The 56098-nt window shown below is 72.5% G+C and carries 51 protein-coding genes (1 of these 51 cut by a window edge); 18 read left to right on the forward strand and 33 right to left on the reverse strand.

Annotated elements, in window-relative coordinates; translation table 11 throughout:
- Positions 1 to 724: 724 nt before the first annotated feature.
- Positions 725 to 1726 (forward strand): tryptophan--tRNA ligase, encoded by a 1002-nt coding sequence (gene trpS / locus AC0ZLC_RS21680; protein ID WP_476753604.1) that lies wholly within the window; start codon positions 725 to 727, stop codon positions 1724 to 1726.
- A 59-nt stretch (positions 1727 to 1785) separates the two neighbouring features.
- Here trpS and proC read toward each other — a convergent pair whose 3' ends face one another.
- From proC to AC0ZLC_RS21710, 6 genes are all read right to left on the reverse strand, one after another.
- Complete coding sequence (proC, locus tag AC0ZLC_RS21685) at positions 1786 to 2595, reverse strand: pyrroline-5-carboxylate reductase (protein ID WP_476753605.1); 810 nt, start codon at positions 2593 to 2595, stop codon at positions 1786 to 1788.
- Positions 2596 to 2737: 142 nt separating this feature from the next.
- Complete coding sequence (locus tag AC0ZLC_RS21690; protein ID WP_476753606.1) at positions 2738 to 3532, reverse strand: ABC transporter permease; 795 nt, start codon at positions 3530 to 3532, stop codon at positions 2738 to 2740.
- Entirely contained in the window at positions 3529 to 4416 is an 888-nt protein-coding gene (locus AC0ZLC_RS21695; RefSeq protein ID WP_476753607.1) for an ABC transporter ATP-binding protein, read from the reverse strand. The genes AC0ZLC_RS21690 and AC0ZLC_RS21695 overlap by 4 nt, the downstream gene beginning before the upstream one ends.
- Before the next feature lie 154 nt (positions 4417 to 4570).
- Positions 4571 to 5389: a class I SAM-dependent methyltransferase gene (locus AC0ZLC_RS21700; protein WP_476753608.1), complete on the reverse strand. Its 819-nt coding sequence runs from the start codon at positions 5387 to 5389 to the stop codon at positions 4571 to 4573.
- Positions 5390 to 5594: 205 nt separating this feature from the next.
- Entirely contained in the window at positions 5595 to 6080 is a 486-nt protein-coding gene (locus AC0ZLC_RS21705) for an EamA/RhaT family transporter (protein WP_476753609.1), read from the reverse strand.
- A gap of 54 nt (positions 6081 to 6134) precedes the next feature.
- Complete coding sequence (locus tag AC0ZLC_RS21710) at positions 6135 to 6521, reverse strand: SH3 domain-containing protein (protein WP_476753610.1); 387 nt, start codon at positions 6519 to 6521, stop codon at positions 6135 to 6137.
- A 197-nt stretch (positions 6522 to 6718) separates the two neighbouring features.
- Here AC0ZLC_RS21710 and AC0ZLC_RS21715 point away from each other — a divergent pair, with 197 nt between their 5' ends.
- The gene (locus AC0ZLC_RS21715; protein WP_476753611.1) at positions 6719 to 8962 is read left to right on the forward strand and encodes a serine/threonine-protein kinase; all 2244 of its coding nucleotides are present in this window, start codon (positions 6719 to 6721) and stop codon (positions 8960 to 8962) included.
- Positions 8963 to 9368: 406 nt separating this feature from the next.
- Here the strand turns inward: AC0ZLC_RS21715 and ilvD are convergent, their stop codons facing one another.
- The 4 genes from ilvD to AC0ZLC_RS21735 form a co-directional block, all read right to left on the reverse strand.
- Entirely contained in the window at positions 9369 to 11222 is a 1854-nt protein-coding gene (gene ilvD / locus AC0ZLC_RS21720) for a dihydroxy-acid dehydratase (RefSeq protein ID WP_476753612.1), read from the reverse strand.
- Between the two features lie 168 nt (positions 11223 to 11390).
- Complete coding sequence (locus tag AC0ZLC_RS21725; protein ID WP_476753613.1) at positions 11391 to 12011, reverse strand: TetR/AcrR family transcriptional regulator; 621 nt, start codon at positions 12009 to 12011, stop codon at positions 11391 to 11393.
- Positions 12008 to 12832: a sugar phosphate isomerase/epimerase family protein gene (locus AC0ZLC_RS21730; protein WP_476753614.1), complete on the reverse strand. Its 825-nt coding sequence runs from the start codon at positions 12830 to 12832 to the stop codon at positions 12008 to 12010. The genes AC0ZLC_RS21725 and AC0ZLC_RS21730 overlap by 4 nt, the downstream gene beginning before the upstream one ends.
- 541 nt (positions 12833 to 13373) lie before the next feature.
- Entirely contained in the window at positions 13374 to 14306 is a 933-nt protein-coding gene (locus AC0ZLC_RS21735) for a Ppx/GppA family phosphatase (RefSeq protein ID WP_476753615.1), read from the reverse strand.
- Positions 14307 to 14377: 71 nt separating this feature from the next.
- On the opposite strand from AC0ZLC_RS21735, the gene AC0ZLC_RS21740 reads away from it, so the two are divergent.
- Positions 14378 to 15214 (forward strand): DUF3109 family protein, encoded by an 837-nt coding sequence (locus AC0ZLC_RS21740; protein ID WP_476753616.1) that lies wholly within the window; start codon positions 14378 to 14380, stop codon positions 15212 to 15214.
- A 10-nt stretch (positions 15215 to 15224) separates the two neighbouring features.
- Here the strand turns inward: AC0ZLC_RS21740 and AC0ZLC_RS21745 are convergent, their stop codons facing one another.
- Positions 15225 to 16991 (reverse strand): BACON domain-containing protein, encoded by a 1767-nt coding sequence (locus AC0ZLC_RS21745; protein ID WP_476753617.1) that lies wholly within the window; start codon positions 16989 to 16991, stop codon positions 15225 to 15227.
- A gap of 198 nt (positions 16992 to 17189) precedes the next feature.
- On the opposite strand from AC0ZLC_RS21745, the gene radA reads away from it, so the two are divergent.
- Complete coding sequence (gene radA, locus AC0ZLC_RS21750) at positions 17190 to 18599, forward strand: DNA repair protein RadA (protein WP_476753618.1); 1410 nt, start codon at positions 17190 to 17192, stop codon at positions 18597 to 18599.
- A gap of 68 nt (positions 18600 to 18667) precedes the next feature.
- On the forward strand, positions 18668 to 19792 hold the full coding sequence (gene disA, locus AC0ZLC_RS21755) for a DNA integrity scanning diadenylate cyclase DisA (RefSeq protein WP_358854854.1): 1125 nt from the start codon (positions 18668 to 18670) through the stop codon (positions 19790 to 19792).
- A 109-nt stretch (positions 19793 to 19901) separates the two neighbouring features.
- Here the strand turns inward: disA and AC0ZLC_RS21760 are convergent, their stop codons facing one another.
- Positions 19902 to 20714 (reverse strand): hypothetical protein, encoded by an 813-nt coding sequence (locus AC0ZLC_RS21760; protein ID WP_476753619.1) that lies wholly within the window; start codon positions 20712 to 20714, stop codon positions 19902 to 19904.
- Between the two features lie 288 nt (positions 20715 to 21002).
- On the opposite strand from AC0ZLC_RS21760, the gene AC0ZLC_RS21765 reads away from it, so the two are divergent.
- From AC0ZLC_RS21765 to cseC, 5 genes are all read left to right on the forward strand, one after another.
- Entirely contained in the window at positions 21003 to 21935 is a 933-nt protein-coding gene (locus tag AC0ZLC_RS21765) for an HhH-GPD family protein (RefSeq protein ID WP_388785664.1), read from the forward strand.
- 259 nt (positions 21936 to 22194) lie between these two features.
- A complete protein-coding gene (locus AC0ZLC_RS21770) occupies positions 22195 to 22743 on the forward strand; it encodes a SigE family RNA polymerase sigma factor (protein ID WP_358854851.1) in 549 nt (182 codons plus the stop codon).
- Complete coding sequence (locus AC0ZLC_RS21775; RefSeq protein WP_476753620.1) at positions 22731 to 23381, forward strand: hypothetical protein; 651 nt, start codon at positions 22731 to 22733, stop codon at positions 23379 to 23381. The genes AC0ZLC_RS21770 and AC0ZLC_RS21775 overlap by 13 nt, the downstream gene beginning before the upstream one ends.
- A 10-nt stretch (positions 23382 to 23391) precedes the next feature.
- Positions 23392 to 24099, forward strand: a complete 708-nt coding sequence (gene cseB / locus AC0ZLC_RS21780; RefSeq protein WP_476753621.1) for a two-component system response regulator CseB — start codon at positions 23392 to 23394, stop codon at positions 24097 to 24099.
- A gap of 8 nt (positions 24100 to 24107) precedes the next feature.
- Positions 24108 to 25478, forward strand: coding sequence for a two-component system sensor histidine kinase CseC (gene cseC, locus AC0ZLC_RS21785; protein ID WP_476753622.1), 1371 nt, complete (start codon positions 24108 to 24110; stop codon positions 25476 to 25478).
- Positions 25479 to 25732: 254 nt separating this feature from the next.
- On the opposite strand, the gene AC0ZLC_RS21790 is transcribed toward cseC, so the two are convergent.
- Positions 25733 to 27361 carry an MDR family MFS transporter gene (locus AC0ZLC_RS21790; protein ID WP_476753623.1) on the reverse strand — a complete coding sequence of 543 codons (1629 nt, stop codon included), beginning with the start codon at positions 27359 to 27361 and terminating at the stop codon, positions 25733 to 25735.
- A gap of 189 nt (positions 27362 to 27550) precedes the next feature.
- Between AC0ZLC_RS21790 and AC0ZLC_RS21795 the strand changes: the two genes are divergently transcribed.
- Positions 27551 to 28144 carry a TetR/AcrR family transcriptional regulator gene (locus AC0ZLC_RS21795; protein WP_476753624.1) on the forward strand — a complete coding sequence of 198 codons (594 nt, stop codon included), beginning with the start codon at positions 27551 to 27553 and terminating at the stop codon, positions 28142 to 28144.
- 52 nt (positions 28145 to 28196) lie between these two features.
- Here AC0ZLC_RS21795 and AC0ZLC_RS21800 read toward each other — a convergent pair whose 3' ends face one another.
- Complete coding sequence (locus AC0ZLC_RS21800) at positions 28197 to 28910, reverse strand: M23 family metallopeptidase (protein WP_476753625.1); 714 nt, start codon at positions 28908 to 28910, stop codon at positions 28197 to 28199.
- Between the two features lie 511 nt (positions 28911 to 29421).
- Positions 29422 to 31950: an ATP-dependent Clp protease ATP-binding subunit gene (locus AC0ZLC_RS21805; protein ID WP_476753626.1), complete on the reverse strand. Its 2529-nt coding sequence runs from the start codon at positions 31948 to 31950 to the stop codon at positions 29422 to 29424.
- Between the two features lie 433 nt (positions 31951 to 32383).
- Between AC0ZLC_RS21805 and AC0ZLC_RS21810 the strand changes: the two genes are divergently transcribed.
- Positions 32384 to 32965 (forward strand): SCO3374 family protein, encoded by a 582-nt coding sequence (locus AC0ZLC_RS21810; RefSeq protein ID WP_476753627.1) that lies wholly within the window; start codon positions 32384 to 32386, stop codon positions 32963 to 32965.
- Here the strand turns inward: AC0ZLC_RS21810 and AC0ZLC_RS21815 are convergent.
- The 10 genes from AC0ZLC_RS21815 to AC0ZLC_RS21860 all read right to left on the reverse strand — a co-directional run bounded on the left by AC0ZLC_RS21815 (position 32944) and on the right by AC0ZLC_RS21860 (position 41592).
- Positions 32944 to 33279, reverse strand: a complete 336-nt coding sequence (locus AC0ZLC_RS21815; RefSeq protein WP_476753628.1) for a histone-like nucleoid-structuring protein Lsr2 — start codon at positions 33277 to 33279, stop codon at positions 32944 to 32946. The genes AC0ZLC_RS21810 and AC0ZLC_RS21815 overlap by 22 nt on opposite strands.
- 228 nt (positions 33280 to 33507) lie before the next feature.
- Complete coding sequence (locus tag AC0ZLC_RS21820; protein ID WP_476753629.1) at positions 33508 to 34053, reverse strand: amino-acid N-acetyltransferase; 546 nt, start codon at positions 34051 to 34053, stop codon at positions 33508 to 33510.
- Positions 34054 to 34062: 9 nt separating this feature from the next.
- Positions 34063 to 34482 carry a BlaI/MecI/CopY family transcriptional regulator gene (locus AC0ZLC_RS21825; protein ID WP_476753805.1) on the reverse strand — a complete coding sequence of 140 codons (420 nt, stop codon included), beginning with the start codon at positions 34480 to 34482 and terminating at the stop codon, positions 34063 to 34065.
- 199 nt (positions 34483 to 34681) lie between these two features.
- Positions 34682 to 34861: a hypothetical protein gene (locus AC0ZLC_RS21830; RefSeq protein ID WP_358854840.1), complete on the reverse strand. Its 180-nt coding sequence runs from the start codon at positions 34859 to 34861 to the stop codon at positions 34682 to 34684.
- A 13-nt stretch (positions 34862 to 34874) separates the two neighbouring features.
- On the reverse strand, positions 34875 to 35543 hold the full coding sequence (locus AC0ZLC_RS21835; protein ID WP_476753806.1) for a hypothetical protein: 669 nt from the start codon (positions 35541 to 35543) through the stop codon (positions 34875 to 34877).
- 507 nt (positions 35544 to 36050) lie between these two features.
- Positions 36051 to 36848, reverse strand: a complete 798-nt coding sequence (locus tag AC0ZLC_RS21840) for a type III pantothenate kinase (RefSeq protein WP_476753630.1) — start codon at positions 36846 to 36848, stop codon at positions 36051 to 36053.
- 5 nt (positions 36849 to 36853) lie between these two features.
- Positions 36854 to 37846 carry a carboxylating nicotinate-nucleotide diphosphorylase gene (gene nadC / locus AC0ZLC_RS21845; protein WP_476753631.1) on the reverse strand — a complete coding sequence of 331 codons (993 nt, stop codon included), beginning with the start codon at positions 37844 to 37846 and terminating at the stop codon, positions 36854 to 36856.
- Positions 37847 to 37851: 5 nt separating this feature from the next.
- Positions 37852 to 39627 carry an L-aspartate oxidase gene (locus AC0ZLC_RS21850; RefSeq protein ID WP_476753632.1) on the reverse strand — a complete coding sequence of 592 codons (1776 nt, stop codon included), beginning with the start codon at positions 39625 to 39627 and terminating at the stop codon, positions 37852 to 37854.
- Positions 39624 to 40625 (reverse strand): pantoate--beta-alanine ligase, encoded by a 1002-nt coding sequence (gene panC, locus AC0ZLC_RS21855; protein WP_476753633.1) that lies wholly within the window; start codon positions 40623 to 40625, stop codon positions 39624 to 39626. The genes AC0ZLC_RS21850 and panC overlap by 4 nt, the downstream gene beginning before the upstream one ends.
- Positions 40626 to 40659: 34 nt before the next feature.
- Positions 40660 to 41592: a Rossmann-like and DUF2520 domain-containing protein gene (locus AC0ZLC_RS21860; protein WP_476753634.1), complete on the reverse strand. Its 933-nt coding sequence runs from the start codon at positions 41590 to 41592 to the stop codon at positions 40660 to 40662.
- A 171-nt stretch (positions 41593 to 41763) separates the two neighbouring features.
- On the opposite strand from AC0ZLC_RS21860, the gene AC0ZLC_RS21865 reads away from it, so the two are divergent.
- Positions 41764 to 42993 carry a threonine aldolase family protein gene (locus AC0ZLC_RS21865; RefSeq protein WP_476753635.1) on the forward strand — a complete coding sequence of 410 codons (1230 nt, stop codon included), beginning with the start codon at positions 41764 to 41766 and terminating at the stop codon, positions 42991 to 42993.
- A 107-nt stretch (positions 42994 to 43100) separates the two neighbouring features.
- Here the strand turns inward: AC0ZLC_RS21865 and AC0ZLC_RS21870 are convergent, their stop codons facing one another.
- On the reverse strand, positions 43101 to 43316 hold the full coding sequence (locus tag AC0ZLC_RS21870; protein ID WP_476753636.1) for a hypothetical protein: 216 nt from the start codon (positions 43314 to 43316) through the stop codon (positions 43101 to 43103).
- 167 nt (positions 43317 to 43483) lie between these two features.
- Between AC0ZLC_RS21870 and AC0ZLC_RS21875 the strand changes: the two genes are divergently transcribed.
- The gene (locus AC0ZLC_RS21875) at positions 43484 to 44590 is read left to right on the forward strand and encodes a DUF5937 family protein (protein WP_476753637.1); all 1107 of its coding nucleotides are present in this window, start codon (positions 43484 to 43486) and stop codon (positions 44588 to 44590) included.
- A gap of 134 nt (positions 44591 to 44724) precedes the next feature.
- Here the strand turns inward: AC0ZLC_RS21875 and AC0ZLC_RS21880 are convergent, their stop codons facing one another.
- Both AC0ZLC_RS21880 and AC0ZLC_RS21885 read right to left on the reverse strand, forming a co-directional pair.
- Positions 44725 to 45396: a response regulator transcription factor gene (locus AC0ZLC_RS21880; protein ID WP_476753638.1), complete on the reverse strand. Its 672-nt coding sequence runs from the start codon at positions 45394 to 45396 to the stop codon at positions 44725 to 44727.
- A 143-nt stretch (positions 45397 to 45539) separates the two neighbouring features.
- Entirely contained in the window at positions 45540 to 46745 is a 1206-nt protein-coding gene (locus tag AC0ZLC_RS21885; protein WP_476753639.1) for a sensor histidine kinase, read from the reverse strand.
- Positions 46746 to 46909: 164 nt separating this feature from the next.
- Here AC0ZLC_RS21885 and AC0ZLC_RS21890 point away from each other — a divergent pair, with 164 nt between their 5' ends.
- Entirely contained in the window at positions 46910 to 48016 is a 1107-nt protein-coding gene (locus AC0ZLC_RS21890) for an SAM-dependent methyltransferase (protein ID WP_476753640.1), read from the forward strand.
- Here AC0ZLC_RS21890 and AC0ZLC_RS21895 read toward each other — a convergent pair.
- On the reverse strand, positions 47981 to 49132 hold the full coding sequence (locus AC0ZLC_RS21895) for an NADH-quinone oxidoreductase subunit D (protein WP_476753641.1): 1152 nt from the start codon (positions 49130 to 49132) through the stop codon (positions 47981 to 47983). The genes AC0ZLC_RS21890 and AC0ZLC_RS21895 overlap by 36 nt on opposite strands.
- 31 nt (positions 49133 to 49163) lie before the next feature.
- On the opposite strand from AC0ZLC_RS21895, the gene AC0ZLC_RS21900 reads away from it, so the two are divergent.
- Both AC0ZLC_RS21900 and AC0ZLC_RS21905 read left to right on the forward strand, forming a co-directional pair.
- Positions 49164 to 49658: a PH domain-containing protein gene (locus tag AC0ZLC_RS21900; RefSeq protein WP_476753642.1), complete on the forward strand. Its 495-nt coding sequence runs from the start codon at positions 49164 to 49166 to the stop codon at positions 49656 to 49658.
- Positions 49659 to 49840: 182 nt separating this feature from the next.
- Entirely contained in the window at positions 49841 to 51148 is a 1308-nt protein-coding gene (locus AC0ZLC_RS21905; protein WP_476753643.1) for a PH domain-containing protein, read from the forward strand.
- Positions 51149 to 51331: 183 nt separating this feature from the next.
- On the opposite strand, the gene AC0ZLC_RS21910 is transcribed toward AC0ZLC_RS21905, so the two are convergent.
- The 4 genes from AC0ZLC_RS21910 to AC0ZLC_RS21925 all read right to left on the reverse strand — a co-directional run bounded on the left by AC0ZLC_RS21910 (position 51332) and on the right by AC0ZLC_RS21925 (position 55790).
- The gene (locus tag AC0ZLC_RS21910) at positions 51332 to 53062 is read right to left on the reverse strand and encodes a hypothetical protein (protein WP_476753807.1); all 1731 of its coding nucleotides are present in this window, start codon (positions 53060 to 53062) and stop codon (positions 51332 to 51334) included.
- A gap of 289 nt (positions 53063 to 53351) precedes the next feature.
- The gene (locus tag AC0ZLC_RS21915; RefSeq protein ID WP_476753644.1) at positions 53352 to 54314 is read right to left on the reverse strand and encodes an ABC transporter substrate-binding protein; all 963 of its coding nucleotides are present in this window, start codon (positions 54312 to 54314) and stop codon (positions 53352 to 53354) included.
- 76 nt (positions 54315 to 54390) lie between these two features.
- Complete coding sequence (locus AC0ZLC_RS21920) at positions 54391 to 55071, reverse strand: ABC transporter permease (protein WP_476753645.1); 681 nt, start codon at positions 55069 to 55071, stop codon at positions 54391 to 54393.
- Positions 55068 to 55790 carry an ABC transporter permease gene (locus AC0ZLC_RS21925; RefSeq protein WP_476753646.1) on the reverse strand — a complete coding sequence of 241 codons (723 nt, stop codon included), beginning with the start codon at positions 55788 to 55790 and terminating at the stop codon, positions 55068 to 55070. The genes AC0ZLC_RS21920 and AC0ZLC_RS21925 overlap by 4 nt, the downstream gene beginning before the upstream one ends.
- 173 nt (positions 55791 to 55963) lie before the next feature.
- On the opposite strand from AC0ZLC_RS21925, the gene AC0ZLC_RS21930 reads away from it, so the two are divergent.
- Positions 55964 to 56098: the beginning of an ABC transporter ATP-binding protein gene (locus AC0ZLC_RS21930; protein ID WP_476753647.1), read on the forward strand. It continues 1014 nt past the right edge of the window; the window shows 135 of its 1149 coding nt (coding positions 1–135); its start codon is at positions 55964 to 55966; its stop codon lies beyond the right edge, outside the window.

The raw sequence follows: 56098 nt of genomic DNA on the forward strand, positions 1-56098 counted from the left end.
CAAAGGAACCTCGTCCCAGCTGATGCTGGAGACGGGGTATCAACATATCTGGCGTTGATTTTTGGCACGCTGTTGAGTTCTCAAGGAACGGACGCTTCCTTTGTACTCACCCTCTCGGGCTTTCCTCCGGGCGCTTCCCTTCGGTCTTGCGTTTCCGACTCTATCAGACCGTTTCCGGCTCCGATTTCCTCGGTGCTTTCCAGGTTTCCGCTTTCGCGTTTCCCTTTCCGGCGGTTCCGACTCTACCAGATCCTCTCGGGCCTGATTCCCAGTCAGGGGGCTTGTCTTCCCGGCTTTTTGGCCGTTCCGACGAGTGAGACTTTAGCGGAATCTCGGCCCCCGAGCTAATCGGGTCGGCGTCCTTTCGAACGCGGATTCCTCATTTCGCAAGCACGCATGAAAACGACGCGACGACTGAACGTCGTTCGTTGGATGCTTGCTGCGGAATGGCCGTCCGGGGACCGACCGGAGTCGGCGCTCACGTCGGACAGCCCGGAGAACATTACGTACGGGGCAGGGGCGTGTCAACTCCATCCCTGGGGCGCCCCGGAGGCGTACTCTCGGCCCATGACTACGCATGCGTGCACCCAGCAGTGGTGGGCCGCCTGAGGGCGGCCGTGCTCACGTATGCATCCAACGGCCGCCGCCTCGGCGGCCGTTTTTTGCGTCTCCCTCCGGGAGGACCGGCCGGCGGTCGCGGCGGCCCCGAGCAGGAGGTGGAGAGATGACGCGGATCTTCAGCGGGGTCAAGCCGACCGGGCATCTGACGCTGGGCAACTACTTGGGGGCCGTACGGCGGTGGGCCGAGGTCGACCAGCACCGGGCCGACGCCCTCTTCTGCATCGTGGATCTGCACGCGCTGACCGTGGACCACGATCCGGCCCGGGTGCGCAGGCTCAGCAGGCAGGCGGCCACGCTGCTGCTGGCGTCGGGGCTGGATCCGGAGCTGTGCACGGTGTTCGTACAGAGTCAGGTGGACGAGCACACGCGGCTGTCGTACCTGCTGGAGTGCGTCGCGACCGACGGGGAGATGCGGCGGATGATCCAGTACAAGGAAAAGGCCGCCCGGGAGCGGGAACGCGGCGGGAGTGTGCGCCTGTCGCTGCTGACGTATCCCGTACTGATGGCGGCGGACATCCTGGCGTACGGGACGGACGAGGTGCCGGTCGGGGACGACCAGACCCAGCACGTCGAACTCACGCGGGATCTCGCGGTGCGCTTCAACCAGCGGTACGGGCACACCTTCGTGGTGCCGCGGGCCACCCGGCCCGAGGTCGCGGCGCGGGTGATGAACCTGCAGGAGCCGACGTCGAAGATGGGCAAGAGCGACGACGTCGGGCCGGGGGTCGTGTATCTGCTCGACGAGCCGGACACCGTACGCAGGAAGGTGATGCGGGCGGTCACGGACAGCGCGCAGGACGTGGCGTACGACCCGGAGAAGCGGCCCGGGGTCTCCAATCTGCTGGAGATCCTCGCGAGCTGCACGGGTGGTGACCCGGAGGCGTTGAGTGGGTCGTACACGTCGTACGGGGCGCTGAAGAGGGACACCGCAGAGGCCGTGGTCGAACTGCTGAGGCCCGTCCAGGAGAGGCACAAGGAGTTGTGCGCGGACCCCGCCCATGTGGCGGGGGTGCTGCGGCGGGGTGCGGAGCGGGCGAGAGAGCTGGGGCGGCCGACGGTCGACGCGGCGTACCGGGCGATCGGGTTGCTGCCTGCGGGCGGTTGACCGGCGACGGGCAGGGGTCCGGAGCCGGGGGTGGTGCGCCCCCGGCTCCGGGGCCGGGGTCAGCTGTTGCCGGAGGCCAGTGCGCGGCTGCGGTCGCGGGCGGCTTCCAGCGCGGCGATGAGGGCCGCGCGCACGCCGTGGTTCTCCAGCTCGCGGATGGCGTTGATCGTGGTGCCCGCGGGGGAGGTGACGTTCTCGCGGAGCTTCACGGGGTGCTCGCCGCTGTCGCGGAGCATCACGGCGGCGCCGATCGCGGACTGGACGATGAGGTCGTGGGCCTTGTCGCGGGGCAGGCCGAGCAGGATGCCCGCGTCCGTCATGGCTTCGACCAGGTAGAAGAAGTACGCCGGTCCCGAGCCGGAGAGCGCGGTGCAGGCGTCCTGCTGGGACTCGGGGACGCGGAGCGTCTTGCCGACGGCGCCGAAGATCTCCTCGGCGTGGGCGAGGTGCTCGGCGGTGGCATGGCTGCCCGCGGAGATGACGGACATGGCCTCGTCGACGAGCGCGGGGGTGTTCGTCATGACGCGGACGACGGGAGTGCCCTCGGCGAGCCGCTCCTCGAAGTAGGAGGTCGGGATGCCCGCGGCGCCGCTGATGACGAGGCGGCCGACGGGGACGTGCGGGGCGAGCTCGTCGAGGAGGGTGCCCATGTCCTGGGGCTTGACCGTGAGGATCAGGGTGTCGGCGGTCCTGGCGGCCTCGATGTTGCCGACCGGGGTGACTCCGTGGCGCTGGTGGAGTTCCTCGGCGCGCTCGGGGCGGCGGGCGGTCACCAGCAGGTCGGCAGGGGCCCAGCCGGCGCGGATCATGCCGCTGAGCAGGGCCTCGCCGATCTTGCCGGTACCGAGGACTGCGACTTTCTGGCTCATGTGCGGGTGCCCTCCGGGGGTGCGTCGTCCGGTGTCCATCCTCGCACCCGGGGTGCCGGGAGGGCCGTGCTGTCCGCTGGACGGGACGGGGGCCGTCCGGCCGGCACCTCCCGGGTCGTGCGGCCGCGGCGGGTGGCGGCTTTCAGTTCGTGCGCCTGCGGAGCGTGGCCGCGCCGAGCGTCAGGACCAGGAGGGCGCAGCCCGCGACGATCAGGGCGTCGCGGACGAAGGCGGCCGTCAAGTCGGGGTGCGTGAGGACCTCGTTCATGCCGTCGACGGCGTACGACATGGGGAGGACGTCGGAGATCGCTTCGAGGACGGGGTGCATGTCGGAGCGCGGGGCGAACAGGCCGCAGAGGAGGAGCTGGGGGAAGATCACGGCCGGCATGAACTGGACCGCCTGGAACTCCGAGGCCGCGAAGGCGGAGACGAAGAGGCCGAGGGCAGTGCCGAGCAGCGCGTCGAGCAGGGCGACCAGCAGGAGCAGCCAGGGCGAGCCGGTGACGTCCAGTCCGAGGATCCGGACCGCGAGCCCGGTGGCGAGTGCGGACTGGACGATGGCGAGGGCACCGAAGGCGAGGGCGTAGCCGGCGATGAGGTCGCCCTTGCCCAGGGGCATGGCGAGGAGGCGTTCGAGGGTGCCGGAGGTGCGTTCGCGCAGGGTGGCGATGGAGGTGACCAGGAACATCGTGATGAGCGGGAAGATTCCGAGCAGCGAGGCGCCGACGGAGTCGAAGGTGCGCGGGTCGGCGTCGAACACGTAGCGCAGCAGCAGGAGCATCACGCACGGGACGAGGATCATCAGCGCGATGGTGCGCGGGTCGTGGCGGAGCTGGCGCAGTACGCGGGTCGCGGTCGCGGTGGTGCGGGAGAGGTTGACGGCGCTCGGGCGGGCCGCCGGGTCCGTGCCCGGGCGGGTGGCCGTGGTGGTGCTCATCGGGCGGTCTCCTTGCCGGACCGGTCGTCGTTCGCGGCCGGGGTGCCGGTGGCGGGCGGGGTGCCTGCGGGGGTGCACCGGCCGGCGGCGACGGCCTCGTCGACCAGGTGGAGGAAGGCGGCTTCGACGGTGTCGGAGCCGGTGCGCTCGCGAAGGGCGTCGGGGGTGTCTCCCCCGGCCTCCGGCCGGGAGGTGCCCCCGGCGAGGATCCTGCCCTCGCGCATCAGGAGCAGCCGGTGGCAGCGCTCGGCCTCGTCCATGACGTGTGATGAGACGAGGAGGGTGGCGCCGCGGTCGGCGGCGATGGAGTGGAAGAGGCTCCACAGGTCGCGGCGCAGGACGGGGTCCAGGCCGACGGTGGGCTCGTCGAGGACGAGGAGTTCGGGGGTGCCGAGGAGGGCGACGGCGAGGGAGACGCGGCTGCGCTGGCCGCCGGAGAGGTTGCCCGCGAGGGAGTCGGCGTGTGCGGTGAGGTCGACGTCGGCGATGGCCCGGGTGACGTGCTCGTGGCGTCGGTCGGCGGCCGGCCGGCCGGGGTCGAGGATCGCGGCGAAGTAGTCGAGGTTCTGGCGGACGGACAGGTCGTCGTAGACGGAGGGGGCCTGGGTGACGTAACCGATGCGGGAGCGCAGGGCGGCGTCGCCGGCGGGGCGGCCGAGGACTTCGAGGGTGCCGGTCACCCCGGCCTGGGTGCCGACGGTCGCGCGCATCAGGGTGGACTTGCCGCAGCCCGAGGGGCCGAGCAGGCCGGTGATCTGTCCACGGGGTACGGCGAAGTCGAGTCCGCGCAGGACCTGACGGGTGCCGCGTACGACGGTGAGGCCTGCGGCGCGGACGGCGGGGGGCGCGGTGGGGTCGGGCGGCCGCCGATTTATATTCACCATGTGATGATTATTGCGGGCCGGAGTGCTCGCTCGTCAAGGCCTGGGACCGCCGTGCCGCAGACGCCGCGCTGACCACACGGGGTGGACGCGCGGCCTGGTCGTGGCGGTGTGGTGGGGGGGGTGGGCCGGGGGCCGGTGGGGCCGTCGGCCGGGGTCACGAGCGGGTGGCGACGATCAGCATGACGTCGTAGACCTCCTCGACCAGTCCGTCCGGGAAGACCTCCAGGAGGTGGGTGCGCTCCTCGGCGAGGAAGGCCGACGTCCCCTCCTCGCCGAGGACCAGGAAGAGCGAGTGGCTGCCGATGTTGGCGAGGTGGGTGTCGAGGGGGACCGTGCGGCTCCAGCGGATCCGGCGGTGTGCGAAGTCGGGGACGTGCGGGGCGCCGGTGAAGGCCAGCTCGGCGCGGGGGCCGCCGCCGCTCTTCTTGCCGATGCCCGCCCCGAAGCGGCGTTCCACCCGGCCCGCCTGGGCGGCGATCCACGGGACGTCCTGGGCGTCCATGTTCCACCACAGGGCGAGGACGCCGCCCGGACGCAGCACCCGCATCGCCTCCGGGACCGAGCGGGCCGGGTCGGTCCAGTGCCAGGCCTGGGCGTAGGTGAGGAGGTCGGCGCGGGCGGCGGCGAGCGGGAGCGCGTTGCCGTCGCCGCGGACCAACGGGACGCCGGGGAGGGTGCGGCGGAATTCGGCCGCCATGCCCTCGCCGGGCTCGACGGCGAGCACGTCCGCGCCCCTCGCGCGCAGCAGCGCGGTCGCGATGCCGGTGCCGGCGCCGACGTCGACGACGCGGGCGCCGGCGAGGGGGCGGCCCGCCAGGTCTTCGAGGGCGTCGAGGAGGGCGGGCGGGTAGGAGGGGCGGTTCGCGGCGTACTGGGCGGCGGCGGCGTTGAAGGAGTGGGCCCGGGTGTGGTGGGAGGAGGGGTGGGCTGTGGGGTTCGAGTCGTGGTCCGAGTCGCGTGTGGGGGCGGCCATACGGTCATGGTGGCCGGGGCGGGACGGGAGGGGCAGGTGATTTCGTGCCGACCGGTGGTGCGCCGACGGGTTTCCGCCCCCTCCGTCCCTTCCCGTCCCGGGGGCCTCGCCCCCCGGGCCCCGCGTCGCCCACGGACTCGCCCTCGGACGCCGGACGGGCCGAAGTGCGCGCGCGCCGGCCGCTTCCCGGACGGGCTGCGGGGCGCTAGCCGTGCCGCTTCCTGGACGGGTTGCGGGTGCGGCGCTCCATGCGGCGTTCGTACTGGGTGCGGGCCGCCTCGTACTCCTCGCGGTGGAGCCTCTCGCCCGGGGCCTCGGAGAGGGAGCGGAAGAAGTAGGCGAAGAGGGAGCCGATGAAGCCTACGGCGAGGAGTCCGCGGAGCGAGGCCTGCCGGTCGGGGTCGGGGCGCTCGGCGAAGGTCTCCCACGTGTGGCGGAAGGCGAGCGCGCTGCACACCGCGAACATCACGACGACCAACAGCGTGACGGCCCGGCCGACATCCGCGATCGCCAGGCCCTGGTAGGCGAAGCGCAGGACGAAGCAGGCGGCGGCCGCGGCGGCGAGGGAGCCGGCGGCCACACCAACCCGGCGGGCCGCGTAGCCGCCGTCGTGCTCCACCCACGTCGTGCCGAAGAAACGGATGGGCTCGGGCTGGGGGCCCGCGGGGGTACCGGTCTCGTCGCTGCTCACGCGACGATTATCGCCCCCGCGATCCGGTCCCCCGCGAACCCCGCGCACCGGCGTTCAGCCGCAGCGCGGCGCGACGTAGCCGTCGCTGCCCGTCTTCACGTACGCGTCCGAGACGTACTCGCCGCTCGCGATGTTGTCCCAGATGCTCGTCGTCCCGTACGGGCCGCTGATCGTCTCGCCCGGGCGCTGGCAGAAGATCGCCACGCTCGAGCCCTCGGGCAGGACCCGGACGATGCGGTACGAGGTGCCGGGACCGCTGCGGACGTTGACCGTCCGGCCCGGTGCGATCGCGTAGTACTGCAGCGCCGCTTCCGCCGTGCTCGCGGCCGCCGTCGTGACCACGGCCTTTGCCGCGGTGCTCTCGGTTTCCGTTCTCTCGGTTTCCGTTCTCTCGGTTTCCGTTCTCTCGGTCGCGGTGCTCCCGATGCGGTCAACAGCCATGAAGGCCTCCCCCGTTGAATCTGACTGGATGAATCTGACTGGATGTCGCGTCCGTCCTGCGGACGACCGTCGACATCACGCCAAGCACAGTTGTTCGCCTGTCGCACGCGGAGGCTAGCAAGCCGCCTCTGTCTCGCACGAAGCATCGACTAGGCTCCGTGCGTCGCGCGCGGACGAACAGCACGGGGGTGGGTTCCATGGCGCCACAGCCGAACGCCGGAGCGGATGCGGAAGCGGAACTTCCCGAGTACGCCGGCCGGTACCGCCTGGAGGATCGCCTCGGATCCGGCGGGATGGGCGTCGTCCATCTCGCCCGCAGCGAATCCGGGCTGCGCCTCGCGGTGAAGGTCGTACACGCGGAACTCGCCAGGGACCCCGAGTTCAGGGGGCGGTTCCGGCAGGAGATCGCCGCCGCGCGCCGGGTGAGCGGCGCGTTCACCGCGCCTGTCGTCGACGCCGACCCCGACAGCGGACGTCCGTGGATGGCCACGCTGTTCATCCCCGCGCCGACCCTCGCCGAGCATGTGAAGCGGAACGGGCCCATGGCCACCGGTCAGTTGCGCCGCCTGATGGCCGGACTCGCCGAGGCGCTGCGGGACATCCACCGGGTGGGGGTCGTCCACCGCGACCTCAAGCCCAGCAACGTCCTGCTCGCCGAGGACGGCCCCAAGGTCATCGACTTCGGCATCTCACGGCCGTCGGACAGCGAACTGCACACCGAGACGGGAAAGTTGATCGGCACGCCGCCCTTCATGGCGCCCGAGCAGTTCCGGCGTCCGCGGGAGGTGGGTCCTGCCGCGGACATCTTCGCCCTGGGGTCGGTGATGGTGCACGCGGCCACGGGCCGCGGCCCCTTCGACTCCGACAGCCCGTACGTCGTCGCGTACCAGGTCGTGCACGACGAGCCGGACCTGACCGGTGTGCCGGAGAACCTCGCGCCGTTCGTCAAGCGCTGTCTGGCCAAGGAGCCGGAGGACAGGCCCACCCCCGACGAGCTGATGCAGGAACTGCGCTCGGTGGCCGCCTCCTACGACACCCAGGCGTTCATACCGGCACAGCGGGCGGCCCTGCCTTCCGGTCCCGTGGACGCGGCCCGCGAGGGTGGCTGGGGCGGCAGTGACGGTGACGGGCGAGGAGGGCGGGGCGACGGCGGTCGGGAGGAGGGCGCGTCCGGCGGCAGTGGCCGGGGGGCGGGCGCGGTGCGCGGCTCCGCGGGGCGGCTGCGTAACCGGGTGCTCCTCGCCGTCGGAGCGCTCGCCCTGGTCGTGGGCGGTGGACTGGCCTCGACCCAGTTGGTCTTCCAGGACCGCGGCGCTCCCCGCGGTGACCGGCCGCAGCCCGCGTCGACGGTCGTCAGCACCTGGGACACCCGGCCGGCGTCCGACCCGGCGGGCTCCACCGGCACCGACGGCTCCCCCGGGGGGCATTCCTCCGGAGAGGCCTTCGGGACGCCGCAGTGCGCGTACGCGGCGGACAAGCTGTTCTGCGCGCAGCCCGGGCTGGTCTCCGCGCTGAATCCGGCCGACGGCACGGTGCTGTGGCGGCACACGTCCACCGAGCGGGCCGGCCCGGTCCCGTCGCCGGTCGTCTCCGGCGGCCTGGTGCACGTCGTGACCCACGAGGGGCGGCGGCTCGAGGCGCTCGACCCGGCCACGGGCCGGACGCGCTGGAAGCTGGACCTCTCGGCGTACGGCGGTGTCGGGCACGCGGGCGGCACCGTGCTGCTCACCGATGCCGACGGGACCGTCACGGGCGTCGACGGCGCCTCCGGCCACAAGCGCTGGCGCCACCGGCTGTCCGGGCACCTCTCACCGGCCGTCGCCGCCTTCCCCGGCGGCGGGCCCGCGTACGCCACGAGCCTGACGGCCGACGGGTCCGGTACGCACGTCACCGCGGTGGACCCCGGGACCGGGGCGGTGCGCTGGGACACCCGGCTGGCGGGGCGGCTGACCCCGGCCGGCACCCGGCACGGCGCCCTGGTCCTCACCGCCGACGACCTGAACGGTGAGACGAACGCCCTGGTCAGGTACGACCCGCGCACTGAGACATCGCGCCGGGTCGCTCTCCCGGTGGCGCTCCCGCAGGCCCAGGCCACCGTCCGCGGGGACACCGTCCATCTGCTGGCCACCGGTGGCGGGATGGTCGCCGTCGACCTGGACACGCTCAAACAGCGGTGGCGGCTGGAGACGTCGGCCAGCCGGGGCTCGGCACCCGTCGCCGACGCCCGGCACGTGTACTTCACCTCGGCCGACGGGCGGCTGCTCGCCGTGGACAGCCGCGTGGGCCGGCTCGTCGGCCAGACCTCGATCCGGCTCGGCGCCCGGTCCGACCGGGTCGTGGCGCAGCTCCCGGCGCCCTCGGTGGCGGGCGGACGCGTGTACGCGAGCGCGCCCGACGGAACGGTGTTCGCGGTGGCGGGGAACGACCCGGCGGGGTGGTGAGCGGGACGCCCGGGGTGAGCCGGGACGTGCCCGGGCCGGGAGCCGGGCGGGCGCGGGCCGGGAGCCGGGCGGGCGCGGACCGAGATGTGTCGGCGCCGGGAGCCCGGCGGGCGCGGACCCACGTGTGTCCGGGGCAGGGAGCTCGGCAGGCGATGCCGAGGTGTGTCCCGGCCGGGAGCCCGGCGGGCCCGGGTCGAGACGGGTCCGGACCGGGAACCCGGCGGGCCCGGGCCGAGACGGGTCCGGACCGGGAACCCGGCGGGCGCGAACCGGGGGATGTCGGGGCGGTGGGCTGTGGGGTGGTGGCTCGCGCCGTCCGGGGGGGTGGGAGCCGTGAAGGGGCCGCTCCCCCGAGGAGCGGCCCCTTCACGTGGACCCGGTGCCGAACGTCACCCGGGTGCGGGCGTCAGCCCAGCTTCGAGACGTCCCGGACCGCGCCCTTGTCCGCGCTCGTCGCCATCGCCGCGTAGGCGCGCAGCGCGGCGGAGACCTTCCGGTCGCGGCCCACCGGCGCGTACACACCGTTCAGCGCCGCGCGGCGGGCCGCCAGGTCGGCGTCGGAGACCAGCAGTTCGATCGAGCGGTTCGGGATGTCGATCCGGATGCGGTCACCGTCCTCGACGAGGGCGATGGTGCCGCCGGACGCCGCCTCGGGCGAGGCGTGACCGATCGACAGACCCGAGGTGCCGCCGGAGAAGCGGCCGTCGGTGATCAGGGCGCAGGTCTTGCCGAGGCCACGGCCCTTGAGGAAGGACGTCGGGTAGAGCATCTCCTGCATGCCCGGGCCGCCCTTGGGGCCCTCGTAGCGGATGACGACCACGTCGCCGTCCCTGATCTGCTTGTTCAGGATCTTCTCGACGGCCTGCTCCTGCGACTCGCAGACGACCGCCGGGCCCTCGAAGGTCCAGATGGACTCGTCGACGCCGGCCGTCTTCACGACACAGCCGTCCACGGCCAGGTTGCCCTTGAGGACCGCCAGGCCGCCGTCCTTGGAGTACGCGTGCTCCGCGGAGCGGATGCAGCCGTTCTCGGCGTCCTCGTCGAGGGCCTCCCAGCGCTCGGACTGGGAGAAGGCCTCGGAGGAGCGGACGCAGCCGGGGGCCGCGTGCCACAGCTCGACGGCCTTCGGGGACGGGGAGCCGCCGCGCACGTCCCACGTCTTCAGCCAGTCCGACAGTGACGGGCTGTGCACCGAGTGCACGTCCTCGTTCAGCAGGCCGGCCCGGTGCAGCTCGCCCAGCAGGGCCGGGATGCCGCCCGCACGGTGCACGTCCTCCATGTAGTACGTACGGTCCTTGGCGACGTTCGGCGCGACCTTGGCGAGGCAGGGGACCCGGCGCGAGACCGCGTTGATCTCCTCCAGGCCGAAGGGGACGCCCGCCTCCTGGGCCGCGGCCAGCAGGTGCAGGATCGTGTTGGTCGAACCGCCCATCGCGATGTCCAGCGCCATGGCGTTCTCGAAGGCGGCGAGGGTGGCGACGTTGCGCGGGAGGACCGACTCGTCGTCCTGCTCGTAGTAGCGGCGCGTGACGTCCATGACCGTGCGCGCGGCGTCCTCGTACAGCCCCTTGCGGGCGGTGTGCGTGGCGAGGACCGAGCCGTTGCCCGGCAGCGACAGGCCGATGGCCTCGGTGAGGCAGTTCATCGAGTTGGCGGTGAACATGCCGGAACAGGAGCCGCAGGTCGGACAGGCGTTCTCCTCGATACGGAGGATGTCCTCGTCCGAGATCTTGTCGTTCACCGCGTCGGAGATCGCGTCGACCAGGTCGAGCGTGCGAACCGTGCCGTCGACGAGGGTGGCGCGGCCGGACTCCATCGGGCCGCCGGAGACGAAGACCGTCGGGATGTTCAGCCGCAGGGCGGCCATCAGCATGCCCGGGGTGATCTTGTCGCAGTTCGAGATGCAGATCAGGGCGTCGGCGCAGTGGGCCTCCACCATGTACTCGACGCTGTCCGCGATCAGGTCGCGCGAGGGCAGGGAGTACAGCATGCCGCCGTGCCCCATCGCGATGCCGTCGTCGACCGCGATGGTGTTGAACTCGCGCGGGATGCCCCCGGCCGCCGTGATGGCCTCGCTCACGATCCGGCCGACCGGCTGGAGGTGGGTGTGGCCCGGCACGAACTCGGTGAACGAGTTGGCGACCGCGATGATCGGCTTCCGGCCGATGTCCGCGCCCGGTACACCGGAGGCGCGCATAAGGGCGCGTGCGCCCGCCATGTTGCGGCCGTGGGTGACTGTGCGGGACCTCAGCTGGGGCATCGTCGCTCGCTCCTTCGGAGAGTAATGACTGTCGTCGAGCCTACGCCGGTGCTCCAGGATCCGGACGGGGTGTCCGGAATGCGGGATGCGTGTCTCGGGTGGCGGTTCCCGGTTCGGGGCAGCGGGTGCAGGGGGCCGGCCGGGGGTGGGGGGCCGGTCCGGGATGCGTCAGGGGCTGGTGAGGTGGGCCTGGACGACCGGGGCGATCCGGGCGATGACCTGTTCCGGGTCCGCCGAGGCGAGCGGCTCCACCTTGATCACGTAGCGCAGCATCGCGACGCCGACCAGCTGCGCCGCCGCCAGCTCGGCGCGCAGCTCCGGGTCCGGGACGTCCAGCTGGCGGGCTATGCGGCGCATCAGCTGGGCGGTGATCAGGCGGCGGAAGACGGCCGCCGCGGTCTCGTTGTTCACCGCGGAACGGACGATCGCGAGCAGGGGCGCACGGGTCGCCGGGTTCTCCCAGACGCCGAGGACGAAGCGGGTGAGGCGTTCCCCGACGCCCTCCGGGGGGCCGTCCTCGACGGCGTTCGGGGCGTCCAGGGCGGGGGCGAAGGCGACCTCGACGGCCGCTTCGAAGACCTGTTCCTTCGTGCCGAAGTAGTGGTGCACCAGCGCGGAGTCCACGCCCGCCGTCCTGGCGATGCCCCGTACGGACGTCTTCTCGTAGCCCCGCGCGCTGAACTCCTCCCGGGCCGCGGCGAGGATGACCTCCCGGGTGGCCGGGGAGCCCGCCGTCTCCGTACGGGACGGGCGCCCGCGGCGGCGGGGGGCGGGGGCCGCCGCGGTCACGACCGGGGGACCCGGACGGACGAGGCGAGATGGAGCCGGGTGAAGGCGAGGGCCTCGGCGAGGTCTGCCTCGCGCTCCGCACTGGACATCGCGCGGCGGGTGTTGACCTCTATGACGACGTGGCCGTCGAAGCCGGTCGTCGCGAGGCGCTCCAGCACCTCGGCGCAGGGCTGGGTGCCGCGGCCCGGGACGAGGTGCTCGTCCTTGCTGGAGCCGTTGCCGTCCGCGAGGTGGACGTGGCCGAGACGGTCGCCCATGCGGTCGATCATCCCCACGGCGTCCGTGCGGGCCGTCGCGGTGTGGCTGAGGTCGATGGTGAAGTGACGGTAGTCCTCCTTCGTCACGTCCCAGTCGGGTGCGTAGGCGAGCATCTCGCGGTCGCGGTAGCGCCAGGGGTACATGTTCTCGACCGCGAACCGGACGTCCGTCTCGCCGGCCATCCGCCAGATGCCGTCGACGAAGTCCCGGGCGTACTGGCGCTGCCAGCGGAACGGGGGGTGTACGACGACGGTGCCGGCGCCGAGTTTCTCCGCGGCGGCCTGGGCGCGCTGGAGCTTGGTCCACGGGTCGGTGGACCACACGCGCTGCGTGATCAGGAGGCAGGGGGCGTGGACCGCGAGGATCGGCATCCGGTGGTAGTCGCTGAGTCTGCGCAGGGCCTCGATGTCCTGACTGACCGGGTCGGTCCAGACCATGACCTCGACGCCGTCGTAGCCGAGGCGCGCGGCGATCTCGAAGGCCGTCGCCGTCGACTCCGGATACACGGAGGCCGTGGACAGCGCGACCTTCGCATCCGGGATGCGCACCACTGGTTCTGCCACGAGGGACAGAGTACGGGGCGGGTGTCTGGCGGGGGCGCCTTGGGTGGGGCGCCTTCGCTGGGGCGCGAGGGCGCTTTCGCTTCGGTGCGGGGCGCCTTCGCTTCGGTGCGGGGCGCCTTCGCTGCGGTGCGGGGACGCCCTCGCTGCGGTACGGGGACGCCCTCGCTGGGGTACGGGGACGCCCTCGCTGGGGTGCGGGACGCCTTGGCTGCGGTGGGTGGGTCGGGGCCGTGCCGGTACATCCGCCCGTTGCATGTCGGGCGTGCACCTTGGTGACGGGGGTGGACCGGCGCTTCCTGCCCGACCTGCAACGGGCATCTGATGTACCGGCACGGCCCCTTCTGACGGAGGGCGGGTGCGGGTCGTGCCGATCGCGGCACGGACAGCCGACCGGGGCGGTGGGCGCAGGCGGGTGCGGGTCGTGCCGGCTGCGGTACGGGCCACCCACCCGGGGCGGCAGGCGCAGGCGGGCGCAGGTCGTGCCGGGTGGGCGGCGTCCCGTCGGGGCCGGGGCGCCGCTCCGCCCCGGCGCCGGCCGGCTTCACGTCGGGGGCATGTGGTCCAGGTGGCGGAGGATCACGCCCTCCCGGAGGGCCCAGGGGCAGATGTCCACCGTCTCCACCCCGAAGAGATCCATCGTGGCCTCCGCCACCAACGCCCCGGCGACCAGTTGCCCGGCCCGCCCCTCGGACACGCCGGGAAGCCCGGCCCGCTCGCCGGTGGTCATGGCGGCGAGCTTCGGCACCCACCCCTCCAGCGACTCCCGTTTCAGCTCACGCGGGACGTAGAGCCCCTCCGCGGAACGCGCGGCGCCGGCCAGGCGGGCGAGCTGTTTGAAGGTCTTCGACGTGGCGACCACGTGGTCGGGAGCGCCGAGGCGGGTGAACTCGCCGACGCTACGGGCGATCCGCGCCCGCACATGGCGGCGCAGGGACTTGACGGCGCCCGGCTCCGGCGGATCCCCGGGCAGCCACCCGGCGGTCAGCCGCCCGGCCCCCAGCGGCAGCGACACCGCCGTGTCCGGCTCCTCGTCCACCCCGTAGGCGATCTCCAGGGAACCGCCGCCGATGTCCAGAACGAGCAGCTTCCCGGCCGACCAGCCGAACCAGCGGCGGGCGGCGAGGAAGGTGAGCCGGGCCTCCTCCGCGCCGGACAGGACCTGGAGTTCGACGCCGGTCGCGGAGTGCACGCGGGACAGCACGTCGTCCGCGTTGCTCGCCTCGCGCACCGCGGAGGTCGCGAACGGCAGCAGCTCCTCCACTCCCTTGTCCTCGGCGGCCTGCATCGCCTCATGGACGACCGATATCAGCCGGTCGACGCCGTCCGGGCCGATGGCACCGTCCGGGTCGAGAAGCTGGGCGAGCCGCAACTCCACCTTGTGCGAGTGCGCGGGCAGCGGGCGCGCACCGGGGTGCGCGTCCACCACCAGCAGATGCACCGTGTTCGAACCCACGTCGAGGACACCGAGTCTCATGTACGGAACGCTACTGCCCGCCGTGCGGATGGCAGTGCCCGGAGCGGACTCCGGCGACTTACCCTGGACGGGTGCCAAAGACGAAAAAGGCGAAGCCCGACAAATCGGCCAAGGAACCTTCGCAGGCGAAGGCGTCCAGGTCCAAGAAGCTCCTGAAGGCGGACGAACAGGGGCTCGACTTCGCCCGCGCCTGGGTGGAATTCCCGGATCCGGCCGACGACGAGCAGGTGTTCCGCTGTGACCTGACCTGGCTGACCTCCCGCTGGAACTGCATCTTCGGAAGCGGCTGCCAGGGCATCCAGGCCGGCCGCGCGGACGACGGCTGCTGCACGCTGGGCGCGCACTTCTCCGACGAGGACGACGAGAAGCGCGTGGCCGGGTACGTGGCGCGGCTCACGCCGGACATCTGGCAGCACCACGACATCGGCACCGCGACCGGCTGGGTGTCAGAGGACGAGGACGGCGAGCGCCAGACCCGGCCGTACAACGGGTCGTGCATCTTCCAGAACCGGCCCGGCTTCGAGGGCGGCATGGGCTGCTCGCTGCACATCCTGGCCCTGCGGGAGGGCCGCGAGCCGCTGGAGACCAAGCCCGACGTCTGCTGGCAGCTGCCCGTGCGGCGCACGTACGAGTGGATCGACCGGCCCGACGACACCCGCGTGCTCCAGGTGTCCATCGGCGAGTACGACCGCCGCGGCTGGGGTCCGGGCGGCCACGACCTGCACTGGTGGTGCACGTCGGCGACCTCGGCGCACGGCGCGGGCGACCCCGTCTACGTCTCGTACCGGCCGGAGCTGGTCGAGCTGATGGGCAAGGCGGGATACGACCGGCTGGTCGAGCTCTGCGAGGAGCGGCTCGCCTCGCAGCTCCCGCTGTTGGCGCCGCATCCCGCGGACCCCGTGGGCTGAGCCCCGCCCGCTACGAGGACGGGCTCGGCCCCCCGCCCGGCGGCTCCGAGCCGCCCGGGTCGGGGCTCGCCGAGTCGCTGGGCGCCGGGTCGCTCGGCCGCGGACCGGGATCGGAGGGCGTCGGGTCGGGGGCGGAGGGGATCGGGGTGCCGGGCCCCGGACCCGGGTCGGACGGCACCGGGTGGCTCGGCCGCGGGTCCGGGTTCGACGGTCCCGCCGTGCCGAATCCGGTGATCGTGACCACCGCTCCCGCCGGCGCGATCGCCACCCGCGCGGTCCAGGAGCCGGCCGGCTCCCGCAGATGGTCGACGTACACCCTGACCGTCAGCGACTCGCCCGGCTCGAGCGTCCCGGAGGACTGGCTCAGGTAGAGCCAGGGGGCGCCCGTGGACGCGGACCAGCGGACCGGTGAACTCCCGCTCGCGGTCAGGGTGATGAGCGTCGTGTCGCCGGTGTTCCCGGCCGTCACCCCTAGCTCTCCCGCGCTCTTCCCGCCGCCCGCCTTCGCGCTGACGACCTCCACGGAGACGTCCGACGAGCGGTCGCCCCCGGAGAAACGGCCGTCGGGCCGGGTGCTGGCGTTCCCGGCGTTCTCGTAGCCGGACCCGTCGCCGCCGAGGCCGTCGGGGCCGTGCGCCTCGTTCGCGGTGACCGGGCGGCCGTCCGTGCCCTCCCCGGTGAGGGGCGCCCCCCGGTAGGCCGCCCACAGCGCGAGGACGGGCGCGGCGACGACCGTGGCGACCACGGTGGTCGTGACGGCACGCGCGCGGAGCCGGTCCCGGCGCGCGGCGTGGTCCTTCGGGTCCATCGGGAAGCCCCGCCGGTCGAACCGCGGACCGTGACTTCGCGCGCGCGGGACCGCCGCGAGGTGCAGGGCCGCCCGCGGTGCCTCGAGGACGGGGAGCGCGGCGGGCGTGACGCTGGTCCCCGGCCAGGCGCCGGGCACCGCGCGCTCGGCGGTACGGCGGCAGCGCGGGCAGTCGTCGACGTGCCGGACGAGTTCACGGCGCAGGGTGGTGCTCAGGACGAGCTGGTGGTCGCCGGTGAGGCGGGCGACGCTCGGGCAGGTGCCGGTCTCCACGACGGCGAGGGCGGCGCGCGTGCGCTCCACCTCGCAGGCGGCGGTGGCGAGCAGCTCCCGCGCGGCCGCCGGGTCCATCCCGAGGACCGCGGCGACCTCGTGGGCGGCGAGCTGGTGGCGCACGGCCAGTTCGAGCGCCTCACGCTGCTCGGGCGTGGTGCCGGCGGCCTCCGGCCAGGCCAGCAGGGCGAGTTCGCGCCGGCGCTGCCGCTGGACCTCCTCGGGGACCGAGCGGCTCACCACCTCGGCCGCGCGCCGGTCGGCGGCCTCCTTGAGAGCGTCCCTCCTGGGGGCGCCATCCCGGTGGGCGCCATCCCGGTGGGTCACGCGTCCGCCGGAGGCGTGCGCCGCCTGACGCCGGCGCCGGTTCTCGGCGAGCTTGCGCAGACAGGCCCAGCGCGCGAGTGCGTACAGCCACGCCCTGCGGTCGTCCGCGGAGTCCGGTCCGCGCGCCCCCCGGCGCTCGGCGAGCACCAGGACGTCGCCCAGTGCCGCGGTCGCCGCGTCGTGGTCGCAGAGCACGGACAGGCAGTACGTGAACAGGCCGTCCAGATAGGGCTCGTAGCGCGCGGGAGGGCGATGCGCCGGGGGGCGGTTCGAGGCGCCGCGGGGAGCTGTCACCCGCTTGCGAGCGTCTGGGTGCGCCCGGTGCGCGCCGGTGGTGTGCGTCGAGGTCTCCGGACTGCTGCTCTTCACCCGTGCGACCGTAGGCGCCGAGTGGTGGCCCCTTCCTCCCCCTTGAGCACATTTAATCCGTACGGGTGAAACGATCCCTCATAAGGGGACAGCGGCCCCGCATCCCGTGGCCCACACCCTCACGGGCGGCGATCACCGGCAGCGAGGGACCCGGCACCGGCCGGGGGACTGTCGGTGGCCTCGGCTACGGTTCCCCCCATGGCTGCCCGTACGAAAACCGCGAAGGACCGGCCGTCCTACCGCTGCACCGAGTGCGGCTGGCAGACGGCCAAGTGGCTCGGCCGCTGCCCCGAGTGCCAGGCATGGGGCACGGTCGAGGAGTACGGCACGCCCGCGGTCCGTACGACGGCAGCGGGCCGGGTCACCACGTCCGCGGTGCCCATCGGCCAGGTCGACGGCCGCCAGGCCACCGCGCGCAGCACCGGCGTGCCCGAGCTGGACCGCGTCCTCGGCGGCGGCCTGGTCCCCGGCGCCGTCGTCCTCGTCGCGGGCGAACCGGGTGTGGGCAAGTCCACGCTGCTCCTGGACGTGGCGGCCAAGTCGGCGAGCGACGAGCACCGCACGCTGTACGTGACCGGTGAGGAGTCGGCGAGCCAGGTCCGGATGCGGGCCGACCGCATCAAGGCGATCGACGACCACCTGTATCTCGCCGCGGAGACCGACCTGGCCGCGGTCCTCGGCCACTTGGACGCCGTCAAGCCGTCGCTGCTGATCCTCGACTCCGTCCAGACCGTCGCCTCCCCCGAGATCGACGGCGCACCCGGCGGCATGGCCCAGGTCCGCGAGGTGGCGGGCGCCCTGATCCGCGCCTCGAAGGACCGCGGGATGTCCACCCTGCTGGTGGGTCACGTCACCAAGGACGGCGCGATCGCGGGACCGCGCCTGCTGGAGCACCTCGTGGACGTCGTCCTGAGCTTCGAGGGCGACCGGCACGCGCGCCTGCGTCTCGTACGCGGCGTCAAGAACCGCTACGGCACGACGGACGAGGTCGGCTGCTTCGAGCTGCACGACGAGGGCATCACGGGTCTCGCCGACCCCTCCGGCCTCTTCCTCACCCGCCGCGCCGAGCCGGTCCCGGGCACCTGCCTGACCGTCACGCTGGAGGGCCGCCGCCCGCTGGTGGCCGAGGTGCAGGCACTGACCGTCGACTCGCAGATCCCCTCTCCCCGCCGCACGACCTCGGGCCTGGAGACCTCCCGGGTGTCGATGATGCTCGCCGTTCTGGAGCAGCGCGGCCGGATCACCGCTCTCGGAAAGCGGGACATCTACTCCGCGACGGTCGGCGGCGTGAAGCTCTCGGAGCCCGCCGCGGACCTCGCGATCGCGCTCGCGCTGGCCTCCGCGGCGAGTGACACCCCGCTCCCGAAGAACCTCGTCGCGATCGGTGAGGTGGGGCTCGCGGGCGAGGTCAGAAGGGTGACGGGCGTCCAGCGACGGCTGGCCGAGGCGCACCGCCTGGGCTTCACGCACGCCCTCGTCCCGACCGACCCGGGCAGGATTCCGCCCGGTATGAAGGTGGTCGAAGTGGCCGACATGGGCGACGCCCTGCGCGTCCTTCCGCGCTCCCGTCGGAAAGAGGCCCCACGGGAGGACGGAGAGCGCCGGTAGACTTTGCCCAGGTCTCGCCCGTCCGTACGAACCGAGGGCGACCGGAAACCCGCGACCGGAGGAGTGCAGTGGCAGCCAACGACCGGGCAGCAGCTCCCGGAAAGTCCGGTGGGAGCTCCGGTGCCGATGGCCTGATGCGCGCCTCGCTCAGCGCCGTGGCACCCGGCACGGCGCTGCGCGACGGGCTCGAGCGGATTCTCCGCGGCAACACCGGCGGACTCATCGTGCTCGGCTGGGACAAGACCGTCGAGTCGATGTGTACCGGCGGCTTCGTCCTGGACGTCGAGTTCACCGCGACCCGACTGCGCGAGCTGTGCAAGCTCGACGGCGGCATCGTCATCGACAAGGACATCACCAAGATTCTGCGGGCCGGCGTGCAGCTGGTGCCCGACCCGACCATCCCGACCGAGGAGACCGGCACCCGCCACCGCACCGCGGACCGGGTCTCCAAGCAGGTCGGCTTCCCGATCGTCTCGGTCTCCCAGTCGATGCGGCTGATCGCCCTGTACGTGGACGGTCAGCGCCGTGTTCTGGAGGACTCCGCGGCGATCCTCTCCCGCGCCAACCAGGCCCTCGCCACCCTGGAGCGCTACAAGCTCCGTCTCGACGAGGTCGCGGGCACGCTGTCGGCGCTGGAGATCGAGGACCTGGTCACCGTCCGGGACGTGTCGGCGGTGGCCCAGCGGCTGGAGATGGTGCGCCGGATCGCCACCGAGATCGCCGAGTACGTGGTCGAGCTCGGCACGGACGGCCGTCTTCTGGCGCTCCAGCTCGACGAGTTGATCGCCGGCGTGGAGCCGGAGCGCGAACTCGTCGTGCGGGACTACGTGCCCGAGCCGACCGCCAAGCGTTCGCGCACGGTCGACGAGGCGCTCTCCGAGCTGGACGCGCTGTCGCACGCGGAGCTGCTGGAAATGCCGACGGTGGCCCGGGCGTTGGGTTACACCGGCTCCCCGGAAGCCCTCGACTCGGCGGTCTCGCCGCGCGGCTTCCGGCTGCTGGCGAAGGTGCCGCGGCTGCCCGGCGCGATCATCGACCGGCTCGTGGAGCACTTCGGCGGCCTGCAGAAGCTGCTCGCCGCGAGCGTCGACGACCTGCAGACGGTCGACGGGGTCGGCGAGGCGCGCGCCCGCAGCGTCCGCGAGGGCCTCTCGCGCCTGGCGGAGTCGTCGATCCTCGAGCGGTACGTCTAGGGCCTCTCGCGCCTGGCGCAGTCGTCGATCCTCGCGCGGCCCGGGGCCCCTCGGCCCCGGGCCGCGAAGCTCCGCCCGGGGGCCGAAGCGCCCCTGGGCTCCCGTCCCGTCAGTCCTTCTTCAGCACGAAGGACGTCTGCGCCTTCGCCAGGCCCGGCGCCTTCGCCTCCACCAGGTAGGTGCCGGCGGACGCCGAACCCGCCGGAGGTGTCGCGCACTCGGGGGCGCTCGCCTTGCGGTCCCACTCCAGGGTGCGGGTCACGTGCCCGCCGGCCGGGACGCGCAGGAGGAGGCCGGCGGACCCCTTGGGGCAGTCCTTCGAGGACCAGAAGGCGTCGTCGCCGCCCGCCTGAGTGATCGTCAGAACGGTGTTCTTCGGGCTGAGATCGACCTTGCAGGCGCCGGAGGCGGAGTTCTTGACGGTCAGCTCGATGGCCGGCTTCCTGCCGGGCGCGTAGGTGTTGTGGACGCTGCGCAGCGTCAACTTGACCGCTCCGCCGGTGCAGTTGGGGAGTCCGGATCCGGCCGGGAGCTGCTCGCCCGACCCGCCGTCCTTGAACCCGCTGCCGGATCCCCCCGCGGAACCGGCGGAACCTTCGCCGCCCCCGGAGGCCGAGCCGGCGCCGCCGTCCGATCCGGAGCCGCCGCCCCCGTCGCCGGCGTCGCCCGGACCGCTCGACTCGTCACGCCCGCCCGGGTGTTGACTGATGGCGGGCCCGGAGCTGGAGGGCCCCGGGGTGATCGAGGGGGCCGGGTTCTTCCCGTTGGAACCGTCCCCGTTGTTGTTGCCGCCTCCGCCGCCGGAGGCGATCACCCACAGGACGAGGAGCGCCAACAAGCCGACCACGGACAGCAGAACGGCCCTCCGTCGCCAGTAGATGGAGGAGGGAAGCGGCCCGACCGGATTGCGCAGAGATCCCACGGCGCAAACTGTACGAGAGATCGTCCCCTTACCTTGCGCCACCCGCCGCCCGGAGCGGCAACTTTTCCGGATCATCATCCCGGTAGGGCGCCGAACACCCCCGCTTCCGCCGCGCCGAGGCTCCGCCGGTCGCAGTACGTGACGAGAACGGGCTTTCGCACACCCTCCGTAACGATCAACTCCTCCGCGGACCGGCCGGGGCACGCCTGTGCCGATCGTCGGGTCTTACGACCCACCCCCGTGGCTGGCCGCTGCCGGGCACTCCCCCGTGGCAGGATCGGTTCCGTCATGACTGCACCCACTTTGCCCACGCCCAGCACTCCGTCCGCCGCGGCGCCCGGCGCCGCCGGTGAATCCCTGCACGAGCCGGTCATCGACTGGTTCGACGAGCACGCCCGCGATCTGCCGTGGCGGCGTCCCGACGCCGGCCCCTGGGGCGTGATGGTCAGCGAGTTCATGCTGCAGCAGACGCCGGTGAACCGGGTGCTGCCCGTCTACGAGCAGTGGCTGGCCCGCTGGCCGCGCCCCGCCGACCTGGCCGGGGAGGCACCGGGCGAGGCCGTCCGCGCCTGGGGCCGGCTCGGCTACCCGCGGCGTGCCCTGCGGCTGCACGGCGCCGCGGTCGCCATAACGGAACGGCACGGCGGCGACGTACCGGCCGAGCACGCCCAGCTGCTGGCCCTGCCCGGCATCGGCGAGTACACGGCGGCGGCCGTGGCCTCGTTCGCGTACGGGCAGCGGCACGCCGTCCTGGACACGAACGTGCGGCGCGTCCTCGCCCGCGCGGTCACCGGCACGCAGTACCCGCCGAACGCGACGACGGCCGCCGAGCGCAAGCTCGCCCGGGCCCTCCTGCCCGAGGACGAGCGCACGGCGTCGCGCTGGGCCGCCGCCTCCATGGAGCTCGGCGCGCTGGTGTGCACGGCGAAGAACGAGTCGTGTCACCGTTGCCCGGTCGCCGCCCTGTGCGCCTGGCGGCTGGCCGGGAAGCCTGAGCACCAGGGACCGCCGCGGCGCGGCCAGACCTACGCGGGGACCGACCGCCAGGTCCGCGGGCGGCTCCTCGCCGTCCTGCGGGAGGCCCTCACGCCGGTCCCGCAGGCGGCGCTCGACCGCGTGTGGGACGAGCCGGTGCAGCGCGCCCGCGCCCTGGACGGTCTCGTCGCCGACGGGCTGGTCGAGCCGATGCCGGGCGGTCTCTACCGGCTGCCGCTCGGCTGAGTCACAGGGACCCACGGGTCCCCGACAGGCTCCCGGCCGCTGAAATCCCCGCGAACTCCGACAACTCGACGCCTCCCCTTACCCGTCTCCTACTTCCGTTACACAACCGACGGACAGCCGAGCGCTCGCCGCAGGCTGCTTCGGACAACCCCGTGACAACGCCTCCGTAGCTTCATTCCCGTACCGCGGGGACAGCGGCACGCAGGCGACGGACAGCCGGCAGCGATCGAGGCCGGCAACGGGGATGGAGGCGGTCAGCATGGCGCAGGGAGAGGTGCTCGAGTTCGAGGAGTACGTCCGCACCCGGCAGGACGCGCTGCTGCGCAGTGCCCGCCGCCTGGTCCCCGACCCGGTCGACGCCCAGGACCTGCTGCAGACCGCGCTCGTCCGGACGTACGGCCGGTGGGACGGCATCGCGGACAAGCGGCTGGCCGACGCCTATCTGCGCCGCGTCATGATCAACACGCGGACCGAGTGGTGGCGGGCCCGCAAGCTCGAAGAGGTGCCCACCGAGCAGCTTCCGGACGCGAGCGTCGAGGACGCCACCGAGCAGCACGCGGACCGCGCCCTGCTGATGGACATCATGAAGGTGCTGGCTCCCAAGCAGCGCAGTGTCGTCGTGCTGCGACACTGGGAGCAGATGTCCACGGAGGAGACGGCCGCCGCCCTCGGCATGTCGGCCGGAACGGTCAAGAGCACCCTGCACCGGGCGCTGGCCCGGCTCCGCGAGGAGCTGGAGAGCCGGGACCGGGAAGAGCGCACCGCCCGTGCGCTCGAACGTGAGGAGCGGGAGCGTTGCGCGGCCTAGATTCAGGGGCCACCGGGCCCGGTGGGGCCTCCAAGGCGGTGATCACGGCGACGGCCGTGTTCGCCGCCCTCACCCTTTTCGCCTCGGCGTGCGCCACCGGCGGCACCGGCGCCCGGGACGAGGGCCCGGCGGGCGCCGACTCGGTCGCGGGCACCACGACCCCGGTCTCCACGCCGAGCGGGCGGGCCGGTCGCGTCGACGCCGTCGAACTCGTCAAGGACGACCCGAAGGTCAGCACGGCGGTCAAGCGCGATCTGAAGCCGTGCGTCGCCGACGAGTACCCGGTCGACGTGTCCTACGGGAACCTGACCGGAGGATCCGCGGACGACATCGTGGTGAACGTGATGACCTGCGGCGATGCCGTCGGCATCGGTGCGTACGTGTACCGCGCGCAGGACGGCGGCTACCGGAACGTCTTCAAGGCCGAGGCGCCCCCGGTCTACGCGGAGATCGACCGGGGTGACCTGGTGGTCACGCAGCAGCTGTACGGGAAGGACGACCCGGTGTCGTATCCGTCCAGCGAAGAGGTGATCACCTACGGCTGGTCCGCGGGCCGCTTCGCCGTGCAGTCCCGGATCCACAACGACTACAGCAACGCGGTGGGCGGCACCGACTCGCCCGCCCCCGACGCGAACTGAGAGCAGAGGGATGGCAGAGCAGACCCACGTCCTGTTCGTCGAGGACGACGACGTCATCCGCGAGGCGACCCAGCTCGCCCTGGAACGCGACGGGTTCGCGGTCACCGCCATGCCCGACGGGCTCTCGGGCCTGGCGGCGTTCCGCGCCGACCGCCCCGACATCGCGCTGCTGGACGTGATGGTGCCCGGGCTGGACGGGGTCAGCCTGTGCCGCCGTATCCGTGACGAGTCCACCGTCCCCGTGATCATGCTGTCGGCGCGCGCCGACTCGATCGACGTGGTGCTGGGCCTGGAGGCGGGCGCCGACGACTACGTCACGAAGCCGTTCGACGGCGCCGTCCTGGTCGCCCGGATCCGCGCGGTGCTGCGGCGTTTCGGGCACGCGAGCGGACCGGCGGGGCCCGTGGCCGCGGAGGCGGACGGGCTCGACGGCGGTGTGCTGTCCTTCGGCGACCTGGAGATCGACACCGAGGGCATGGAGGCACGGCGGGACGGGCGGCCGGTGTCGCTCACCCCCACCGAGATGCGGCTGCTGCTGGAGTTCTCGTCCGCGCCCGGCACGGTGCTGTCCCGCGACAAGCTCCTGGAACGCGTGTGGGACTACGGGTGGGGCGGTGACACGCGGGTCGTCGACGTCCATGTGCAGCGGCTGCGCACGAAGATCGGCCAGGACCGGATCGAGACGGTCCGCGGTTTCGGCTACAAGTTGAAGGCCTGAGCAGCGGTATGCGGGGGACATTTCGGCGCCTGGTCCTGGCCGGCACGACGGTCGGCGGGGACAGAGGCATCCGCACGGGCATCAGGTGGAAGCTCAGCGCGGCGATCGCGCTGGTCGGCGCGCTGGTGGCGATCGCGCTCAGCCTGGTCGTGCACAACGCGGCCCGTGTCTCGATGCTCGACAACTCGCGCGATCTCGCGGACGAGCGCATCCAGGTGGCGCAGCGCATGTACGAGTCCGGCCGCACGCAGTCCTTCGGGGTGGAGGTCGACGACCCGACCATCCCGCGGGACCTGCTGGTGAAGGTCGCGCAGGGGCGCCGCGCCACCTACGTGGCCGAGGGGCCGGGCGGGGTGCCCGACATCTGGGCCGCCGTGCCCCTCAAGGACGGCCGGGTGCTGTCGCTGCACACGCGGTTCACCGACCGCAGCGCGACCGTGATGAAGGACCTCGACCAGGCGCTGATCATCGGCTCGATCGCGGTCGTCTTCGGCGGCTGCGCGCTCGGTGTGCTCATCGGCGGCCAGCTCTCGCGCCGGCTGCGCAAGGCGGCGTCGGCCGCGAACCAGGTCGCCAGGGGTGACACGGACGTACGGGTGCGGGACGCCATCGGCGGTGTCGTACGCGACGAGACCGACGATCTCGCGCGGGCGGTGGACGCCATGGCGGACGCGCTCCAGCAGCGGATCGAGGCCGAGCGCCGGGTGACCGCGGACATCGCGCACGAGCTGCGCACCCCGGTGACCGGGCTGCTGACGGCCGCGGAGCTGCTGCCCCCGAGCCGTCCCACGGAGCTGGTGCGGGACCGGGCGCAGGCCATGCGCACCCTCGTCGAGGACGTCCTGGAGGTGGCGCGGCTCGACGGGGCGTCCGAGCGGGCCGAGCTGCAGGACATCATGCTGGGCGAGTTCGTGTCCCGGCGGGTGGCCGCGAAGGACCCGGCCATCGAGGTGCGCGTGGTGCACGAGTCGCAGGTCACCACAGATCCGCGCCGCCTCGAACGCGTGCTGTTCAACCTCCTGGCCAACGCCGCGCGGCACGGCAGGCCGCCGATCGAGGTGTCCGTCGAGGGGCGGGTCATCCGCGTCCGCGACCACGGCCCCGGCTTCCCCGAGAAGCTCCTGCAGGAGGGCCCGAGCCGGTTCCGCACCGGCAGCGCCGACCGGGCGGGCCGCGGCCACGGCCTCGGCCTGACCATCGCGGCCGGCCAGGCCCGCGTGCTGGGCGCCCGCCTCACCTTCCGCAACGTGCGCCCGGCCGGAGCTCCGCCCGAGGTGCCCGCCGAGGGAGCGGTGGCGGTCCTGTGGCTGCCGGAACACGCCCCCACGAACACGGGGAGCTTCCCGATGCTGCCCCTGTCCGGCACGCGGGACTCGTGAGCGGGATTCAGGTCCCGCTCGGCGGGCCGAGGGCCGGTGGCCTCCGGTCGTCGGCCGACGTCGCGGAATGACCGGTCCGCCACGCACCGGCGGTGCCGCCGGGCCCGCGGCACCGCCGGTGAAGTACGGGGACGTGCTCCAGCACCCGTTCGTGGTGCGTCCGAGGGTGCGGGGCCGGGGAGCCCGGGACGCGGAAGGGCCCCCGGGGCGGACAACGCCGGGGGCCCTTCCCACCGAGGTGGACTTCGGCCGGATCAGACGGCCTCGGGAACCGCGGGCTTCGCGTCCCCGCCCGGCTTCTGCGGCCCCGCCCCCTTGAGCGGGACCTCCTTCACGAACACCGAGGCGGCCAGCGCGACCACCGCCACGACCGACCCGAGCAGGAACGCCGAGTGCGTGCCCGAAGCGACGGCGTGCTGGTACGCCTCGCGCGCCACGGCCGGCAGCTTGGCCAGGCCGGCCGCGTTCAGCTGAGCGGACTGCTCGGTCACCCGGGAGCCGATCGCACCGGCCCGCTCGGCCATCACGTCCTGCACCCGGTGGTTGAACAGCGCGCCCATGATCGCCACACCGAACGACGAGCCGAGCGTACGGAACAGGGTGGTCGTCGAGGACGCGACGCCCATGTCCTCCATCTCGACGCTGTTCTGCGCGACCAGCATGGTGATCTGCATCAGGCAGCCCATGCCGGCGCCGAGCACCGCCATGTACAGCCCGGAGGTGAGGCGGCTCGTGCCGGTGTCCATCTGCGCGAGCAGGAAGAGACCCAGCGTCATCAGCACACTGCCGGCGACCGGGAACACCTTGTACTTGCCACTGTTGGTGGTGACCCGTCCGGCGACCATCGAGACGACGAGCATGGCGCCGAGCATCGGCAGGAGCAGCAGCCCGGAGTTGGTCGCGGACGCGCCCTGCACCGACTGCTGGTACAGCGGCAGGAAGAGCACGGCACCGAACATCACGAAGCCGGTGATGAAGCCGATGACGGACATCAGCGTGAAGTTGCGGCTGCGGAAGATGTGCAGCGGCACGATCGGCGCGGCGGCCTTGGTCTGCACGAAGAGGAAGCCGACGAGCGCGGCGACGCCGATGCCGATGAGTTCCATGATCCGGGCCGAGCCCCAGGCGTACTCGCTGCCGCCCCAGGTGGTGACGAGCACGATGGCTGTGATGCCGAGCGCCAGCAGCCCGGCGCCCAGGTAGTCGATCCGGCTGTCGACCCGCTTCTTCGGCAGGTGCAGCACGATGCTGACGGCGATCAACGCGACGACGCCGAGCGGCAGGTTGATGTAGAAGGACCAGCGCCAGCCCCAGTGGTCGGTGATGGTCCCGCCGACGAGGGGTCCGGCGATCATGGCGAGCGCCATCACGCCGGCGATCATGCCCTGGTACTTGCCGCGCTCGCGCGGCGGGATCAGGTCGCCGATGATCGCCATGACGCCGACCATCAGCCCGCCGGCGCCGAGGCCCTGGATCGCCCGGAAGCCGATCAGCTCCCCCATGCCCTGGGCCATGCCGCTGAGCGCCGACCCGATCAGGAAGACCACGATCGAGGTCATGAAGACGCCCTTGCGCCCGTACATGTCGCCGAGCTTGCCCCAGATCGGGGTGGAGGCGGCGGTGGCGAGGGTGTAGGCGGTGACGACCCACGACAGGCGTTCGAGGCCGCCCAGCTCGCCCACGATCGTGGGCATCGCCGTGCCGACGATCATGTTGTCGAGCATCGCGAGCATCATCGCGATCAGCAGCGCGCCGAGGACGACCCGCACACTGCGGGGCTGCGGTCCGCTCTGTGCGGTCTCGTCCGCCGGCCGTCCACCCGTCGCTGCGGCGTCCTCTGGTCGTTCGTCGGTCTGTGCGACCGCCTCTGTCTTGTCCGCCATCGTTCCCACTCCCCTGGAACGGCCACCCCATGGTTCCGGCCGATCCCGCTCGGTCTACTTACTTGCCGACCGGCAAGTTCACTACACTCAGGAAGGTAGACGGCTAACTAGCCGGGCGTCAAGTAAGTTTCCGGTGGCTCTACCAGCCGGTCGTCAAGTAAGTTTTCAGGGAGCGCGAGGAGTACGAGGATGGGCGGCACCATGGACGGCACCAAGCGACAGCGCCGCGGCGACACCCGCCAGCGCATCCAGGACGTGGCCCTCGAACTCTTCTCCGAGCAGGGCTACGAGAAGACCTCTCTGCGCGAGATCGCCGAGCACCTCGACGTGACGAAGGCGGCGCTCTACTACCACTTCAAGACCAAGGAAGAGATCCTCATCAGTCTCTTCGAGGATCTGACGAGGCCGCTGGACGAGCTGATCGACTGGGGCAGGGGCCAGCCGCACTCCCTGGACACCAAGCAGGAGGTGCTGCGCCGCTACAGCCAGGCCCTCACCGGCGCGTCCCCGCTCTTCCGCTTCATGCAGGAGAACCAGGCGACGGTACGCGAGCTGAGCATCGGCGAGACCTTCAAGGACCGCATGCTGTCCATGCTCGACATCATCAAGGAGCCCGAGGCGGCGCTGCCCGACCAGGTCCGCTGCATCAGCGCGCTCTTCACGATGCACGCCGGGATGTTCGTCCTCAAGGACGTCGAAGGCGACCCCGAGGAGAAGCGCAAGGCCGTCCTCGAGGTCGCCATCGATCTGGTGACGCGGGCGCACGGCGCCGCCACGTCGTAGCCACCGCGCCCCGCGGCACCCACGGTGCCGCGTGGCCCTTCGGTGCCGTCCGTCAGACGGTGACGCCCTGGGCGCGCAGGAAGCTGACGGGGTCGATGGCGGTTCCGTAGTTCGCGGTCGTACGGATCTCGAAGTGCAGGTGGGGGCCGCTGGAGTTCCCGGTGTTGCCGGAGAGCGCTATGTGCTGGCCGGTGGAGACGACCTGCCCGACCCTCACGTCGACCCGCGACAGGTGCGCGTACTGCGAGTAGGTGCCGTTGCCGTGCTTGATGACGACGGCGTTGCCGTACGCGGGACCGTCGCCGGCGCCGTTGCCGCCGGTCTTCACGACGGTGCCGCCGTGCGCGGCGACGACCTCGGTGCCCTGCGGCACGGCGTAGTCCTGGCCGGAGTGCTTGTGCGACCACATGCCGCCGGCCTGGTTGAAGCTGGCCGAGAGCTTGTACTTCTTCACCGGGTCGACCCAGGAGGTGACCTTCTTGGCGGCGGCCTTCTTCGCCGCGGCCTTCTTCACCGCGGCCTGCTTGGCCGTCTCGGCGGCCTTCTTGGTCTTCGCGGCGGTGTCGGCGGCGGCCTTGGCCTGAGCCGCGGCCTGGTTCTGCACCGCACTGGCCGTGGTACCGGAAGCGGCGGCGTCCAGCGTGGTGTCGGCGGCCGCGACCCCGGCGCCCAGAGCGACCGAGGCACCCAGCCCGGCCGCCAGGACGGCCGCCCGCATACGGAGCTGGGACACACGGGAGTGACGGGGCGAGACGCGCTTCGACATGGATACCTCTTCAAGACGGGGACGGGGGCACACAGGACCACCCGGCGCACAGGCACCTGCCGGATGGACCACCCCTTGGTAACCCGCGTCCTCCCGAAGCCCCAAACCGCCTGTCTACGAAGCAATGCCGTAGTTCGCCTCAAAACTTTCGACTTCTTGACAGACCCGTCGCGAGGCGGTGATTCCCGCCCGTTTCGGTCGCAAGTAGAGGTTTAGCTACACTTCGAGGCCTCGTTTCCACGGGAGAACGGCCCTGGACGCCTCTCCTTCGCCGGCCCCGTGCCTTCGGTCCCGACCCACGGGCCAAAGGTCCTTATTGTCCGTTTCGGTTTGTCCACTAATCAGCCTAGTAACGGACAAATCGCCTGTGCGTCATGTCACCGGGGGACACGATCCAGGCCGCTGAGGATGTGACGGGGGCTACCCCGCCGACCCGAGTACGCGCACACGGAAACAGGGGCTGCCCCGGGACCGAAGTCCCGGGGCAGCCCCTGTGAAGCGAACCCGGAGGTTACGCGTCCTTGCTCAGGTTCGGACCGGCGCCGCCGGCCGCCTGCTCGATCGGCGGAACGTCGGGAAGCGCCGACTTCTCCTCACCCCGGAAGGTGAAGGTCTTCGCCTCGCCCTCGCCCTCCGTGTCCACGACCACGATGTGGCCCGGACGCAGCTCGCCGAAGAGGATCTTCTCGGACAGCGTGTCCTCGACCTCGCGCTGGATCGTGCGACGCAGCGGACGCGCGCCGAGCACCGGGTCGTAGCCCTTCTTGGCGAGGAGCTCCTTCGCGGACTGGGAGAGCTCGATGCCCATGTCCCGGTCCTTGAGGCGCTCGTCCACCTTGCTGACCATCAGGTCGACGATCTGGAGGATGTCGTCCTGGGTGAGCTGCGGGAAGACGACGACGTCGTCGACACGGTTGAGGAACTCGGGCCGGAAGTGCTGCTTGAGCTCGTCCGAGACCTTGTTCTTCATGCGCTCGTAGTTGGTCTTCGTGTCACCCTGCGCCGCGAAGCCCAGGTTGAAGCCCTTCGAGATGTCCCGCGTGCCGAGGTTGGTCGTCATGATGATGACCGTGTTCTTGAAGTCCACGACCCGGCCCTGGGAGTCGGTCAGGCGACCGTCCTCCAGGATCTGCAGCAGCGAGTTGAAGATGTCCGGGTGGGCCTTCTCCACCTCGTCGAACAGGACGACGGAGAACGGCTTGCGACGGACCTTCTCGGTCAGCTGACCGCCCTCTTCGTAGCCCACGTAGCCGGGGGGCGAACCGAAGAGACGCGAGACCGTGTGCTTCTCGCTGAACTCCGACATGTCGAGGGAGATCAGCGCGTCCTCGTCACCGAAGAGGAACTCGGCGAGCGCCTTGGACAGCTCGGTCTTACCGACGCCGGACGGACCGGCGAAGATGAACGAACCACCCGGACGCTTCGGGTCCTTCAGGCCGGCGCGCGTACGGCGGATCGCCTTCGAGAGCGCCTTGACGGCGTCCTTCTGGCCGATGACCCGCTTGTGGAGCTCGTCCTCCATGCGCAGCAGACGCGAGGACTCCTCCTCCGTCAGCTTGAAGACCGGGATGCCGGTGGCAGTCGCGAGGACCTCGGCGATCAGCTCGCCGTCCACCTCGGCGACGACATCCATGTCGCCGGCCTTCCACTCCTTCTCGCGCTTGGCCTTCGCGGCGAGGAGCTGCTTCTCCTTGTCGCGCAGGGAGGCGGCCTTCTCGAAGTCCTGCGAGTCGATCGCGGACTCCTTGTCGCGGCGCACTCCCGCGATCTTCTCGTCGAACTCGCGCAGGTCCGGCGGCGCCGTCATCCGACGGATGCGCATCCGGGAGCCCGCCTCGTCGATCAGGTCGATCGCCTTGTCGGGAAGGAACCGGTCGGAGATGTAGCGGTCCGCGAGCGTCGCGGCCTGGACCAGGGCCTCGTCCGTGATCGAGACACGGTGGTGCGCCTCGTAGCGGTCGCGCAGACCCTTGAGGATCTCGATCGTGTGCGGGAGGGAGGGCTCCGCCACCTGGATCGGCTGGAAGCGGCGCTCGAGGGCCGCGTCCTTCTCGAGGTGCTTGCGGTACTCGTCGAGCGTCGTGGCGCCGATGGTCTGCAGCTCACCGCGGGCCAGCATCGGCTTCAGGATCGAAGCGGCGTCGATGGCGCCCTCGGCGGCACCCGCGCCGACGAGCGTGTGCAGCTCGTCGATGAACAGGATGATGTCGCCGCGGGTGCGGATCTCCTTGAGGACCTTCTTCAGGCGCTCCTCGAAGTCACCGCGGTAGCGGGAGCCGGCGACCAGCGCGCCGAGGTCCAGGGTGTAGAGGTGCTTGTCCTTGAGGGTCTCGGGCACCTCGCCCTTGACGATGGCCTGCGCGAGGCCTTCGACGACGGCGGTCTTGCCGACGCCGGGCTCGCCGATGAGGACCGGGTTGTTCTTCGTGCGGCGGGACAGCACCTGCATGACCCGCTCGATCTCCTTCTCGCGCCCGATGACCGGGTCGAGCTTGGACTCACGAGCGGCCTGGGTGAGGTTCCGGCCGAACTGGTCGAGGACCAGGGACGTCGAGGGGGTGCCCTCGGCAGGCCCGCCACTGGCGCCGGCGGTCTCCTTGCCCTGGTAACCGGAGAGCAGCTGGATCACCTGCTGCCGCACACGGTTGAGGTCGGCGCCCAGCTTGACCAGGACCTGGGCGGCGACGCCCTCGCCCTCACGGATCAGGCCGAGCAGGATGTGCTCCGTGCCGATGTAGTTGTGGCCCAGCTGAAGGGCCTCGCGGAGCGACAGCTCCAGGACCTTCTTGGCACGGGGGGTGAAGGGGATGTGCCCGGACGGGGCCTGCTGGCCCTGACCGATGATCTCCTCCACCTGCTGGCGGACCGCCTCGAGCGAAATCCCGAGGCTCTCCAGGGCCTTAGCGGCGACACCCTCACCCTCGTGGATCAGGCCCAGGAGGATGTGCTCGGTGCCGATGTAGTTGTGGTTGAGCATCCGGGCTTCTTCCTGAGCCAGGACGACAACCCGCCGCGCGCGGTCGGTGAACCTCTCGAACATCGTTAATCGCTCCTCAGAGCGGTCAGGCAGTAAGGGGACGCTCCCCTCCCTGTCCTTCCGCAGCTTAGTCCCGCAAGCGGGGACCGCTCATTCCAACTGCCGACACCGTCCTTGGCCTCCTGACCCCGAACGCCGACATCTGCCTCAACCCGATGGTGCGAGACGATGTTCCCGCAGGCCAGGCAGTTACCCCCGCCATCAGTACGCCGATGGCGAACGTGAGACCGTCCTGCCTTGCGTGTCGCCCCCTCCCACTAGGGATGTCTTACCCGTACGCACGGACACTCCATGCCGCTCGCACCGGTTCCACCTCCGCTATGGGCGAACACCCTCGCGCCGGGAAGGGCTCCCGCACGCCCCCTTCTTGGCCACGCTGCGCATTCATCGAAACACCCAGCGTAACTTCGGGGTACTCCGGACGGTTGCTCCTGGCATGGTTCCCACCGTTCCCCCTCCGCGTCGGCCGCTCGGGTCCCGTACGTCCGGCGACACCGCGGATCCGGTGCGCCGTTGGTACGAGAACGAACTGGGCTGGCCAACCGTGCCCGGACCGCCGACGGGGCTGCTCACGGGTCTGCGCTTCGACGTCCTGGACGTGCCCGCGGAGGCCGGGGTCGCGGCTCTGCGGCACCTGGGCCCGGCGTCTCCGGTGGCCCTTCAGGGGGACCGGATGCGGCTGCTGGTGGCCGAGGGCAGCGCCGGCGAACTGCCGGGGCTGCTGGACTGGCTGGAGTGGGGCGCCCTGCCGCTGGATCTCCAGGCGATCGGCGCGGGCGGGCGCATCGAGGCGCCGGTGCCGCCGGGAGAGGCCGGCGGAGGCGGTCCGCAGGGGGCCGCCGTCTGGCTGCGGCCCCCCGAGCCGGGGTGCGAGGTCGAGCCCCTGCTGCCGACACTGTCGGCCGTGGGGGGCGGTGGGGTCGCCCCCGATCTCGTACGGGTCGTGGACACGATGGCAACCCACTGCCACCGTGTCCGGCTGCGGCGCGCGAGCGCTCAGCCGTTGGCCTTCTCGTAGGCCTCGCGAATGGACGCGGGAACGCGGCCACGATCGTTGACCTCGTAACCGTTCTCCTTCGCCCACGCGCGGATCTGCGCCGTGTCCTGGCTGCCACCGGAAGCGGCGCGCGTCTTTCCGCGGCCACCCGCGGCACGGCCTCCCGTGCGACGACCACCCTTCACGTAGGGCTCGAGAAGGCCGCGAAGCTTGTCCGCATTGCCAGTCGTGAGGTCGATCTCGTACGTCTTGCCGTCCAACGCGAACGTCACGGTCTCGTCCGCCTCGCCACCGTCGAGGTCGTCGACAAGAAGGACCTGAACCTTCTGTGCCACCGGATTTCCTTTCATCGATAACCATGGGGCGGAGGGCCGGCGGCGTGCGCCGCTGTTTCGCGTCCCCTTGTTATATGCAGTACTGCAGTACGTCGGAAAGCAAACCGCTTTTGCCGGAAAAACACAAACCCCTGGCGAGGACTCACGGCCCGCGAGGAGACCGGAAACATGCGCGTTTCGGACATAGGGAACCCAGGCATGCCTCCCCGCCGGAATAGTCGGCGGCGATCACAGATGCAGAAGCATCCGACTGTTGCCCAAGGTGTTCGGTTTCACTCGTTCGAGACCGAGGAACTCCGCCACGCCCTCGTCATAGGAACGCAGCAGCTCGGCGTAGACATCGGTGTCAACGGGTGTCTCGCCGATCTCGGTGAAGCCGTGCTTCGCGAAGAAGTCGACTTCGAAGGTCAGACAGAAAACCCGGCGAACGCCGAGCCAGCGAGCGGTCTGGAGCAACTTACCGAGCAGCTGATGACCAACGCCCGCGCCTCTGACCGTGGGGTTCACCGCGAGCGTGCGTACTTCCGCGAGGTCTTCCCACATCACGTGCAGCGCCCCGCAGCCCACCACCTCGGCGTTGTCGTCGCGTTCCGCGACCCAGAACTCCTGGATGTCCTCGTAAAGCGTCACGGTCGCTTTGTCGAGCAGGATGCGACGCTCGACGTACGAGTCGAGGAGGCGGCGCACCGCCGGGACATCGCCCGTCCTCGCCCGGCGGACGGTGATGGCTTTTGCGGTGGGTTCGGGATGCTCCGCGGGATGCTCTGCTGGCATGGGCGGACGCTATCGCCCGGGGTCGTCCCGAGTCGCGGCGGGGTTCTGGGTCGCGGTGGGGTTCTCGGGGCGGTCGCGGGTTTCATCCGGGGTTTCGGGCGTTTCCGGGCCCTGGACGATGGCTACGGCGTTGCGCAGCGCGAGACGCTGTTCCTCGCTCATCATCCCGAAGAAGGCCACGAGAGCGGCTGCCGGGTTGTCGCTCTGGGACCAGGCCTCGTTCATCAGGGCGGCGGCGTAGGCGGCTCGGGTGGAGACCGCTTCATATCGATAGGCCCGGCCTTCGGCCTCGCGGCGCACCCAGCCCTTCTGATGGAGATTGTCCAAAACGGTCATCACCGTGGTGTACGCGATGGACCGTTCCTGCCGAAGATCTTCCAGGACTTCCCGAACGGTCACCGGGCGGTTCCACTTCCACACCCGCGTCATGACCGCGTCTTCGAGTTCTCCCAATGGGCGAGGCACAGCCAGAACAATAGTGGGAGAAGACGCCGATGGCGTGCCGGACGTGCGCTTTTACCGGCAAACGGCAACAAAAAGGGCGTACGACTCGAAAATCAGATGAGTCGTACGCCGAGGGGAACGGGGAGGGTAAGGGCCGGCCGCGTCCGCCGCGGCCGGGCCTTCATCAGGCGTCGGTGTCCCGGGAGGTCTGGCGGGCGCCCTCGGCGCGCGCGAGCGCGGCGTCCACGACGGCGTCCTCCTTGGCCTTGTTGGCCCCGCCCTGGGTCTTCACGATCGTCACGATCAGCCCGATGAAGAACACGGCCATCACGACGGGGGGCACGAGCGCGGAGACGTAGTCCATGTCTCCAGAGTAGCTAGCCCGCCGCGAGTTCCCGATGCGGGTCCGCCGCCGGCGGGCCGCCCCGTTTGCGCTTCGGCGGGAAGACCTCGCCGGGCGTGGGGATGGGGCGGTCCGGGCGGGGGCTCTTCACCGGGGGCTGCGGTTGGGGCCGTGGCTCCGCGGGCCGTTCTCCCGGCCGCTTGGCGGGCTCCTCGGCGGGCTCCTCGGCGGCCTCGCGGACGCGCGGGGAGCCCTGGGCGGACCGGCCGCCCGGGAGGGCCAGGAGGCGGGTGCGGGAGGCCGGCACGGTGGGGGTGGCGGCGGGTGTGGCGCGGCCCGCCAGGCGGGCGCGGATGTCCTGCTCGGCGAGGACGCGGCAGCGGGCCAGGAGGGCGGCCGCGGTGGGGTTGCCGCGCAGGGCACGCAGGGCGGCGAGGTCGTCGGGGGCGGGGCGGTAGCCGGCGCCGAGGACGTCCTCGAGGAGGGCGAGGTAGCCGGTGACGGTGCCGGGCAGGGCGGCGCGGTAGCGCGCGAGGTCGGCCAGCATGAAGGCCCGGAGCCTTTCTCCCTCGCGGGTCGCCTCGTCCAGGGACTCGGCGAGCCTGAGACAGGCCTGGACGTCCTCGGCCGAGGCGGGGCTGGGGTGGAGGGCGAGGGCGAGAGCACAGCGGAGCACGCGCAGCTCCTCCGCGCCGAACGCCATGCCGCCGCGGGATCCATATGGCGTGGGCATGCGGCGACGATACGCGCTAATCAGACAAAATCCGCATAGCGGGGTGTTGTGGCGCGGTCTGGGCGGCGTCTTTCGCCCGGTGGGCGGGGTGTCTCTCCCCTGGGGTGGGGCGCTCCAGGGGCCGGTGGGTGGGCGCCTTGGCTGCGGTGGGTGGGTCGGGGCCGCGCCGGTGGGTGGGGCCCCGAGGGGCCGGTGGGTGGGTCGCCCACGGGCCGGTGGGTGTTGGGTCGCCCACGGGCCGGTGGGTGGGTCGGGGCCGTGCCGGTACATCCGCCCGTTGCATGTCGGGCGTGCACCTTGGTGACGGGGGTGGACCGGCGCTTCCTGCCCGACCTGCAACGGGCATCTGATGTACCGGCACGGCCCCTTCTGCGGGAGGGCGGGTGCGGGTCGCCCTCGCTGCGGGCAATCGTGCCGGTGCGCAGCGGGGCCTGCCTGTCCGGGCGGGCGGGGAAGCCCGCCCGCCCGGGGGCGGACCTACGTGCGGGAGACGTTGCGTTCGTAGACCAGGCGGAGGCCGATCAGGGTGAGCCAGGGCTCGTGCTCGTCGATGACGGAGGACTCGCCGAGCACCATGGGCGCCAGCCCGCCCGTCGCGATGACCGTGACGTCGTCCGGGTCGTCGGCCAGCTCGCGCGCCATGCGCTCGACGACGCCGTCGACCTGCCCCGCGAACCCGTAGATGATCCCGGACTGCATGGCCTCGACCGTGTTCTTGCCGATCACCGCGCGCGGCCTGGCCACCTCGATCTTGCGGAGCTGGGCGCCCCTGACCCCGAGCGCGTCGACGGAGATCTCGATGCCGGGGGCGATGACACCGCCGACGTACTCCCCGCGCGCGCTGACCGCGTCGAACGTCGTCGCCGTACCGAAGTCCACGACGATCGCCGGCCCGCCGTAGAGCTCGACGGCGGCGACCGCGTTGATGATGCGGTCCGCGCCGACCTCCTTGGGGTGGTCCGTGAGGATCGGCACGCCGGTCTTGACGCCCGGCTCGACGAGGACCGCGGGCACGTCGCCGTAGTACCGGCGGGTCACCTCGCGCAGCTCGTGCAGGACCGAGGGGACGGTGGCGCAGATGGCGATGCCGTCGATGCCGTCGCCGAGCTCCACGCCGAGCAGCGGGTGCATGCCCATGAGCCCCTGGAGGAGCACGGCGAGCTCGTCGGCCGTGCGGCGGGCGTCCGTAGAGATGCGCCAGTGCTCGACGATCTCCTCGCCGTCGAAGAGGCCGAGGACGGTGTGGGTGTTGCCGACGTCGATCGTGAGCAGCATCGGTCCTACTCCGCCTCGTCCGTCGACGCCTCGCGCAGGTCGAGGCCGATGTCCAGGATGGGCGCGGAGTGCGTGAGGGCGCCCACGGCCAGGTAGTCGACGCCGGTCTTCGCGTAGTGCTCCGCGTTGCCGAGGGTGAGCCGGCCCGACGCCTCCAGGAGTGCGCGGCCGCCGACCAGCGCCACGGCCTCCTCGCACTCGGCGGGCGTGAAGTTGTCCAGGAGGATCAGGTCGGCGCCCGCGTCCACGACCTCGCGCAGCTGGTCCAGGGTGTCGACCTCGACCTCGATGGGCAGCTCGGGGAAAGCCTCCCGGACGGCCTCGAAGGCCTGCGCCACACCGCCCGCGGCGACCACGTGGTTGTCCTTGACGAGGGCCGCGTCCGAGAGCGACATGCGGTGGTTGACGCCGCCGCCCATGCGCACCGCGAACTTCTCCAGGGAGCGCAGTCCGGGCGTCGTCTTGCGGGTGTCGCGCACCCGTGCGCCGGTGCCCTCCAGGGCGTCGGCCCACGCGCGCGTGGCGGTCGCGATGCCGGACAGCCGGCACAGGAGGTTGAGCGCGCTGCGCTCGGCGGTCAGCAGGTCCCGGGTGCGGGTGGTGACGCTGAGGAGTTTCTGGCCCGCCTCGACGCGGTCGCCGTCCAGGACGTGCCGCTCCACCTCGAACTCGTCGGTGCAGACCACCGAGACGACGGCCTCGGCGACCCGCAGGCCCGCGACGACGCCGGCCTCGCGGGCGGTGAAGTCGGCGGTGGAGACGGCGTCCTCGGGGATGGTCGCGACGGTCGTCACGTCCACGCCGTGGTCGAGGTCCTCCTCGATGGCCAGGTGCGCGATGTCCTCGACCTCCACGGGGTCGAGCCCCGCGTCGGTCAGGAGCTGCGCGAGCGCGGGATCGAGCCCGCACTCCAGGTACTCCTCGTCCGTGTCGGCGGCGCAGCCGCAGCCGTCGCCACAGCCGCCGCTCTGGGCGAGGGGAAGGTCGGGGGTGCTCACTTGGGTCACTGCTCCTGGGGACGGGGCGACGGCTGGGGCATGGAGATCCCTCCGGTCCGGGCTGGGCCGGGAGCCTCGGGGAGGGTCGGGGGGAAGTCTGCTGTCTCGGTGGTGCGCAGGGCGAGGGTCCGGTCGGGATTCAGCCGTACGACGATGTGGCGCCGCCAGGCGGTGTCGTCCCGGTCGGCGTGGTCCTCGCGCCAGTGGCAGCCGCGGGTCTCCTCGCGCAGCAGGGCGGCGGCTACCAGGACCCGGGCCACGCACAGGAGGTTGGTGGACTCCCAGGTGTCGACGCCGGGCTCGGACGTCTTGCCGTTCTCGTCGAGGGCGTCGCGGGCGTCGGCGTGCAGGCGCTGGAGGCGGTCGGCCGCCGCGGCCAGGGAATCCGCCGAGCGCAGGACGCCGGCGCCGTCGGTCATGATCCGCTGGATGGCGAACCGGGCCTCGGGGGCGAGCAGCGGGTGCGCGGGCTTCTCGGGGTGCGGGACGGGCGCCGGCACGCGCGCGTGGAGGGGGTCCTCCTCGTGGCGGGCGGCGATGTCGGCGGCGATGCGCTCGGCGTAGACCAGTCCCTCCAGGAGGGAGTTGGAGGCGAGCCGGTTCGCGCCGTGGACGCCGGTGCAGGCGACCTCGCCGCACGCGTACAGGCCGGGGACGGTCGTACGGCCGTGGTGGTCGGTGCGGACGCCCCCGGACGCGTAGTGGGCGGCCGGGGCGACGGGGACGGGCTCGGTGACCGGGTCGATGCCGTGCGCGCGGCAGGCGGCGAGGATGGTCGGGAAGCGGTGCTCCCACATGTCGGCGCCGAAGTGGCGGGCGTCGAGGAACATGTGCTCGGCGTCCTGCTCCTGCATGCGGCGCATGATGCCCTTGGCGACGATGTCCCGGGGCGCCAGTTCCGCCAGCTCGTGCTGTCCCGCCATGAAGCGCACGCCGCCCGCGTCGACCAGGTGGGCGCCCTCGCCGCGCACCGCCTCGGAGACCAGCGGCTGCTGGCCCTCCGCGTCCGCGCCGAGGAAGAGCACCGTCGGGTGGAACTGGACGAACTCGAGGTCGCTGACCTCGGCGCCCGCACGCAGGGCGAGCGCCACGCCGTCCCCGGTGGACACGGACGGGTTGGTGGTGGCCGAGAAGACCTGGCCCATGCCGCCGGTGGCGAGGACCACGGCGGGCGCGTGGACGGCGCCCACGCCGTCGTGCTGGCCCTCCCCCATGACGTGCAGGGTGACCCCGGCGGTGCGGCCGTCGGCGTCCGTGAGAAGGTCCAGGACCAGCGCGTTCTCGACGGTGCGCAGTCCGCGCGCGCGGACCGCGTCGACGAGCGCGCGGGAGATCTCGGCGCCGGTCGCGTCGCCGCCGGCATGGGCGATGCGGCGGCGGTGGTGGCCGCCCTCGCGGGTCAGCTCCAGGGCGCCCTCGGCGGACTCGTCGAAGTGCGCGCCGGTCGCGATCAGCCGCCGTACGGCGTCGGGGCCCTCGGTGACGAGGATGCGGACGGCTTCCTCGTCGCACAGGCCGGCGCCGGCGACGAGGGTGTCCTCCAGGTGCTGTTCGGGGGTGTCGCCCTCGCCGAGGGCCGCGGCGATGCCGCCCTGCGCCCAGCGTGTGGAGCCGTCGTCCAGGCGGGCCTTGGTGACGACGACCGTCCGCAGGCCCGCGGCTTCGCAGCGCAGGGCCGCGGTGAGCCCCGCGACGCCGGAGCCCACCACCACGACGTCGGCCTCGACGGACCAGCCGGGGGCGGGGGCGTGCAGGCGTATGCCGGTACCTGTGCCGGTCACGTGGCGGCTCCGAAGGTGAGGGGGATGTTGTCGATCAGCCGGGTCGTGCCGACCCGGGCGGCGACGGCGAGGACCGCCTCGCCGGTGAAGTCGTCCGCGATCTCGGTGAAGTCCGCCGGATCGACCAGTGCCAGATAGTCCAGGACCAGCGCCGGTTCCAGGCGGGCCGCGTCGTCCAGGACGAGCCGGGCGGCGGCGCGCACGGCGGCCGGTCCCGAGGCGGCCGCGGGGGCGGCCTTGGCGACGGCGTGCGCGTCGGCGGCGGCGCGGGACTCCCCTATGGCGCTGAGTGCCTCGGCACGCGCACGCGTGGCGGGCACTTCCCGGGCCCGCGCGCGCAGTGCCTCCTGCGCGGCGTGCCGGTCGCGGCCCGCGAACAGGGCCTGGGACAGCGCGAGCGCGGTACGGCGCTCCTCGGCGGAGAGGTAGCGGTTGCGGCTGGACAGGGCGAGCCCGTCCTCCTCGCGCACGGTGGGTACGCCGACGATCTCGATGCCAAAGTTCAGGTCGCGCACCATGCGGCGGATCAGGGCGAGCTGCTGGGCGTCCTTCTGCCCGTACAGCGCCACGTCGGGGCGGGTCAGGTGCAGCAGCTTGGCGACGACGGTGAGCATGCCGTCGAAGTGCCCGGGGCGCACGGCGCCCTCCAGGCGGCCGCCCATGGGGCCGGCGCTGACCCGGACCTGGGGTTCGCCGCCGGGGTAGACCTCGTCCACGGAGGGGGCGAACACGACGTCCGCGCCGGACACCTCGGCGATCTCCAGGTCGGCGTCGAGGGTGCGCGGGTAGCGGTCGAGGTCCTCGCCCTTGCCGAACTGGAGCGGGTTCACGAAGACGGTGACGACCACTTCGCCGTCGGCGCCGGCGAGGTCCCGGGCGGCGCGGATCAGCGTGGCGTGGCCCTCGTGCAGGGCGCCCATCGTCATCACGACGGCGCGCCTGCCGTGCCGTACGCGCGCGTGCAGCTCGTCCGCGGTGCGCAGCAGTGCGGTGCTCATCGGTGGCTCCCGTCGGCGCGCGGGACAGGCGTGGTCATCGGTCGCTCCCGTCGTCGGGCAGGGCCGCGCCGTCGGCGAGTACCCCGAGGAGGTCCTCGGCGAGTTCCGGCTTCAGCAGTCCGTGGGCGAGGGCGCGGTCGGCGGTCGCGCGGGCCATCGCCAGATAGCCGGCGACGGTCTGCGGGGCGTGCCTGCGCAGTTCGGCGACGTGGGCGGCGACCGTGCCCGCGTCGCCGCGCGCGACGGGGCCGGTGAGGGCCGCGTCGCCGGACCTGAGTGCGTTGTCCAGGGCGGCGCCGAGCAGCGGGCCGAGCATGCGGTCGGGGGCCTCGACGCCCGCGGCACGCAGCAGCTCCATGGACTCGGCGACCAGGGTCACCAGGTGGTTCGCGCCGAGCGCGAGGGCCGCGTGGTAGAGCGGGCGGTTCTCCTCGGCGATCCACTCCGGCTCGCCGCCCATCTCGATGACCAGGGCCTCGGCGGCCAGGCGCAGCTCGTCGGGGGCGGTGACCCCGAAGGAGCAGCCGGCCAGCCGCTGGACGTCCACGGGGGTGCCGGTGAAGGTCATCGCGGGGTGCAGCGCGAGGGGCAGCGCGCCCGCCCGCAGCGCCGGGTCGAGCACCCGCGTGCCGTACCGCCCGGAGGTGTGGACGAGGAGCTGGCCCGGCCGGACGGCTCCGGTCTCCGCGAGTCCCTCGACGAGACCGGGCAGGGCGTCGTCCGGGACGGTCAGCAGGACCAGATCGGCGCGCTCCATGACCTCGGCCGGGGTCACCAGCGGCACGTCGGGCAGCATCCGCGCGGCGCGGCGCACGGAGGCGTCGGAGACCCCGGAGACGGCCACCGGACGGTGTCCGGCCAGCTGGAGGGACGCGGCCAGCGCCGGGCCGACGCGACCGGCGCCGACGACGCCGACGGTCAGTCGCGCGGGGCGGTCCTTGGGCTCTGGCTGTTGGAATGTACTCACTCGACGGCGGCCTTCCCGTTCCAGTCCGCTCGGGGTACCGGACGATTTCTCGTCATGTTAACGCGATTGGTTCGAGCGCCGTCCGGTTGTCCACAGGCTGTGGGTTTCCGCGGGCCCGGCGGAGCGCGAACGCATGGGCCGGTGCGGGCCGCCCCGGGGGATGATCGGGGGATGAGCGAAACGGCGGAGCACGGCGAGGAGCGGGCGGCGCGGAACGGTGAGCGGGCGGCCGCGCCGGGGTCCGGCGGCGGAGCGGGCGGGGCGCCCTCGGCGCAGCGGCGGCGCGAGCGGCGGACGGCCGCCTACCGGGGTGCCCGGCGTCTGCTGGCCCGCGCCGGGCACCGGGCCACGCTCCGGGAGCGGCTGGCGGTCCTGGACGACGCGGCGCGCCTGTACGACCTGGACGCGTCCGTGGACGTCTACGGGAACGGGATCGTCGAGGCCCTGGAGGAGCGGGTCGCGGGACTGCTGGGCACGGAGGCCGCCGCCTACTTCCCCACCGGCACGATGGCACAGCAGGTGGCCCTGCGCTGCTGGGCCGCCCGCACCGGGAACCCGACGGTCGCCCTGCACGCGCTGTCCCACCCCGAGGTGCACGAGCGGAACGCGTTCAGCACGGTCAGCGGGCTGCGCCCGGTCCGGGTGACGGACGAGCCGCGGCTGCCGACCGCCGAGGAGATACGCGACTTCGAGGAGCCCTTCGGGGCGCTGATGCTCGAACTGCCCCTCCGGGACGCCGGTTTCGTCCTGCCCACCTGGCAGGAGCTGTCCGCGGTGGTGGAGGCCGCGCGGGAACGCGACGCGGTGGTCCACTTCGACGGGGCACGCCTGTGGGAGTGCCCCCCGCACTTCGGGCGGCCCCTGGACGAGATCGCGGGCCTCGCGGACAGCGTCTACGTGTCGTTCTACAAGTCGCTCGACGGGTACAGCGGGGCGGCGCTGGCCGGGCCGCGGACCCTCGTCGAGGAGGCGAAGGCCTGGCGGCACCGGTACGGCGGCCTGATCGTCCAGCAGTTCCCCGCGGTGCTGTCCGCGCTCGCCGGTCTGGAGCGGGAGTTGCCCCGGCTGCCGGAGTACGTGGCCCACGCGCGCGTGGTCGCCGCCGCGCTGCGCGAGGGATTCGCCGCCGCCGGGGTGCCGTGGGCGCGCGTCCACCCGCAGGAGCCGCACACCCACGACTTCCAGGTCTGGCTGCCGTACGGCCCCGAGGTGCTGGAGGACGCGGCCGCCGCCCAGGCCGAGGACACCGGGACGTACTTGTTCGCCGGCGCGTGGGCCCGTGGCGGGCCGGGGGTGTCGTGGACCGAGGTGTCGGTGCGGTCCGCGGGGCTGGAGTGGACGGCCGACGAGGTGCGGGCGGCCGTCCGGGACTTCGTCGCGCGGCTGCCGGCTGCGGGTTAGCCGGGTTCCGGGGCGGGCCGCCGGGGTCGGCGCGCCGGCCGGGTGCCGCCGGGGCCGCTCGGGCACGCCCGGGCCCGGGCAAGCACGCTGGGGACCGCCGGCCGGTGTCAGCGGCTCAGGTGCCGCCGGGCGCGCAGCCACCGGCCGGCGGTCCCCCGGATCCGCCCACGGGCCGGCCGGCCCGCCACGACGGCGCGGAAGCGCCGGACGTCGCGCAGTTCCCGCGCCGTCCGCCGGTCGTGGGCGCCCGGCGCGGGCGGGAGCGGCTCGCCGAGCTGCCGGGCCCGGTAGGTGTCCAGGAGGTACTGCTGGGTGATGCTCATGGCGGTTCGCCTCTTCGCGACGGAGAACGGCCGGGATCCGGTGTGGGCGCGGCGCTCCGGTGCTCCGGTGCTCCCAGCCTGCGCCCGTACCCGGCGTCTGTCCTGCCGGTCGACGGCCGGTGCCGATCGGCGGCGGCGTTGTCGGTGGGGCGGTGCACCATGAGGGCATGAGCGTGAGCATCGACGTCACCGGGCTGCGGCGGGAGCGGGTCGCCGTCGTGCCGTCCCCGCTGGCCGAGCTGGGGATGGCGCTGCACGCGCTGTCCGAGCCGGGGCACCATCCGGGGCTCCGGGGCTGGGCGACCACGGTGCCCGCGGGCCTCGACCCGCATCTCGCCGACCGGATGTGCGAGGCCGACTTCCTGTGGCGCACGACGTTCTCGGACCTCTTCCTGCCCGCCGCGGGCATCCCCGGTGGATCCACGCTGCCGGGGGCCACGCTCGCCGAGGACCTGGACCTGCTGGACAAGCTGACGGACGAGCAGTTCGTGGCGGCGGCGCTCGAGTTCACGTGCGCGCTGTCGTACGACGCGCCCGGCCCCGACACGCTGTCCGACCTGCGGCTGCGCGCGCGTGCCCTGGAGCTGGCCGCCTCGCGCGGGCCGCACCAGGTGCGGTTCGCCCGGCGGCTGCTGGAGGACCCGACGGGTGTGCGGGCATGGCTGCGGCAGTTCGTGGAGGACTGTGACGAGGCGTTCTTCGCGGAGGCGTGGTCGCGGCTGCGGCACCAGCTCGCGGCGGACGCCCGGCACAAGACGGACCTGTTCCGCCGCAAGGGCCTCGCCGGCGCGCTGGCCTCGGTCTCCCCTTCCGTGACGCTGGACGAGCCCGCCGGGCGGATCGTCGTGGACAAGCTGGCCGACGGTCACACCGCCACGGCGGACGGCGGCCTGCTGCTGGTGCCGACCACGCTCGGCCGGCCGCACCTGATGGTCCTCCACCGCTACGGATGGCAGCCGGTGCTGCACTACCCGGTCGGGTCGCCCGAGCCGGCCGCCCCGCCCTCGGTCGAGCAGCTGACCCTGCGGATGACGGCGCTGTCCCACCCGGTCCGGATGCGGATCTGCCGTCATCTGGCCCGCAGTGCCTACACCACGGGTGAGCTGGCGCAGGTGCACGGCATGACGGCCCCCGAGATATCCCGGCACCTCGGCGTCCTCAGGAAGGCGGGCCTGCTCACCACCCGCCGCCGCGGCCGGTACGTCCTGCACCAGCTGGACGTCACCGTGGTGGCCCGCCTCGGCAGCGACTTCCTGGAGGGCATCCTGCGCTGAGGCCTGTCCGGCCGTGGACCTTTCCTCGAAGCAGCGCGGCTCGGTGACCGTCATGGGGGCGATCACGACACCGTCGCGCCGGGCGAGGGCGAGATCGCTGGTGCGTCCCGGTCACCCGCCGGTCGCGTCCCCGGTCAGCCGTGGCCGCCCGCCCGTACCAGGCCCGTCTCGTAGGCGAGGACGACCACCTGGACGCGGTCGCGCAGTCCCAGTTTGGTGAGGATGCGGCCCACGTGGGTCTTGACGGTGGCCTCGGACAGGACCAGCCGGGCGGCGATCTCGCCGTTCGACAGTCCCTGCGCGACCAGCACCATGACCTCGCGCTCGCGGCCGGTGAGCCGTTCCAGCTCCGCGTGCTGGGGCTGCTTGCCTGCGTTGGGCAGCATCGGCGCGAACCGGTCGAGCAGGCGCCGGGTCGTGGAGGGCGCGACGACGGCGTCACCGCTGTGCACGGAGCGGATCGCGGTCAGCAGCTCGCCCGGCGGCACGTCCTTGAGCATGAAGCCGGAGGCGCCCGCCTTCAGCCCGGAGAACGCGTACTCGTCGAGGTCGAAGGTGGTCAGGATCAGCACCTTCGGCGGCTCGGTGTCCGAGCAGATGCGGCGGGTGGTCTCGACGCCGTCCAGTTTCGGCATGCGGACGTCCATCAGCACCACGTCGACGTCGGTCCCCCGCAGCACCTGGAGGGCCTCGACGCCGTCGCCCGCCTCGGCCACGACCTCCATGTCCGGCTGGGCGTCGAGCACCATCCGGAAGCCGGTGCGCAGCAGCACCTGGTCGTCGACGAGCATCACGCGGATCGCCATCGGGGTCCTTTCACAAACGTACGGGGGTCAGCGGTTCGGGCGCATACGAGGCCGGGTGGGTCCCGGACAACAGGATCGGGCACGGATCGGGCAGGGATCGGGCACGGATACGTACAGATGTGCGGCGAACGTATGTACAGGTGTCAGTGGGCGGCCTTGAGCGGCAGCAGTGCGCTGATGCGGAAGCCCCCACCGGGGCGCGGCCCCGCGTCCAGGGTGCCGCCTACCATGCCCACCCGTTCGCGCATGCCGATCAGGCCGTGGCCCCGGCCGTCGGCGCCCCCCTCCTCGTACAGCTCGTGCGGGGCACCCTTGCCGTCGTCCTCGACGAGCAGCCCGAGGCCGTCGTCGAAGTACACCAGCCGCACGCTGGCGCCCGCGTTCGGGCCGCCGTGCTTGCGGGTGTTGGTCAGGGCCTCCTGCACGATGCGATACGCGGTCAGTTCGACGCCGCTGGGCAGCGGGCGCGGGGTGCCCTCGACCTTGTAGTCGACGGGCAGGCCGGCGGTGCGCACCTGCTCGATGAGGTCGTCGAGCTGCTCCACGTCGGGCTGCGGGACGTACTCGCCGCCCTCCTGGTGCTCGCCGGTGCGCAGCACGCCGAGCAGGCGGCGCATCTCGGCGAGCGCCTGCCGGCCGGTCCCCGAGATGGTCTCCAGTGCCTTCTTGGCCTGGTCGGGGGCGGTGTCGAGGACGTAGGCGGCGCCGTCGGCCTGGACCACCATGACGGACACGTTGTGCGCGACGACGTCGTGCAGTTCCCGGGCGATCCGGGCCCGTTCGGCGGCGACCGCGACCTTCGACTGCGCCTCGCGCTCCTTCTCCAGGCGGGCGGCACGCTCCTCCAGCTGCGCGAGGTAGGCGCGGCGGGTGCGGATGGAGTCGCCGAGCACCCACGCGAGCGCGAACGGCACGGTCTGGAAGACCGCTATCAGGACGACGCCCGGGGTGCCCGCCGACTCCTGGGGCCAGCGCAGCTGGGAGAGGGGTGCCGCACAGAGTCCGCCGACCAGGGCGAACCGGGAGGCCCAGCGGGCGCCGTCCGCGGCGACGGTGTAGATGATCACCAGCAGCGCGAAGTCCGCGGGCGACACCCCCACGTCCAGGACGAGTTGCGCCACACCGGTGGCCGCCGCCAGCACGAGCATCTTCTCGGGCATCCGGCGGCGCAGCGCGATCACGAGACACAGGACGGCGGCGACCGGGAGCGCCACGGCGAGCGGCCCCCGGTGCTCCGACGCCCCGCTGACACTGCGGAGACTCACGCCGGTGATCCCGAGCAGGACGACGGCCCAGAAGCAGTCGACCCACGTGGGGTACCTGCGGAGAAAGTCATAGAGGCGCTGCACGTAACCCAGAGTAGGTAGGCGCGGTGTGTGCGGGGGTCAACCGGAGGACCGATCCGCAACCCGCACGCGTACTCCCCAAGGTGGAGGGCCCGCAGTCCTCTGCGGCTACCGGGCTCCCCGGGACGGGGCCGGCCCGGCCGTCGGGAGGGCTCTAGCCTGGGCCGGTGACGGATGAGGCGGCGGACGGCCGGGGCGGACGGCGGGAGACGGCCGACGGCCGGCGCGGGTGGCGTGCGGCGGCCGAGGAGGCGCTGTACGGGCCTCGCGGCTTCTATCTGCGTCCGGAGGGGCCCGCGGGGCACTTCCGCACGTCGGTCCATGCCTCCCCGCTCTTCGCGCGGGCCGTGGCGCGGCTGCTGTGCCGCGTGGACGAGGCGCTGGGACGCCCGGCCGATCTGGCCTTCGTCGACATGGCGGCGGGCCGGGGCGAACTCGTGACCGGTGTCCTCGCGGTCCTGCCCGGCGACGTCGCCGCCCGCGCGCGCGGGTACGCGGTCGAGCGGGCCGGGCGGCCCGCCGGTCTCGATCACCGGATCGAGTGGCTGCCGGAGCCCCCGGAGGGGACCACCGGTCTGCTGTTCGCCAACGAGTGGCTCGACAACGTCCCCGTGGAGGTGGCCGAGGCGGACGCGGAGGGCGTACCGCGGCTGGTCCTCGTACACCGGGACGGGACGGAACGGCTCGGGCCGCCCGTCGTGGGGGCGGACGCCGAATGGCTCGCGCGCTGGTGGCCGACGCCGTCCGAGGGCATGCGGGCCGAGATCGGCCTCCCCAGGGACGCGGCCTGGGCCCGCGCCGTCGCCGCCCTCGACCGGGGCCTCGCCGTCGCCGTGGACTACGCGCACTTCGCGGGCGCGCGGCCCCCGTTCGGGACGCTCACCGGTTTCCGCGCGGGCCGCGAGACCCCGCCCGTGCCCGACGGGTCTTGCGACCTCACGGCGCACGTGGCGCTGGACGCGTGCGCGCTGCCCGGCGGGCGGGTGGTGACGCAGCGGGCGGCCCTGCGGGCGCTCGGCGTGCGCGGCGACCGCCCGCCGCTGTCCCTGGCGACCACGGGCCCCGCGGCCTACGTACGGGCCCTCGCGGACGCGGGCGCCGCCGCCGAGCTCACCGCCGCGGGCGGACTCGGCGACTTCGGCTGGCTGCTCCAGCCCGTCGGCGTACCGCTGGACCTGCCGGCCGGCCCGATGGACCCCCCGGCCGGCCCGCGGGACGTGCCGTCCGCCTTCGCGGACCTACTTGTCGATGTCCCCGACCACGAAGAACAGTGACCCCAGGATCGCCACCATGTCGGCCACCAGCGTGCCCGGCAGCAGCTCGGCCAGCGCCTGGATGTTGTTGTACGAGGCGGAGCGCAGCTTCAGCCGGTACGGGGTCTTCTCGCCCTTGCTGACCAGGTAGTAGCCGTTGATGCCGAGGGGGTTCTCGGTCCAGGCGTACGTGTGTCCCTCGGGGGCCTTGAGTACCTTGGGGAGCCGCTGGTTGACCGGGCCCGGCGCCAGGTCCGCGAGGCGGTCGAGGCAGGCGTCGGCGAGCGCAAGGGCGACGTGCGTCTGCTCCAGCAGGCACTCGAAGCGGGCGAGGCAGTCGCCTTCCCGGCGCGTGACCACCTTCAGTGTGTCCTGGAGTTCCGGGTAGGCGAGGTACGGCTCGTCGCGGCGCAGGTCGAAGTCGACCCCGGAGGCGCGCGCGATCGGCCCGCTCACCCCGTACGCGTGCACGGCTTCGGGCGACAGCACACCCACACCGCGCGTGCGGCCCCGGAAGATCTCGTTGCCGAGCACCAGGTCGTCGTACACGCTCATCCGCGAGCGGACGGAGGCGACGGCCTCACGCGCGCGCGTGGCCCAGCCGGCCGGCAGGTCCTCCTTGAGGCCGCCGACGCGGTTGAACATGTAGTGCATGCGCCCGCCGGAGATCTCCTCCATGACGGTCTGGAGTTCCTCGCGCTCCCGGAAGGCGTAGAAGACCGGGGTGATCCCGCCCAGCTCCAGGGGGTACGACCCGAGGAACATCAGGTGGTTGAGGACGCGGTTCAGCTCCGCGAGGAGCGTGCGCATCCACACCGCCCGCTCGGGGACCTCCATGCCGAGCATCCGCTCCACGGCGAGGACCACGCCCAGCTCGTTCGAGAAGGCGGAGAGCCAGTCGTGGCGGTTGGCGAGCATGATGATCTGGCGGTAGTCGCGGGCCTCGAAGAGCTTTTCCGCGCCGCGGTGCATGTAGCCGATGACCGGCTCCGCGTGCTGGATCCGCTCGCCGTCGAGGGCGAGCCGCAGCCTGAGCACGCCGTGTGTGGACGGGTGCTGGGGCCCGATGTTGAGCACCATGTCGGTGCTCTCCGCGGCGCCGCCGATACCGACCATGGTCTCCGTCGTGGGAGTCATGGGGACAGTCTCTCGTACGTACCCTTGCGGCATGGAGACGGGGACCACACAGAACGCGGCGGGCGAGCCCGTCTGGACCGGCCTGCCGCCGGGCCTGCTCCGGATGCGACGGCTGCTGCTGGTGGTGTGGGCGGGGTTGGCGGCGATCACCGCGGGACTCGGCCTCGGGCTGCTCGCCGGGCCCGGCTGGGCGGCCTTCGCGCTGCTCCCCCTCGGTCTGGCGCTGTGGGGCTGGCCGGTGCTGGGGCGCAACTGGCGCTCCTGGCGGTACGCCGAGCGCGCGGACGACCTGCTGATCAGCCGGGGCGTGCTGTGGCGCGAGGAGACCGTGGTGCCGTACGGGCGCATGCAACTGGTCGAGGTCACCTCGGGGCCCGTGGAGCGGTACTTCGGGCTGGCGAGCGTGCAGCTGCACACGGCGGCGGCGGCGACCGACGCCCGCATCCCGGGGCTCGACCCCGAGGAGGCCGAGCGGCTGCGGGACCGGCTCACGGAACTCGGCGAGGCACGATCGGCGGGCCTGTGACCCCGCCCCCGCCGCCGGTCCCCTCCGACCCGGCACCTGCGGACCCGCCACTGCCGGGGCCGGGCGCTTCGGGCACATCGGCGCTGGGGACCGCAAGGGTTCCGGGCACGTCGGCGCCAGGGACCGCGGATGCGGGCACTCGGGCGCCGGGGACCGCGGGCGTTCCCGGCGCCCATGGCGTGGTGGCGCCGGCGGAGGCGTCCGCGCTCGTCGAGCAGCGCCTGCACCCCGTGACTCCGCTGCGGCGGGCCTGGGCGCCCGTCGCCGTGCTCGCCGGCTGGGCGGTGCACGACCCCGGCCAGGCGCAGGCGCAGCTGACCCGGCTGACGACGACCACGCTGCTCGTCGGGCTGGCCGTGTTCGTCCCGGCTGCCGCCCTCTACGGCTTCCTGACCTGGTGGTTCACGCACTACGCGGTGACCGCGACCGAACTGCGCATCCGCACCGGCCTGGTGTTCCGCCGCACCGCGCACATCCGGCTCGACCGGCTCCAGGCCGTCGACGTCACCCAGCCGCTGCTGGCCCGCGTCGCCGGTGTCACCAAGCTCAGACTCGACGTCATAGGGACCGACAAGAAGGACGAACTCGCCTACCTCGGTGAGGGTGAGGCCCGTGCCCTGCGCGCGGAACTCCTCGCGCGCGCCGCCGGTTTCGCGCCCGAGACGGCCCACGAGGTCGGCGAGGCGCCGGTGCGGCGGCTGCTGCACGTGCCCGCGGGCGTCCTCGCCGTCTCCCTGGTCCTGACCGGCGCCACCTGGGGAACCCTGACCGCCGCGCTCGTCGTGCCGTCGCTGCTCTGGTTCCTCACCCACAGCGCGTGGACGGTTCTCGCGACGGGTCTGCCGCTGCTCGGCGCGGCGGGCGCGAGCAGCGTGGGGCGCTTCGTCGCCGAGTACGACTGGACGGTCGGCGAGTCCCCGGACGGCCTGCGGATCGACCACGGCCTCCTCGACCGTACGCACGAGACGGTGCCGCCCGGCCGGGTGCAGACCGTGCGGATCGTCGAGCCGCTGCTGTGGCGGCGGCGGGGGTGGGTCCGCGTCGAGCTGGACGTGGCCGGATCGTCCAACTCCGTGCTCGTCCCGGTCGCTCCGCGCGAGATCGCCGACGCGGTGATCGCCCGGGTGCTGCCGGGCATGGTCGTGCCGGGCGCGCTGTCGCGTCCGCCGCGCCGGGCCGGCTGGTGTCTGCCCTTCTGGTGGCGGGGTTACGGGCTCGCCGTCACCGACACGGCGTTCGTGGCACGCCACGGGTTGCTGCGCCGCAGCCTCGCCCTCGTACCGCACGCGAAGGTGCAGAGCGTACGGCTCGGACAGGGGCCCTGGGCCCGCCTCAAGGGGCTCGCGGACGTCCATGTGGACACCGGCGCCAACAAGACGGTGACGGCGCGGCTGCGGGACGCCGGGGAGGCGGCGGCACTCCTGCAGTCCCAGGCCGACCGCTCCCGCACGGGCCGCGGACAGGCCCGCCCGGACCGCTGGATGGTGTGAAGCACGACGGGCGGCCCGCAGGGCCGGGGGCCGGGGGGCCGGAGGCCGGCGCGGGCGCCTGCGGACGGCCCGGAGACGCGCGGTGCGGTCCCGGCCCGGTACGACGGGAGGGCACCGGCGACAGTGCCGGTGCCCTCCCGTGAACTGAACCCGTGGACGTCCTGCCTCAGCGGCCGTCGTGTCTCAGGAGACCGCGCTCCGCAGTCCCGCCACGTCGATCCGCTCCGTCTCGTCGTGCGCGGTCAGGTCGATGACCTGGCCGACCCCGCGGGACTCCTCGTCCGCGGGCTTGAACTGGACGGCCTCCGACTCGGCCTTGTGCAGCGCGAGCGCCTCCTGGCCGACGACGTCCGCGAGGTCCTCGTTCTGCACGGCCTCCAACGCGTCCGGCGACGTGCCCTGCTGCGTACCGAAGAAGTCGAAACCGCCCTCGACCCGCCGACGCCGCCGGGGCGCGTTCGGTACGACCGCCACGGCCGTCGGCACGGTGAAGTGCCCGGAGGGCCGCACCGACTTGACGGGCTTCGTGGGCTTCGCGGGCGTGAGGGCCGCCGCCGCGGACGTCTCATCGGCGGGGGCCTGCGGTGCGGCGGCCTCCGGGGCGGCAGCGCCGGCCGGGCGGGCGGGTGCGGGCCGGGTGGACGGCGGTCGCACGGGCACCGGCCGGACGGTCGCGGAGGCGGTCTCCCCTGCCGAGGGCGCGGCGGCCGCGCGCCGGTGCCCGTCGGCCGCCTCGGACTTCCCCTCCGCCTCGTCCTCCTGAACCTGTGCCGGCCCAGACGCGGCCTGCGCCGGGTCGTCCTCCACCGGGCCGCGCCGCGCGGACGTGTCCTTCACCGGGCCCTCCGCGGCGGGGGCGGCCTGCGTGCCGGAACCGCCCTTGGAAGAGCGGCCTTTCGCGGCTCCACCGGGTCCGGGTCCGGGCCCGTCCGTGCCGGGACCCGGCTCGCGCTCAGCCTCGGCGTCGGCGTCGGCGTCGGCGTCGGCGTCGGCGTCGGCGTCGGCGTCGGCGTCGGCGTCGGCCTTGGCATCGGCGTCGACCTGGAGTTCGGGTTCGGTTGCGGATCCCGAGTCGGGCTCGGACTTGGGCTCGGGCTCGCGCTCAAGCTCCGGATTCGGATCGAGGTCGGTTCCTGAGTCGCCCTCGGATCCGGAGTCGGGGTTCGCCCCTCGCTCGCCCACGATCCGGTCCAGCGCCGAGTTGGCGCGCAGGAACAGTGAGGAACCCGTCGGGGAGAAGGGCTCCGAAGAGTCGACCCCCGACTCACCGCCCTCCGGGCGGGGCGGGTCCTTCAGGTCGGCGCCGGTGCGCTCGGACGCCGGAGTGGGCGAAGGCGCCGGAACCGTACGAGCCGCCTCGGCGGCCGACGCGGACACCGGACCCGCCGACGGTACCGCGGCACCGGACGCCGGGGCACCGGACACCCCCGGGGACGCCACGGCCCCGGGCGCCTGCGCTGTCCGGTCGGCCGAGGCCGCCGTCAGCGCCCGTGCGGGAACCGCCGTCTCTATCGCGAGCACACGACGGCTCTCCAGTGCGGTCGCGCGCTCCGTCTCCGCCGTGGCGTACCGCCGCAGCAGCGCCGCGTGTTCGTTGCGCAGGCCCGCCAGTTCCGCCCGCTTGGCACGCAGCCGGTGCTCCAGCTTGGTGCGCAGCTCGCGCGACTCCTCGAGGTCGGTCTCCAGTTCGGCGACCCGCTCCTCGTAGCGCCACTCGTCGCCCGCACGCGCGCGCGTGAGCTCCGCGACACGCTTGCCCGCCGAAGTGTCCCAGCGGCGCATGACGACCGAACCCACCACGGTCGTCAGCGCGGCAGCCGCGGCCAGCCCACGGAGCACCGAGGTCTCCGTGAACAGCCAGGGCCCGACGGCGCAGAGAAGCGAGACGCCGGCGATCGCCGAAGGAGGCAGCAGCCTGTGCAAGGGCGGGGAATGACGGTGACGTCCACGTGGCATGGCCAGAAACTTACCGCGCGTAGGCGAATCATGGTGCCCCGCGAGGTAAAAACACAGCCACCCCGCAGCCTTCACACGCCCCGGGCACGAACACGACCACCGCATCGCCTCGCGAAAGCGCCACAACCCCAGGGCGAAACCCCTCCCACGCCTTCGCAAAGACGTTGCAGGGGCTGCCACTTCGGCCCGCGGGAGGCCCGTCACGTCACTCCCGCGAAGAGCGCATTCCGCCGGAGAGGCGGGCCGGCTACTTCTTGATCAGCCCCTTCGACTCCAGATACTCCTTCGCCACATCGGCTTCCTTCTGGCGCTCCGCGTCGACCTTGCGGTTGAGTTCCACAAGATCATCCGTGGTGAGCGTTTCTGTCAGCTTCCCCAGGGCGTCGGCTATCGCCTGGTCGCCGGCGTCCTTCGCGTTCACCACCGGAAGCACGTTGTCCGCGTTCTGCAGCTTCTTGTCGTCCTCAAGGAGCACGAGGTCGAAGTTCTTCAGCGTCGCGTCCGTGGTCGTGGTGAGGACCAGCTGGTCCGTGCCGTTCTTGACCGCCTGCTTGGACTGGGTCGTGCTGACGCCCTTGGGGTCGATTCCGGAGACGTCGATGCCGTAGGTCTTCTTCAGACCCGGCGCGCAGAAGGGCCGCGTCTCGCATTCGTCACCGGCCGCGATCTTGACCTTGACGCCCGACTTGCCGAGGTCCGAAAGGGTCTTGAGGTCGTGCTTCTCGGCGAATTCGGTGCTGACCGCGAACGCGTTCTGGTCGACCGCCGCACCGGCCGGCAGCACCTTGAGGCCCTTCGGCCCGGCGAGCTTCTCCAGTGCGGCGACCGTGGCGTCGACATCACCGGAGGCGACGGGCTTCGCCTTCGGGCCGTTCTCCTTCACGTTGAGGAATTCCGCGAGGGTCGCCGCGTAATCGGGGACGATGTCGATCGCCCCCTTCTCCAGCTGGGGTTCGTAGATCTCGCGGTTCTCGACGGTCTTTACCGAGACGCTGTAACCCGCATTGCCGAGCACCTGCTTGTAGAGCTCGCCGAGGACCTTCGCCTCGGTGAACCCGGCCGCGCCGACCACGAGCTTGCCCTTGCCGCCGCCAGCCGCCTTGTCGGGGCCGTCGTCCTCCAGGCTGTCCCCGCCGCACGCGGTGAGCCCCGCGGTCAGCGCGCCGACGGCCACCGCCGCGACCGCCATCCGACGCGTTCTGCTGTTCATCGTTACCCCTCTTCGGAAGTCGTACGTCACGGTGCGCCCGGGAACCGGGACGTCACCGCGTATCGAGAAACTGATGTCACCGGGCGGTGCCCTGGCGGCCGCGCATCGGGTCGAAGACCCGTCCCGCCATCACCAGCGCGCCCTCGATCAGCAGCGCGAGCACGGCGACGAGGAAGGCGCCGGCCACCACCTGCGGCGTGTTCTGCAGGCTGAATCCGGCGGTGATGATCCGGCCGAGTCCGCCCTCGCCGGCCGCCGCGGCGAGCGTCGCCGTGGCGATGATCTGCACCGTCGCGGACCGCACCCCGGTCATGATCAGCGGATACGCCAGCGGCAGTTCGACCTGGCGGAACACCTGGCCACCGCTCATGCCCATCCCGCGGGCCGCCTCCACGACGGACCGGTCCACCTCGCTCATGCCGATGTACGCGTTCGTCAGCAGCGGCGGCACGGCGAACAGCACCAGCGCGATGAGCGTGGGCAGGTCCCCGTGCCGGCCGAGCGGGGTGAGGGTGAGCAGGACGAGCACGGCGAGCGTGGGCACCGCCCGCCCCACGTTGGAGAGGTTCACGGCGAGCGCGCCCCCCTTGCCGATGTGCCCGAGCCACAGCGCGAGCGGCAGCGCGACGAGACAGGCGACGGCCAGCGTGACCCCGCTGAAGTACAGATGCTCGGTGAGCCGGTGCCAGACCCCCTTGTCACCCTGCCAGTTCGCACCGGTCGTCAGCCAGTCGTACGCACCCGATACCGCGTTCACGCCGCCTCAGCCACCTTCGCCGGGGCCGCACGCCGCCGTATTCGGGGGGCGCGGGTCACCCGCGCCCAGGGGGTGAGCAGCCGCTGGAGCCCGAGCAGCAGCAGATCGGCGGCCAGGGCGAGCAGCACGCAGATCACGGACGCGGTGAGCACCTGCGCCTTGAAGTCGCTGTGGAGGCCGCTGACGATGAGCGTGCCGAGGCCGCCGTAGTCCACGATGTACCCGACGGTCGTCAGGGCCACGGTCGAGACGGTGGCGATGCGCACCCCGGCGAGGACCGAGGGCAGCGCCAGCGGCAGTTCGACCTCCCAGAGCAGCCGCGCGGATCCGTAGCCCAGACCTCGGGCGGCCTCGCGGGCCTCCTCCGGGACCGCGTGCAGCCCGGCGAGGATGTTCCTTACGAGGATCGTCAGGGAGTACAGGACGAGTCCCGTGACGACCAGGGAGGCCGAGAGGCCGAACAGGGGCAGCAGCAGCGAGAACATCGCGAGCGAGGGGACCGAGTACAGGACGGTCGTCAGACCGAGGATCGGGCCGGCGAAGGCGCGGAACCGGCGGGCCAGCAGCGCCAGCGGGAAGGCCACGACGACACCGATCGCCACGGAGACCACGGTGATCCACACGTGCTGCACCGTCGCGTCGGTGAGCTCCTGGCTGCGGGAGCTGACGTACTCCCCGCAGATCCAGTCGTTGGCCACCAGGCAGTTCTGCTCGCTCACTCCGTCCCACCTCCCCCACATCATCGAACGTATGTCAGTGGACCGCGCGCCCGCACATCGTTTTGACTTGCTGGCGACCCTAACGCCGACCACTGACAATGGCCGAGAGTCGCCGTACGAGCGAAACACTGCCTTCACACAACGTCCGCCGTCCGCGGCCACAATGGGGAGCCATGATCCGGTTCGAGAACGTCACCAAGCGGTACGCGGACGGCACCACGGCCGTCGACGACCTGTCCTTCGAGGTCGCCGAGGGGGAGCTGGTCACGCTGGTCGGCCCCTCGGGCTGCGGCAAGACCACCACGATG

The organism is Streptomyces sp. GLSS-08, assembly GCF_056387915.1.

Excerpts from the sequence above, each read along its gene's own strand:
- AC0ZLC_RS21880 (WP_476753638.1), bottom strand. The coding sequence starts at position 45,396 with ATGGCGATCCGCGTGATGCTCGTCGACGACCAGGTGCTGCTGCGCACC.
- AC0ZLC_RS21770 (WP_358854851.1), top strand. The coding sequence starts at position 22,195 with ATGGCGCAGGGAGAGGTGCTCGAGTTCGAGGAGTACGTCCGCACCCGG.
- AC0ZLC_RS21710 (WP_476753610.1), bottom strand. The coding sequence starts at position 6,521 with ATGGCTGTTGACCGCATCGGGAGCACCGCGACCGAGAGAACGGAAACC.
- AC0ZLC_RS21915 (WP_476753644.1), bottom strand. The coding sequence starts at position 54,314 with ATGAACAGCAGAACGCGTCGGATGGCGGTCGCGGCGGTGGCCGTCGGC.
- AC0ZLC_RS21820 (WP_476753629.1), bottom strand. The coding sequence starts at position 34,053 with ATGCCAGCAGAGCATCCCGCGGAGCATCCCGAACCCACCGCAAAAGCC.
- cseC (WP_476753622.1), top strand. The coding sequence starts at position 24,108 with ATGCGGGGGACATTTCGGCGCCTGGTCCTGGCCGGCACGACGGTCGGC.
- AC0ZLC_RS21795 (WP_476753624.1), top strand. The coding sequence starts at position 27,551 with ATGGGCGGCACCATGGACGGCACCAAGCGACAGCGCCGCGGCGACACC.
- proC (WP_476753605.1), bottom strand. The coding sequence starts at position 2,595 with ATGAGCCAGAAAGTCGCAGTCCTCGGTACCGGCAAGATCGGCGAGGCC.
- AC0ZLC_RS21700 (WP_476753608.1), bottom strand. The coding sequence starts at position 5,389 with ATGGCCGCCCCCACACGCGACTCGGACCACGACTCGAACCCCACAGCC.
- AC0ZLC_RS21830 (WP_358854840.1), bottom strand. The coding sequence starts at position 34,861 with ATGGACTACGTCTCCGCGCTCGTGCCCCCCGTCGTGATGGCCGTGTTC.
- AC0ZLC_RS21735 (WP_476753615.1), bottom strand. The coding sequence starts at position 14,306 with ATGAGACTCGGTGTCCTCGACGTGGGTTCGAACACGGTGCATCTGCTG.
- AC0ZLC_RS21825 (WP_476753805.1), bottom strand. The coding sequence starts at position 34,482 with ATGACGCGGGTGTGGAAGTGGAACCGCCCGGTGACCGTTCGGGAAGTC.
- AC0ZLC_RS21835 (WP_476753806.1), bottom strand. The coding sequence starts at position 35,543 with ATGGCGTTCGGCGCGGAGGAGCTGCGCGTGCTCCGCTGTGCTCTCGCC.
- AC0ZLC_RS21875 (WP_476753637.1), top strand. The coding sequence starts at position 43,484 with ATGAGCGTGAGCATCGACGTCACCGGGCTGCGGCGGGAGCGGGTCGCC.
- trpS (WP_476753604.1), top strand. The coding sequence starts at position 725 with ATGACGCGGATCTTCAGCGGGGTCAAGCCGACCGGGCATCTGACGCTG.
- AC0ZLC_RS21810 (WP_476753627.1), top strand. The coding sequence starts at position 32,384 with ATGGTTCCCACCGTTCCCCCTCCGCGTCGGCCGCTCGGGTCCCGTACG.
- AC0ZLC_RS21840 (WP_476753630.1), bottom strand. The coding sequence starts at position 36,848 with ATGCTGCTCACGATCGACGTCGGCAACACCCACACCGTCCTCGGCCTC.
- AC0ZLC_RS21715 (WP_476753611.1), top strand. The coding sequence starts at position 6,719 with ATGGCGCCACAGCCGAACGCCGGAGCGGATGCGGAAGCGGAACTTCCC.
- panC (WP_476753633.1), bottom strand. The coding sequence starts at position 40,625 with ATGAGCACCGCACTGCTGCGCACCGCGGACGAGCTGCACGCGCGCGTA.
- AC0ZLC_RS21870 (WP_476753636.1), bottom strand. The coding sequence starts at position 43,316 with ATGAGCATCACCCAGCAGTACCTCCTGGACACCTACCGGGCCCGGCAG.
- AC0ZLC_RS21790 (WP_476753623.1), bottom strand. The coding sequence starts at position 27,361 with ATGGCGGACAAGACAGAGGCGGTCGCACAGACCGACGAACGACCAGAG.
- ilvD (WP_476753612.1), bottom strand. The coding sequence starts at position 11,222 with ATGCCCCAGCTGAGGTCCCGCACAGTCACCCACGGCCGCAACATGGCG.
- AC0ZLC_RS21895 (WP_476753641.1), bottom strand. The coding sequence starts at position 49,132 with ATGACTCCCACGACGGAGACCATGGTCGGTATCGGCGGCGCCGCGGAG.
- AC0ZLC_RS21900 (WP_476753642.1), top strand. The coding sequence starts at position 49,164 with ATGGAGACGGGGACCACACAGAACGCGGCGGGCGAGCCCGTCTGGACC.
- AC0ZLC_RS21800 (WP_476753625.1), bottom strand. The coding sequence starts at position 28,910 with ATGTCGAAGCGCGTCTCGCCCCGTCACTCCCGTGTGTCCCAGCTCCGT.
- cseB (WP_476753621.1), top strand. The coding sequence starts at position 23,392 with ATGGCAGAGCAGACCCACGTCCTGTTCGTCGAGGACGACGACGTCATC.
- AC0ZLC_RS21695 (WP_476753607.1), bottom strand. The coding sequence starts at position 4,416 with ATGGTGAATATAAATCGGCGGCCGCCCGACCCCACCGCGCCCCCCGCC.
- AC0ZLC_RS21690 (WP_476753606.1), bottom strand. The coding sequence starts at position 3,532 with ATGAGCACCACCACGGCCACCCGCCCGGGCACGGACCCGGCGGCCCGC.
- radA (WP_476753618.1), top strand. The coding sequence starts at position 17,190 with ATGGCTGCCCGTACGAAAACCGCGAAGGACCGGCCGTCCTACCGCTGC.
- AC0ZLC_RS21765 (WP_388785664.1), top strand. The coding sequence starts at position 21,003 with ATGACTGCACCCACTTTGCCCACGCCCAGCACTCCGTCCGCCGCGGCG.
- AC0ZLC_RS21865 (WP_476753635.1), top strand. The coding sequence starts at position 41,764 with ATGAGCGAAACGGCGGAGCACGGCGAGGAGCGGGCGGCGCGGAACGGT.
- AC0ZLC_RS21805 (WP_476753626.1), bottom strand. The coding sequence starts at position 31,950 with ATGTTCGAGAGGTTCACCGACCGCGCGCGGCGGGTTGTCGTCCTGGCT.